Source organism: Escherichia sp. E3659, assembly GCF_005781135.1.
GTDB lineage: Bacteria > Pseudomonadota > Gammaproteobacteria > Enterobacterales > Enterobacteriaceae > Escherichia.
The window spans coordinates 1-57,671 of record NZ_VATQ01000009.1 but is presented as its reverse complement, the minus strand read 5'-3'; the positions used below and the strand labels follow the sequence as shown (position 1 = coordinate 57,671).

Genomic DNA, 57,671 nt, shown 5'->3' with positions numbered 1-57,671 from the left:
GCGCGTCCTGGAGAAAACATTCTCCCGCCGCCGTCAACGCGACTTTGCGCTTATCTCTCACCAGTAACGGAACACCGACACAGTTTTCGAGATCGCGGATCTGGCTGCTTAACGAAGGTTGTGATGTATGCAGTTTTTCCGCCGCACGAGTGAAGTTCAGCGCCTGAGCTACTGCGACGAAATAGCGTAAATGCCGTAGTTCCATCACCTTCCCCTTGTTATCGAAAAAACGTCTCAGTTGGTAGAAATTAACTATTTCACATATCAGCAACCAACCAGCAACATCCTTATGGCACAAAAATAGAAGGTCAATACATCTTATCTTTCAGGATTAAAAAATATGACCACACCCTCAGATTTGAACATTTACCAACTGATTGACACCCAAAACGGTCGGGTTACTCCGCGTATTTATACCGACCCGGACATTTACCAACTGGAGCTTGAGCGTATTTTCGGTCGTTGCTGGCTATTTCTCGCCCACGAAAGCCAGATCCCAAAACCTGGTGATTTCTTTAACACCTACATGGGGGAAGATGCGGTTGTCGTGGTGCGCCAGAAAGACGGCAGCATTAAGGCGTTTCTCAACCAGTGCCGCCACCGGGCCATGCGCGTGAGCTATGCCGATTGCGGCAATACTCGCGCCTTCACCTGCCCATATCACGGCTGGTCTTACGGCATTAACGGCGAATTGATCGACGTACCGCTGGAACCTCGCGCCTACCCGCAAGGTCTGTGTAAATCCCACTGGGGATTAAACGAAGTTCCCTGCGTAGAAAGTTATAAGGGGTTGATTTTTGGCAACTGGGACACCACTACACCGGGCCTGCGTGATTATCTTGGTGACATTGCCTGGTATCTGGATGGCATGCTGGATCGTCGCGAAGGCGGCACCGAAATTGTCGGCGGTGTACAGAAATGGGTGATCAACTGCAACTGGAAATTCCCGGCGGAGCAATTCGCCAGCGACCAATATCACGCTCTGTTCAGCCACGCTTCTGCCGTTCAGGTATTAGGAGCAAAAGATGATGGCAGTGATAAACGCCTCGGCGATGGACAAACCGCTCGCCCGGTATGGGAAACCGCTAAAGATGCCCTGCAATTTGGTCAGGACGGTCACGGCAGCGGCTTCTTCTTTACTGAAAAACCGGATGCTAATGTCTGGGTTGATGGCGCAGTTTCCAGCTATTACCGCGAAACCTACACCGAGGCGGAACAACGTTTAGGTGAAGTTCGCGCCCTGCGCCTGGCAGGTCATAACAACATCTTCCCGACACTCTCCTGGCTCAACGGCACTGCCACGCTCCGCGTCTGGCATCCGCGCGGCCCCGACCAGGTAGAAGTGTGGGCGTTCTGTATCACCGACAAAGCCGCCTCCGATGAAGTTAAAGCCGCTTTTGAAAACAGCGCCACCCGCGCTTTTGGTCCTGCTGGTTTTCTCGAGCAGGATGACTCGGAGAACTGGTGTGAAATCCAGAAATTGCTGAAAGGCCACCGCGCCCGCAACAGCAAACTGTGTCTGGAAATGGGGCTTGGTCAGGAAAAGCGTCGCGACGACGGCATTCCTGGCATTACTAACTATATTTTCTCAGAAACTGCCGCTCGCGGAATGTACCAACGTTGGGCCGATCTCCTGAGTAGCGAAAGCTGGCAGGAAGTGCTCGATAAAACCGCCGCTTACCAGCAGGAGGTGATGAAATGAGTGCGCAAGTTTCACTGGAGTTACATCACCGCATTAGCCAGTTTCTCTTTCACGAAGCCAGCTTACTGGACGACTGGAAATTTCGTGACTGGCTGACGCAACTCGACGAAGAGATTCGTTACACCATGCGCACCACAGTTAACGCGCAAACACGCGACCGCCGCAAAGGCGTCCAGCCGCCGACAACCTGGATTTTTAATGACACCAAAGACCAGCTGGAGCGGCGAATCGCCCGTCTGGAAACGGGCATGGCCTGGGCAGAAGAACCGCCGTCACGCACCCGCCACTTAATCAGCAACTGCCAGGTAAGCGAAACCGACATACCAAACGTATTTGCCGTGCGGGTGAATTATTTGCTCTACCGGGCTCAAAAAGAGCGCGATGAAACGTTCTATGTTGGAACGCGTTTCGACAAAGTTCGCCGTCTGGAAGACGGGAACTGGCGCTTGCTGGAACGGGATATCGTCCTGGATCAAGCGGTCATCTCCTCCCATAACCTGAGTGTACTGTTCTGATGAATCGAATTTATGCGTGTCCCGTTGCGGATGTGCCGGAGGGTGAGGCTCTCCGGATCGATACCTCGCCCGTCATCGCCCTGTTCAACGTCGGCGGCGAGTTTTATGCCATTAACGATCGTTGCAGCCATGGTAATGCGTCGATGTCAGAAGGGTATCTGGAAGATGACGCAACGGTGGAATGCCCACTGCACGCCGCCAGTTTTTGCCTGAAAACGGGGAAAGCGTTATGCCTGCCCGCCACCGATCCGCTAACCACTTATCCAGTACACGTTGAAGGTGGTGACATCTTCATCGACTTACCGGGGGCGCAGCCATGAGCGATCTGCACAACGAATCCATTTTTATTACCGGCGGCGGCTCGGGATTAGGCCTGGCGCTGGTCGAGCGATTTATCGAGGAAGGCGCGCAGGTTGCCACGCTGGAACTGTCGGCGGCAAAAGTCGCCAGTCTGCGTCAGCGATTTGGCGAACATATTCTGGCGGTGGAAGGTAACGTGACCTGTTATGCCGATTATCAACGCGCGGTCGATCAGATCCTGACTCGTTCCGGCAAGCTGGATTGTTTTATCGGCAATGCAGGCATCTGGGATCACAATGCCTCACTGGTTAATACTCCCGCAGAGACGCTCGAAACCGGCTTCCACGAGCTGTTTAACGTCAACGTTCTCGGTTACCTGCTGGGCGCAAAAGTCTGCGCTCCGGCGTTAATCGCCAGTGAAGGCAGCATGATTTTCACACTGTCAAATGCCGCCTGGTATCCTGGCGGCGGTGGCCCGCTGTACACCGCCAGTAAACATGCCGCAACCGGGCTTATTCGCCAACTGGCTTATGAACTGGCACCGAAAGTACGGGTGAATGGCGTCGGCCCGTGCGGTATGGCCAGCGATCTGCGCGGCCCACAGGCGTTGGGGCAAAGTGAAACATCGATAATGCAGTCTCTGACGCCGGAGAAAATTGCCGCCATTTTACCGCTGCAATTTTTCCCGCAACCGGCGGATTTCACTGGTCCGTATGTGATGTTGGCATCGCGGCGCAATAATCGTGCATTAAGTGGGGTGATGATCAACGCCGATGCCGGTTTAGCCATTCGCGGAATTCGCCACGTAGCGGCTGGGCTGGATCTTTAAGGACGTGAAATGAAAGAAAAAACGATCATTATTGTCGGTGGCGGGCAAGCGGCGGCAATGTTTGCGGCCTCGCTACGCCAACAAGGATTCACTGGTGAGCTGCACCTGTTTTCCGATGAGCAACATCTTCCTTATGAACGACCACCGCTCTCGAAAACCATGTTACTGGAGGATTCCCCGCACTTGCAGCCCGTGTTACCCGCTATCTGGTGGCAGGAAAACAATGTTCATCTGCATTCCGGTGTAACCATCAAATCATTGGGCCGCGACACACGAGAGTTAGTGTTAGCCAACGGCGAAAGCTGGCACTGGGATCAGCTTTTTATAGCAACCGGCGCGGCAGCTCGACCGCTGCCGTTGCTTGATGCACTGGGAGAACGCTGCTTTACCCTGCGCCATGCCGGTGATGCCGCCAGACTGCGAGAAGTTCTGCAGCCCGAACGGTCAGTAGTGATTGTCGGTGCCGGAACTATTGGTCTGGAACTGGCTGCCAGCGCCACGCAGCGCGGTTGTAAGGTGACAGTGATTGAACTGGCAGCAACCGTCATGGGCCGCAATGCGCCGCCGCCCGTGCAACGCTATCTTTTGCAGCGCCATCAGCAGGCTGGCGTGCGCGTCTTGCTCAACAATGCCATTGAGCATGTGGTCGATGGTGAGAAAGTAGAGCTGACGTTGCAAAGCGGCGAAACGCTTCAGGCCGATGTAGTGATTTACGGTATTGGTATCAGCGCCAACGACCGCCTGGCACGTGAGGCCAACCTTGATACGGTAAATGGTATTGTCATTGACGAGGCTTGCCGCACCAGAGATCCCGCGATCTTTGCCGGTGGCGATGTGGCAATCACTCGTCTTGATAATGGTGCACTACACCGCTGCGAAAGCTGGGAAAACGCCAATAACCAGGCGCAAACTGCCGCAGCCGCAATGTTGGGACTACCGCTTCCGCTACTGCCGCCACCGTGGTTCTGGAGCGATCAGTACAGTGATAACTTACAGTTTATTGGCAATATGCGTGGCGATGACTGGATTTGTCGTGGCAACCCGGAAGCCCGGAAAGCGATTTGGTTTAATCTGCAAAGCGGTGTGCTTATCGGCGCGGTAACGCTGAATCAGGGACGTGAGATTCGCCCAATCCGCAAATGGATCCAGAGCGGTAAAACGTTTGATGCGAAACGGCTGACAGATGAGAACATCGCGCTTAAATCACTGTAACCAGGATAATTAGCGAATATCTCAACGCCTGGGGCGTGGCGAGGTGCAAGAGTGTGTATTACGTTTAAATCACATTATCTTGCAAAGGGATTGGTTATGAACTCACTACGTTATTTTGATTTTGGTGCTGCCCGCCCCGTTTTGTTATTAATTGCCCGTATCGCCGTCATCTTAATTTTCATTATTTTTGGTTTTCCCAAAATGATGGGCTTTGACGGAACGGTACAATATATGGCCTCGCTGGGCGCACCGATGCCGATGCTGGCGGCAGTTATTGCGGTGATTATGGAAGTACCCGCCGCGATATTAATCATACTTGGCTTTTTCACCCGTCCGCTGGCGGTGCTGTTTATTTTCTACACGCTGGGAACTGCGGTGATTGGTCATCATTACTGGGATATGACTGGCGATGCGGTTGGGCCAAATATGATTAATTTCTGGAAGAATATCAGCATTGCTGGCGCATTCCTGCTGCTGGCAATTACCGGGCCGGGGGCAATTTCTCTCGATCGGCGTTAGGAAAGATGCCGGATGCGGCGTGAACGCCTTATCCGGCATTTTATAAATTACAGCCACTCTACCCGCAACGACATCTCTGAGGTTGTTGATTCCCCCGGCGCAAGCGCAATGAGGTCACCCCCTTCCGGGCGATGATGGTCATCCGGCGCATGGCTCATCGGCTCCAGACAGAAGAAATCAAACGCATACCCTTTATCAAACGCGGGATCGGAGACAAAGATGAAATAGCACGGCGCAGGCGGCGTCGTTTCCATGATGACGGCGTAACCCTCCTGCGGCTGCTCGATGCGGGCCTGACCATTCCATCCGGCAAAACCATTGTTCACCCACTGGCGCGGCAACGGCGCGAGCTGGTTGAAATCCAGTTCCTGCGGTAGCTGCTCGCAAAACTCACCCGCCAGCCACTGCTCCCGCTCCAGCCAGTAACCGCTCGCCTGTGCCTGAATCCGCGCTTGCGGCGACAACGGAAAATAAGGATGCCAGCCGGTACCAAATGGCAGCGTCTCTGCCCCTTGATTGGTGACAGCGAGCGTCACCGTCAGCGTATCCGCCGTTAAATGAAACGCCTGACTTACCCGATAGTGATAGACACCGCTGCGATGTTCATACACCAGACACAAACTATCATCGCTGTGCGAGACACATTGCCACTCGCCCAACCAGCCATCGCCGTGTAGATAGTGCGCATCCCACTCAACATTCGGTTGCAGTTGATACTCACGCCCCTGCCAGACAAAACGGTTGCCGCTCACCCGGTTTGCAAATGGCACCAACGGAAAACAAGAGGCATCGGTTGCCACACCGCTTTTTTTACCGGGACGTAAGAGCGGCGTCGTGTCACGCCAGAAGCCTTCGATTACGCCCCCCTGGTCAGAAACGTCCAGCTTTAGCGGCCCGTGAGATAAGGTATAGATGGTCATCCGCTAACTCCTTAATCCGGGAAATTAATCACAACTTTCCCGCATTTGCCGCTCGCCATCAGCGCATAGGCATCTCCAGCCTGTTCCAGCGTGAAGCGGTGGGTAATAGCATTACGCGGCCACAGTTTCCAGTCAGTCAAATCGTGGGCGCATTTTTCCATATGGAACAGACTGGTCACCCAGGAGCCGATAATCCGCCGTTGATGGTGCATCAGATCGGCGCTGACCTCGAATTCCACTTTTCCGGTTTCACCAATGTAAACCACCCGCCCCCAGTCAGCAGTGGATTGCAGTGCCAGCAAGCGACCTGCGGCATTACCAGAACAATCAAGAGCAACATCCGCGCCACCGTGGGTAAGTTCAGCAATTATCTGCGGCAGACCTTCGGTGGTCGCTAAATAGCCGTGATCCATCACCCCTAACTGTTTCGCCATCGCCAGACGTTCCGGCAGCATATCAACGCCAATGATCCTTTTTGCACCACGACCTTTCGCCAGCATCATCGCCATCATGCCGACCGGCCCCAGACCGACCACCAGCACGTTATCGCTGCCGGAAACTTCGCCGCGCAAAATCCCTTCATAGGCCGTGCCAACGCCGCAACTGATAAACGCACCATCTTCGTAGCTCAGCGCATCCGGCAGGAGGATCAGATCTTTTTCTTCCGCCAGCAGATATTCGGCATGACCGCCGTCACGCTGCCAGCCGTAAGCCGCTTTTCCTTTGCCAGTACAAGAGATAGGAAAGCCGCGGCGGCAGTTCGGGCAAAAACCACAGCCAGAAATGTGATACACCAGCACGCGATCACCCTCTTTAAAATGGCGACAGCCTTGCCCCATCGCCACAATTTGCCCGCACGGCTCATGACCGTTGATAAAGCCCTGGTATAACGGTTTATCGGGCGCCGCCGCCGTGGCGCGGTGTTGATGGTAGATATAGTGGACATCGCTTCCGCAAATCCCGGAGGATTTCATTTTGATCAGTACCTGGTTAATCCCCGGCGTCGGCACCGCAACTTCCCGCAGATCGACGGTCGAATTTCCTGGTAAATAAGCTGCCAGCATCGTTTTCATAAATCCCTCATTAACAATACGATTAATTTTCATCCCTGCCGCACCCGCGCCAGGGGCGTTAAGGTTTAGCGTTTCGCTTTACTGCTTCGCTGGGTCAGCAAGATATTCGCCAGCACCGCCACCACGATAATGACGCCGCGTACCACCTGCTGGAAAAAGGAGTTAATCCCGAGCAATACCAGACCGTTACCGATTAGCGTAATCACCAGCACACCAAGCAATGTACCGAACAGGGAACCGCGACCGCCGGAAAGTGCCGTACCGCCGACCACGACCGCGGCGATGACGTCAAACTCCAGACCGTTTGCCGCACCTGCGTTACCAGAACCGAGGCGCGCCGCCAGCAAAATGCCAGTCACCGCCGCTAATAATCCCGAAAGGGTAAAGATAAGAATGCGCACCCGACGAACGTTGATGCCGCACAACTGCGCCGCCGTAGCATTACCGCCAACGGCAAAAACCGAGCGCCCGAAAGCGGTTTTACGACTGATGAACACAAACAGCGCAAACAACACCATCATGATCAGCGCGGATACCGGCACTCCGAGAAATTGTCCACCCAGCCAGTCCAGTACCTCGTTTTCGTCAATCGGCACTGGCAGGGCGTTAGTCATAAACAGCCCCATTCCGCGCAGGGCGCTCCACAGCCCCAGCGTGGCAACGAAACTTGGTACGTTAAACACACCGCGCAGCACCCCGGCCAGCGTTCCCATCAGCGCGCCTAACAGCAACACCAGCAGACAAGCAATCGCCAGCGGAACTTCAAATTGCAGCAAAAATGCCAGGCACACCGAGACAAAAGCCACCATCGGCCCAACGCTGACATCAATTTCCCCGGAGATAATAATCAGCGTCATCGCCCAGGCGGCGATCCCAATGGTGGCGGCATCGCGCAGCACGTTCATTTGGTTATTCAATGAGATAAAGCCAGGCGCGTTCAGGGAGAAGACCAGATACAAAATGGCAATCACCACCAGCAAACCGATCTCATTAATATGGCGACTGACAAATTGTTTGAGCGAGACGCTCTTGCCCTGCGGCAATGGTAATGACGAAGCAGACATCTTCAGGTTCCTCGGTAAAATTCATCAGTGCACAGACAGAATGGCGGACATCAGCTCATCCACATTGACCGGAGAGTGAAACTCCTGCGAGAACGTACCGTGCTGTAACAACAGAATGCGGTCGCACACCAGCGGTAACTCCTCCACTTCACTGGAGATAAACACCACGCTTTTTCCTTCGGCAGCCAGCTCGCGGACAATGCGGTAAATCTGCTGTTTGGCTTCGATATCGACGCCGCGCGTTGGCTCGTCGAGCAACAAAATCTGGCTGGCGGCATAGACCCAACGACCGATCACCACTTTTTGCTGATTGCCGCCAGAAAGCGTGCCGATGGGTGTTTCGCTACTGGCAGCCTTGACCGTCATCCGCTGCATCACCTCTTCGGTCAGGCGGCGGATGGTGGACCATTGCAGTACGCCGTTGGTGCTGATTTTTTGCCGATTGGTCAGCACTGTATTTTCGTCAACGCCCAGCCAGGGAATGATCCCCGCTTCTTTGCGGTTTTCTGGCGTATAGCCAATGCCGCGTTTCAGCATGTCGCCGTAATCAGGGCGCGTGATTTTCTCGCCGTTGATAACAATTTCGCCCTGTTCATACGCTTCCAGCCCAACTATCGCTTTCAGCAATTCACTACGCCCTGCCCCCAGCAAGCCAGCAATGCCGAGCACTTCGCCACGACGCAGGGAAAAACTGATCTCTGTAAGTTTGGGTCTGTGGCGTAACGCGCGAACTTCCAGTACGGTCTGGTCCGCAATCTCCTGAGCTGCAACCGGTGCAATATCAACGTGATCGCGCCCGAGCATCAACGACACAATATGGCGAGTTGAGGTGTTTTCGAGCATCACATCGCCCGCCACCTGCCCGTCGCGCATGACGGTGGCACAGGAAGCGATACGGCGGATTTCCTCCATCCTGTGGCTGACGTAAATCACCGCCACGCCCAGTGCCGACATTTTTTTCACAGCGCTGATCACCAGTTCAACTTCCGCACTGGCAAGCGAGCTGGTGGGTTCATCAAGGATGACCACGCGCGGCTCGCCCTTCATCACCCGCGCAATTTCCACCAGTTGCTTTTGCGCCGGGCTTAGCGTTGAAACAAGTTGTTCAGGACTAACGTCAACGCCCAGCGCCTGTAAGCAACGTTGGGCATCCTGCGCCATTTGCAGGTAATCAATCATGCCGTTGCGGCGAGGCCATTGACCAAGACAGAGGTTTTCTGCCACCGTCAGCCCTTCCACCAGACTTAATTCCTGATAAACCGCGCGTACCCCCAGTTCAGCGGCACGGCGAGTCAGCGTAGCTTCGTCACCTTCCAGTCGCGTCTCGCCAATCCAGATATCACCGCTATCCGGGCGTTCGCTACCGGTAAGCATTCGAATGAGGGTCGATTTTCCCGCACCGTTTTTGCCTAACAGCGCGCGAACTTCGCCTTTATTGAGCGTGAAGTTAACGTTATCCAGCGCAACGACGCCGGGGTAACGCTTATTTCCTGCCACCACTTTTGCTACCGGGACTGCCTCTGTTGCCGTGAACATAGGGACCTCTGCGAATCAGCGATTAGGGCAGACCATCAACGTGCGTTGCCAGCCACTGTTTACCGTCTTCAGTTTTGGTATAGAGATCGATTGGCACCTGAATCACTTTTTCACCGTCGGCTTGTTTATTGATAACCTTCAATGTTTGCGCGAAAACAGCATTGCCCATTTTCTTACCGGAAATATCCACTACCGCTTTCAGCACCTGGTTGTTTTCCAGCTCCTGAGCAATTTCAGTGGTCATGTCCGAACCGAAAACGGCAATTTTTCCGGCCTGATTTTGATTGCGTACCGCTTTTACCGCACCAAGTGTCGCTCCGCCCGATTCCCCCATAATGGCGTTGAGATCTGGCGTGGAGATAATCAGTTTTTCACCGACAGAAATCGCTTTATCTAAAACAGTCCCTTCCTGATTAGCGACAATTTGCGCGCCGGGAACGCGGGCTTTTAATACTTCTTCAAACCCTTTACGTCGTTGCACACAAACTTCAAAGGCTTCACAATTGATGACGGCAATTTTCGGCTGGTCAATTTTGTTGGCAATAAAATAATCGGCGGCAGCGTTACCCAGTTTTTTACCAAATTCCAGCGGATCGCCGACCAGATACGCCGAGACATATTTATCGACACCCTTTTGATTAATACAGGTGTTGTAGCAAATCACCGGAATACCCGCTTCACTGGCGCGACGAACGGTACGGCTACTGCCATTTTCAGACACTGCCGATAAAATAATGGCATCGACATTACGCGCCACGAGGGTATCTACAAAAGTACTTTCTTTCGAAATATCGCCCTGGGCGTTAGTTTCAATTAACTGTACCTGTACTGAAGAATCTTTTGCCGCATCCTGAACGCCCTGACGCACTCCAGCGTAATATCCCTGGGTATCAAGGTATATTGCGCCAATGGTCATTTCTTTATCCGCAGCGTTGGCAAATAGTGCGCTACCTAATAGCGTAGCCATTAATAATAGATTACGGGTTGTTCTCATTTTTTTAGGCATAGTGCCTCCTGTAGGGTTTTTATTTACAACGGCTTATTTTAATTATTTGAGCGTGAGCGGCAGCGCGTGCCGCTCAAATATTACAGTTAATAGGGTTTAGTGAACGCGGTTAAAAATAAAAGGCATCACGGTGGTGAATAATGCCGCTTTCGGCCAGGCTGGATTAATCGCAGTCAATTCAGCGCGAGCAGATTCATATTGCGCAATCTCGCCTAGTCCCGCGGCCGCCAGCATCGCCACCATCAGGCATTTTTCTTTATGCTGCTGTTGTAAATCGCCATACAGCGACAACAAGTCAGGTTGCGAGACGGCAAAGAAATCCGCTTCGATACTGGTTTTCGCCATCTCTTGCGCCCACAGTTTCATTTCACTAAACAGTTGCTGTGCGGTGTGTTGTTCGCCCAGCAGTCGCAGCGCCATTCCTTGCCAGAAGAGATAATCAACCGGCTGATCGTTGTAATAACTGTGGATGTTAATGGTGCGATCGCCAGTCGCCGCCAGACGTAAACAACGCGTCGCTTCAGTTTCATCGCCCAGGGCTTTGGCGCATATCGCCTGCCAGAACCAGATGTCGTTGTCAGTTTGCCCCGGTAAACGGCCTTCGCTTAAATTCTCCGGATAATGCAACGCGGCATGAAGCAGTTCGCTGGCCTGCTGCGGCTGTCTGGCATCAAGATGCTGCCAGGCGCGTAACAATTGGTTAAGGATAAACTGACTGGTGACCTTCCCTTCCCCGCCTTCCCACGGGTGGAATTTGCGCGTAGCGAGAATGTCCGCCGCTTTGTCGGCCTGACCTGTGAGATGCCACAAATTGAGCAGTTCTGCGGTCATATCGTCGCGTTTCAGCGCAATTTCCAGATTATTTTCCAGACGCGCCAGTCGTTTCTCCGGTGTGGCTCCGCTTAACTTATCCAGCAAATCCCGTTCGAAAAGCAGACGTGCATCCTGCGGCGCAAGCTGATAAGCATTATCAAGATAGCGCGCGGCCAGCTCATAATCGTGTTGCTTATTCCACGCATGGATCGCCAGCCCGCGCCAGCCGTCGGCAAACTCCGGTGACATCTCTACGCAACGCTGCCATAAAGTAATGGCTTTGTTGTAGCTACGCTTGTTGTAGTAGAAGCAGGCCAGAAAATGACGGGCAAACCAGCACTCTTCAATACTCTCCAGCGCCGCCACTTCTTCCAGCGTATTCGGGAAACGGACAAACTGCGGGAAGACATCAATGGCTTTTGCGACCAGTTCGCCGCGTTCGGCTTTCGGCAGCAAGCTGGCTTGCAGGTAAAGTGGCAGCGTGCGCTGACAGTCCAGTGCGTTCAGCATCTCTGCCGCCAGGGCGGGCATGCCCCAGTTAATCAGTTGCCCGGCGGTCATCAGGGCGTTAACGTCGCGTCCCTGACACAGACCGCGCCACTGCGCGAGGGCTGATTCGCTACGACCATCGAACCAGTTCAGCCACCACAGAGTGGCGTTCAGCGGATAATCACGCAGCAGTTTCTCGCGCTGCAAACGCGCGTTGTCCTGACGACCACTTAACACCAGCAGCAGGTTATGCAGGCAAAGCACTTCCTGGTTGGTTGGGCAGGCGCGAAGACTTTGTTGGCAAAAATCCAGACCAGCGTCGAAGTTACCATTACGCGCCGCCAGGCGTGCCAGACCATAATATCCACCCGCTTTACTGTTCCCGCTCCATACCGCCCGCCAGAAATCCTCTTCGGCTTGTTGATATTGTCCCTGACGTTCGTAAGCACTGGCGCGAATCAAACTGGCCTGTCCACACTGCGGGTTTTTGTTCAGCGCATGTGCGCGTTTCAGCGCCTGACTGGCATACACCACCGCTTGCGGGAAATCGGCACGGTTATATTCCAGCATCGCCAGCGCCAGGTTACAGCGATAATCCAGCGGGTCCAGCGCCACGCCGCGCAGGTAGTAATCGAACGGTGAACGACTGGCGTGATGATATTGCTCCAGATGCTGACCGATAAACCAGGCTTCATCTGTACTGGCAATGTCTTGTGCTGCCAGTGGCGCTTTGGCGACGTCCGGCAACGGCAACTCCTGCGGCTGATGTTCCTGATAACTCAGTACAATATTGCCGTCGGCATCGGAGAGTTCAATGGTCAATCTGTCAGGATTGATACCGTGCAACACGCCCTGGATGGCGGTCGCTGGTGTCAGGGCCACGGCATCATCGAGCAACGCGTTGCATTTGCCGATTTCGCGGATTGCCAGACGGTATCCTTTCAACGGGGAGATGGCATACAGCCCCCACTCAATCCCCCGCTCGCTACGCTGGAGTTTTATCACCGCATCGCGGGAGGCATTTTGCACCATGCCCAGAGAATGATAAGGCAGGAAATACTGCTCGAAACGCTTCTCTTCGTAAGCATCAAGCCAGGTAAAATCGGGCTGGTTATCGGCAAAAATACCGGTCATCAGTTCGATATACGGGCCGTTATTGTCGGTCAGACTCTTATCCCACGCCTGGCCAAATTCACTGTGTCCCCAACTCCACTGTTTTTTACCTGGCGCAATATGGTGGTTGGCAACGTGCAGCAAACCGCCATCTTCATCGTGACACCACGCGCCGACAAAATCGTACTGCGATTTTTCGGCCATATATGAGGTTGGAACAGGCACATTTTTATAGCGAGAAATGTCCACTCCGGCGGAGTAGTCCACTTTATAATAAGTGCCAGTAGCGATAGGGAAAGCTGAAACAGCCCGTTTGCCGTGATCAAACACCGCAGTCACATCCGGCGGGAAAACGCTCTGATGCCCTTCACCACCTTTCACTGCCGGGTTGGCCCACCACAAGAAATGACGCGGCGTGGCGTTGCCGTTATAGACGCGGCTGGCGATTTCCAGCGCCGCCCGGTCAGGGCGCAGTGTGAAACCAGTCATCACCTGTAAACCGTGCATCGGCTCCGTTTCACCGACCCACACCGTCTGTGCGCCGTCGTCATGGGCTTCTAGGGTGAAATCAACGGGCATAAAGGTGGTCGGGCGATGGTGTTGTGGCCAGTTAAACTCAATCCCGCCCGAAATCCACGGCCCCAGCAGCCCCACCAGCGCCGGCTTAATGACTTCATTGTGATAGACAAAATCGCGCTGTTTCACTTTATCCCATGCGCGATGCACGCGACCGCCCAGTTCCGGCAGGATCATCACTTTGATGTAGTCGTTTTCCAGCCACACCGCCTGCCAGGATTTCAGGGTTTTCTGCTCACTCAGCGTATCGGTCACGCCATAGGGATAAACCGCGCCGGACGATCCCTGATAAACGCGATTTTCCAGGAACATGGGATGTATATCCTGCGGCCCGGTTTCATAGGTCGGGATCTCAACGCGCTCTTGCCACACTTTTACTGGAGTCATGGTGCCCTCAATATTAACAAGACATACTGAATTAAAAGATTTGTGGCAGTGTATTGAACAATCTGGCAATGTTTTCGCGGAATAATCACGCAATTAACTAAACAAGGTTTAGTGAAGATGAGAGCCTGCATTAACAATCAACAGATCCGCCACCATAACAAATGCGTGATTCTGGAACTGCTGTACCGGCAAAAGCGCGCCAACAAGTCGACGCTGGCCCGGCTGGCGCAAATTTCAATTCCGGCGGTCAGTAATATTTTGCAGGAACTGGAAAACGAAAAGCGGGTGGTGAATATCGACGATGAAAGCCAGACGCGTGGGCATAGCAGCGGCACATGGCTGATTGCGCCGGAAGGTGACTGGACGCTATGCCTGAACGTGACGCCCACCAGCATTGAGTGCCAGGTCGCTAACGCTTGTTTAAGTCCGAAAGGTGAATTTGAATATTTTCAGATTGATGCACCGACACCGCAGGCACTGCTGTCCGAAATCGAAAAATGCTGGCATCGTCATCGCAAACTGTGGCCGGGCCGCACCATCAATCTGGCGCTGGCAATCCACGGGCAGGTTGATCCGGTGACCGGCGTATCGCAAACCATGCCGCAAGCGCCGTGGACAACGCCAGTTGAGGTGAAGTATCTGCTGGAAGAAAAGCTCGGTATTCGGGTGATGGTCGATAATGACTGTGTGATGCTGGCACTGGCGGAGAAATGGCAAAATAATTCGCAGGGACGGGATTTCTGCGTGATCAACGTTGATTATGGCATTGGTTCGTCGTTTGTGATTAACGAGCAAATTTATCGCGGCAGTTTGTATGGCAGCGGGCAGATTGGTCACACCATTGTGAATCCCGATGGCGTTGCCTGCGACTGTGGACGTTATGGCTGCCTGGAAACCGTCGCCTCGTTAAGCGCATTAAAAAAACAGGCGCGAGTATGGCTAAAATCACAACCTGGCAATACTCAACTTGATCCAGAAAAACTGACTACCGCGCAATTAATCGCTGCCTGGCAGAGTGGAGAACCGTGGGTCACCAGCTGGGTTGACCGCAGTGCCAACGCCATTGGCTTGAGTCTGTATAACTTCCTCAACATTCTCAATATTAATCAGATTTGGCTGTATGGTCGCAGCTGCGCCTTTGGCAAGAACTGGCTTAATACTATTATTCGCCAGACAGGATTTAACCCATTCGACCGCGACGAAGGACCGAGCGTGAAAGCGACGCAAATTGGCTTCGGGCAATTAAGCCGCGCACAACAGGTGCTGGGAATTGGCTATTTGTATGTTGAGGCGCAGTTACGACAGATTTGATGGCGCGATAACGTAACAAGGCTTCCCGAAGGAAGCCTTGATGATCACAAACGAAAAATTGCCTGATGCGCTACGCTTATCAGGCCTACACGGATATTGCAATATATTGAATTTGCAAAAATTTGTAGGTCGGATAAGGCGTTCATGCCGCATCCGGCATGAACAACGAGCACATTGTCAGCAAATCACCGTTTCGCTTATGCGTAAACCGGGTAACGTGCGCAGATGTCGAGCACTTTACCTTTGATGCGCTCGATAACCGCTTCATCATTGATGCTGTCCAGCACGTCACACATCCAGCCAGCCAGTTCTTTCGCTTCTGCTTCTTTGAAGCCACGACGCGTAATCGCCGGAGTACCTACACGAATACCGGAAGTTACAAACGGGCTCTTCGGATCGTTTGGTACGCTGTTTTTGTTGACGGTGATGTTGGCACGGCCCAGAGCGGCGTCAGCTTCTTTACCAGTCAGGTTTTTATCAACCAGATCAACCAGGAACAGGTGGTTATCAGTACCACCGGAAACCACTTTGTAGCCGCGTTCCAGGAACACTTCCACCATCGCTTTAGCGTTTTTCGCGACCTGCTGCTGGTAAGTTTTGAACTCAGGCTCCATCGCTTCTTTCAGAGCAACCGCTTTACCGGCGATTACGTGCATCAACGGACCGCCCTGACCACCAGGGAAAACGGCAGAGTTCAGTTTTTTGTACAGTTCTTCGCTACCGCCTTTCGCCAGGATCAGGCCGCCGCGCGGACCCGCCAGGGTTTTGTGAGTGGTGGTAGTAACAACGTGAGCATGAGGAACCGGGTTCGGGTAGACGCCAGCAGCAACCAGACCCGCAACGTGCGCCATATCAACGAACAGGTAAGCACCGATGCTGTCAGCGATTTCACGCATTTTCGCCCAGTCAACCACGCCGGAATATGCAGAGAAACCACCGATAATCATTTTCGGCTTGTGTTCTTTGGCTTGTTTTTCCAGATCGGCGTAGTCGATATGACCGGTAGCATCGATACCGTAAGGAACGATGTTGTACAGTTTACCGGAGAAGTTAACCGGAGAACCGTGAGTCAGGTGACCGCCATGCGCCAGGTTCATACCCAGAACGGTATCACCTGGTTCCAGCAGCGCGGTGTAGACCGCAAAGTTAGCCTGGGAGCCGGAGTGCGGCTGGACGTTAGCGTAGTCAGCGCCGAACAGCTCTTTCGCACGATCGATCGCCAGTTGTTCAACGATATCAACATACTCGCAACCGCCGTAGTAGCGCTTGCCCGGATAACCTTCAGCATATTTGTTGGTCAGCTGAGAACCCTGCGCCTGCATTACGCGCGGGCTGGTGTAGTTTTCGGAGGCGATCAGTTCGATGTGCTCTTCCTGACGTACTTTTTCCTGCTCCATAGCCTGCCACAGTTCGGCATCATAATCGGCAATGTTCATTTCACGCTTTAACATCCGCATCTCCTGACTCAGCTAACAATAAAATTTTTTCGCCTAATTTTGGCGGTCCTGATGGACAACGGCGAACAGTATAACCGAATCATTGTGCGATAACAGGTCTTGACAAAGGAATTTACGCAAACGATTACCTTCAAGCTGTGCAAGGCTTTGGAGAATAAAGGGCCTGCAACCGGAAACGGATTTCTTTTCAGGTTTGTGATGCAAATTTTTCACTTCATCACATTCTTGATGAAAAACACCAAAAGAACCATTTACAGTGCAGGGCTATTTTTTATAAGATGCATTTGAGATACATCAATTAAGATGCAAAAAAAGGAAGACCATATGCTTGACGCTCAAACCATCGCTACAGTAAAAGCCACCATCCCTTTACTGGTAGAAACAGGGCCAAAGTTAACCGCCCATTTCTACGACCGTATGTTTACTCATAACCCAGAACTCAAAGAAATTTTTAACATGAGTAACCAGCGTAATGGCGATCAACGTGAAGCCCTGTTTAACGCGATTGCCGCCTACGCCAGTAATATTGAAAACCTGCCTGCGCTGCTGCCAGCGGTAGAAAAAATCGCGCAGAAGCACACCAGTTTCCAGATCAAACCGGAACAGTACAACATCGTCGGCGAACACCTGTTGGCGACGCTGGACGAAATGTTCAGCCCAGGCCAGGAAGTGCTGGACGCGTGGGGTAAAGCCTATGGCGTACTGGCTAATGTATTTATCAGTCGCGAGGCGGAAATCTATAACGAAAACGCCAGCAAAGCCGGTGGCTGGGAAGGTACTCGCGATTTCCGCATTGTGGCTAAAACACCGCGCAGTGCACTGATCACCAGCTTCGAACTGGAGCCGGTCGACGGTGGCGCAGTGGCAGAATACCGTCCGGGACAATATCTCGGCGTCTGGCTGAAACCAGAGGGTTTCCCGCATCAGGAAATTCGTCAGTACTCTTTGACTCGTAAACCTGATGGCAAAGGCTATCGTATTGCGGTGAAACGCGAAGATGGCGGGCAGGTATCCAACTGGCTGCACAATCACGCCAACGTTGGCGATGTCGTGAAGCTGGTAGCTCCGGCGGGTGATTTCTTTATGGATGTGACAGATGACACGCCGGTAACACTGATCTCTGCGGGTGTAGGGCAAACGCCAATGCTGGCTATGCTCGATACGCTGGCAAAAGCAGGCCATAACGCCCAGGTAAACTGGTTCCACGCGGCAGAAAATGGCGATGTTCACGCCTTTGCTGATGAAGTTAAGGAACTGGGGCAAGCACTGCCGCGCTTTACCGCGCATACCTGGTATCGCCAGCCGAGCGAAGCCGATCGCGCTAAAGGTCAGTTTGATAGCGAAGGTCTGATGGATTTGAGCAAACTGGAAGGTGCGTTCAGCGATCCGGCCATGCAGTTCTATCTCTGCGGTCCGGTTGGCTTCATGCAGTTTGCCGCGAAACAGTTAGTGGACCTGGGTGTGAAGCAGGAAAACATTCATTACGAATGCTTTGGCCCGCATAAAGTGCTGTGATTTGATGTTGCCGGATGGAGACATCCGGCAACCCTTGACGCGGTTTAAATCGCCGCGTCGTCCTCTTCGCCGGTACGGATACGAATGACCCGTGCCACGTCGAAGACGAAAATTTTACCATCACCAATTTTGCCGGTTTGCGCCGTACGAATAATCGTGTCTACGCAGATATCGACAATGTCGTCCGGCACGACGATCTCAATTTTCACCTTCGGCAGAAAATCCACCATATATTCCGCACCGCGATACAGCTCAGTGTGGCCTTTCTGGCGCCCAAAGCCTTTCACTTCGGTCACGGTCATGCCGGTAATACCGACTTCGGCCAGTGCTTCACGGACATCGTCCAGCTTGAAGGGTTTAATAATCGCATCAATCTTTTTCATGCTATTCCTTGAAAAGGTCGCCTGTCTTTTGATCTGCTAAACGTAACACATTACACCGATTCATTCCTTGAAATCGTTTGCATCCAGCTCGTGTCGGGAAAGCAGTTTATAAAATTCTGTCCGGTTGCGCCCCGCCATTCTCGCCGCGTGGGTGACGTTGCCTTTGGTGATTTGCAGCAACTTGCGCAAGTAATTGAGTTCAAACTGGTTACGTGCCTCAACAAAGGTGGGCAGCGCCGTGTTTTCGCCCTCCAGCGCCTGCTCTACTAATGCATCGCTAATCACCGGAGATGAGGTCAGCGCCACGCACTGTTCAATCACGTTGACCAACTGGCGCACATTTCCCGGCCAGCTGGCAGTCATCAGGCGTTTCATCGCATCGGTGGAGAACGCGCGGACAAACGGCTTATGTCGCTCTGCCGCCTGGCGCAATAAGTGGTTTGCCAGTAGCGGAATGTCTTCCGTGCGCTCCGCCAGTGCCGGAATTTTAAGGCTGACGACATTGAGGCGGTAATAGAGATCTTCGCGAAATTCCCCGCGCGCCATCGCTTTTGGTAAGTCGCGGTGGGTCGCAGAAATAATCCGCACGTCGATATCAATATCGCGGTTACTGCCCAGCGGACGGACTTTTCGCTCCTGCAATACGCGCAGCAATTTGACCTGCAACGGTGCTGGCATATCGCCAATCTCATCGAGAAACAGCGTACCGCCTTCCGCCGCCTGGAATAAACCTTCGCGATTGCTGACGGCACCAGTAAACGCGCCACGCGCATGACCAAACAGCTCCGACTCCAGCAACTGCTCGGGCAATGCGCCACAGTTAATGGCAATAAACGGCTTGCTGTTACGCGGGCTGGCGTTGTGGATAGCCTGGGCAAAAATCTCTTTCCCGGTGCCGCTCTGACCGTTAATCAAAACGCTAACGTCTGATTGCGCCACCAGCCGGGCCTGTTCCAGCAAACGCAGCATCAGCGGGCTGCGAGTGACAATCGCCTCGCGCCAACGTTCGTCGGTGGCTGGCGCGGATTGTTCCAGCGCATCGTCAATTGCCTGATATAGCGCGTCTTTATCGACGGGCTTAGTGAGGAAACTAAACACGCCCTGCTGTGTCGCGGCAACGGCATCGGGAATGGAGCCATGCGCGGTGAGGATGATTACCGGCATACCTGGCTGCACTTTCTGGATTTCAGCAAACAGTTGCATACCATCCATTTCATCCATCCGCAGGTCGCTGATGACTAAATCCACTTTTTCACGATTCAGTATCCGCAGCCCCTCGGCACCACTTTCTGCCGTGACCACGCTGTAGCCTTCGCTGGTCAGGCGCAGGCCAAGTAATTTCAGTAATCCTGGATCGTCATCGACCAATAATAAATGCGCAGGTTTATGGCTCATCAGGGGTGACCTCATTGGTGGATGGCGCGTTTTTTTCACTCTCGTGCGGCGTGTCCGGTGGGAAATTTCCGGCCGGTTTGCGAGTCGAGAGTTGACGTTCAATATCCGTCAGGTTCTCCAGCTTGCGGGTGGTTAGTTCCAGTTGTTGCTGTAGAACGTGTTGCTGCTGGCGCAGGGCGTCCAGTTCGCTGTCGCTGGATTGCTGGAGTTTACTGTAACGTAGGCGCTCTTCCGCCAGTTGCAGTTGCAACGCCTGTCCGTCGCGCCAGAGTTGATACAACGGGCGAACCTGCGCCGGGATCTCAGTACTTAACGCATCAATGCGCGCGACCAGTTGGCGGCGCTCAAAAGGCGTGATTTTGGCATCGGCAAGCAAAATCCCCTGCTTAAAGGTATTTTGCCAGCTGCCATCACCATACTTGCGCGCTTCCTGACGCGACTGTGCTGGCATTAAGCGGTTGGCGCAATCCATCGCCCGTAGCCAGTAAAGCGGGTTAGTTTCAGTTGATTTACCTTGCAGCGCCCAGATGTCGCTACATTCAGTAGGAAGATAATCAGCCAGTTGATAAACCGGGATTTTTTCTTCTACTGGTGCATTAATGGCTGGCTTATTGTGATTCTGCACGCAGCCCAGCAGCGCCAGACAAGGCAACCCCGCCAGCCACAGCCGTCGGGATAAAAATCGTTGAAAAATGTGTCGCATATTCACCAGACTCAGAGCCTATCCCAGTGGGCGTAATTGTTGCAGGCAGTTTGGACACGGACAGCGCGGAGAAACCGGAGCGTACACGTAGTACGTGAGGATTTCGAGCACTGCCCGGGGCCGAACTGGCAAATAAAATAGCCTGATGGGATAGGCCTTAACATTATTTCGTGTTTTTCGACGAAGGCAATTCAATGCGGAAGCAAACGTCTTGCCCGCTCTCGTCGACCAGATACAGTTCCCCCTGCATACGGCGAATACAATCCCTGGCAATGCTTAATCCCAGACCGCTCCCCTTCACCGCCCCTTTTCGCTGGTGACTTCCCTGAAAAAAGGGTTCGAAGATCATGGCGCGTTCCTCTTGCGGAATGGGTGTGCCTGTATTGATGACATCAATATAAACCCGTGCGCCATGTAAACTGCTGCGAAGGCAAATGTTACCGGATTCAGCCCCGTAGTGCACCGCATTGGAGTAAAGATTATCCAGCACGCTCATCAGCAGCATGGGTTCCGCCAGGCATGCTGTTGCCTTGAGATCAACGTCGGTATGCATCATTTTAGTCCGAGCTGGCAGGCTGTGAGCGGAAACTACCGTCTCCACCAACGGTGCTAACTCAACATTCTCCAGTTCCACCGCGCCATCTGCCTGTTTACGGTTGTAATCAAGCAGTTGTTCTATAAGTTTTTGCAAATTGCGGCTGCTGCTGTCGAGGATGCTTACCACCTCTTTTTGCTCTGGCGTAAGCGGCCCGACAACCTGGTCAGCCAGTAATTCAGTGCCCTCGCGCATACTCGCCAGTGGCGTTTTTAATTCATGAGATAAATGTCTTAAAAATTGATGGCGCTGGGATTCCAGCCATGACAGGCGTTCACTTAACCAAAGAATACGTTGCCCAACCGAGCGTAACTCGCTCGGTCCACTGAACGAGACGCTATTACCCAGTGAGCGTCCTTCCCCCAGACGGTTGATCATCCGCTCGATATTTTTCACCGGACCAATAATCATTCGGGTGAAAAGCAGCACCATTATCAGACTCACCAGAAACAACACCAGTGACTGCCAGCCGAAATACTGTCCGCGTTCGGCTATCTCTCGCTGGAGTTGTTGCCCGCGTGAAAACACCACGGTACGCGTGGCCTGTACCATTTCGGCATTGGCATTGGCAAAGGCTTCCAGACGCGCGGCAGCCGCCGCATCCGGCCCACTGTTGTTACACTGAAGTTGAGCCAGATTGTTCAAATCCTGACGCAATGCCTGGTAAAGTTTATCGTCCGGCAGTACGCCTGCGTGGGCATCGAGCATTTCGCTGTAACGTTTACGCTGGCTTTGATAGACCTTCGCCAGGGTTGAGTCGTCCAGCACGCAATACTGACGGTAGCTACGCTCCATCTCCAGTGCCGCATTAGTCATTGCCTCACTGCGCCGGGCGTCAATAAGCGTTGTGCGATTGACCAGCGCCGCCTGATCGCTAAGCGCATTAAGGCTTTGCCAGGCTTGCCATGCCAGTACCAGCAGAGGCAGCAGAATCAGCAAGAATGCCAGCATGACTAATTGTCGTAATGAACGGGGAAAAACAGGCCAGCGTTTCAAGGTGTTACTCTCGTCAGACGCGAATAGCCAGATGCTAACCGAGGGGGAGTTCAGATACAACAAAGCCGGGAATTACCCGGCTTTGTTGTGGAATAAGGCGGTGCCTAACTCGACGTTTCGCCCGATGGTTGATATAGCTACGCTGATATCAGAAGTTGGACGGCAGGCACCTTGTTGTGCGTCATTCGAATTTTATGTAGCACGTCCAGAAGGGGCTGACATAAGTGGGTGAATGAGCCACTGGTTATTATTATGCAGTAACTGTGCCAATAAATAAAATGGTTTGATAACGTACTGATAAAACATAGCTTTAATGAATTAATGGCTGTTCCACTGGTTGGCTATAAATCAGCCAGTGTGTCGCTTAAAAGAGACGCCCAAAGCTTAAATTATTCGTTTTAAATTAAATCAATAAGTTACATGTCACCTATAAGCGACACGGCAAACCACCCATTGTCGTGATTTACAGACACAAAAAAAGCTCCCGGAGTTGGGAGCTTATAATTGTTGGCTAAGTGGTTGTGTGTAATGCCGGATGCGGCGTGAAACCTTATCCGGCCGACAAAACAATGGGTTGCGTGGAATTTCCGCAGCCTTATCCCAGCTGCTTACGCGCATTACGGAAAATACGCATCCATGGGCCATCCTCGCCCCAGTTTTCCGGATGCCAGGAGTTGCTGACAGTACGGAAAACACGTTCCGGGTGCGGCATCATAATGGTGACACGACCGCTTTCGGTAGTGACCGCCGTAATACCGTTCGGGGAACCGTTCGGGTTAGCCGGGTAGGTTTCGGTGACTTTGCCGAAATTATCGACATAGCGCAGCGCAACCAGCCCTTTGCTTTCCAGTGCCGCCAGATGCGCCGCATCGCGTACTTCAACGCGCCCTTCACCGTGAGACACAGCAATCGGCATCTGCGAGCCCACCATCCCCTGCAACAGCAGAGACGGGCTTTGGGTCACTTCAACCAGGCTGAAACGCGCTTCAAAGCGATCGGAGGTGTTACGCACGAAACGAGGCCACAGCTCGCTACCTGGGATCAGCTCACGCAGATTAGACATCATCTGGCAACCGTTACATACCCCCAGCGCCAGCGTTTGCGGACGATGGAAGAAGGTTGCAAACTCATCGCGTACACGGTTGTTGAACAGAATAGACTTCGCCCAACCTTCACCGGCACCCAGCACATCACCGTAGGAGAAACCACCGCACGCGACCAGGGCATGGAAATCCTCCAGACCAGTGCGTCCAGTCAGCAGGTCGCTCATATGCACGTCGATAGCGTCGAAGCCCGCACGATGGAAAGCTGCCGCCATTTCAACATGCGAGTTCACGCCTTGCTCACGCAGTACGGCAACTTTCGGGCGCGCGCCAGTAGCGATAAACGGAGCTGCTACATCTTCGTTAATATCGAACGACAGTTTCACATTCAGGCCCGGATCAGCGTCGTTGGATTTCGCCTGATGTTCCTGATCGGCACACTCCGGGTTGTCACGCAGGCGCTGCATCTGCCAGGTGGTTTCCGCCCACCAGACACGCAACGTGGTGCGGCTTTCGCTGAATACAGTCTGCCCGTTGGCGGTAATCACAAAACGATCGCCAGAAACAGCCTGGCCGACATAATGGACGCACTCAGCAAGGCCATGCTGTGCCAGTACCGCTTCGACTGCTTCACGGTCAGCGGCACGAACCTGAATCACCGCTCCCAGTTCTTCGTTAAACAACGCCGCCAGGTGATCGTCGCCCAGAGAGGCGATATCCGCGTCAATGCCGCAATGACCAGCAAAGGCCATTTCCGCCAGCGTTACCAGCAGGCCGCCATCAGAGCGGTCGTGGTACGCGAGCAGCTTACGCTGTGCAACCAGCGCCTGAATCGCGTCATAGAAGCCTTTCAGTTGCGCGACGTCGCGCACATCAGCCGGTTTGTCGCCAAGCTGACGATAAACCTGCGCCAGCGCCGTTGCGCCCAGCGCGTTATTACCTTTGCCCAAATCAATCAGCAGCAGTGCGTTATCTTCGGTAGAAAGCTGCGGCGTGATGGTGTGACGCACATCGTCCACGCGGGCAAATGCAGAAATAACCAGCGACAGCGGCGAGGTCATTTCGCGCTCTTCGCTACCTTCCTGCCAGCGGGTTTTCATCGACATTGAATCTTTACCCACCGGGATCGTCAGGCCCAGCGCCGGACAAAGCTCTTCGCCCACGGCTTTAACGGCTTCATACAGGCCCGCATCTTCACCAGGGTGGCCTGCCGCCGCCATCCAGTTGGCGGAAAGTTTAATGCGTTTGATATCGCCAATCTGTGTTGCGGCAATATTGGTTAACGCTTCACCGACCGCCAGACGGGCAGAGGCGGCGAAATCCAGCAGTGCAACTGGCGCACGTTCGCCAATTGCCATCGCTTCGCCATAGTAGCTGTCGAGGCTGGCGGTAGTGACCGCGCAGTTAGCGACAGGCACCTGCCACGGACCCACCATCTGATCGCGCGCCACCATGCCGGTTACGCTACGGTCGCCAATGGTAACGAGGAAGGTTTTCTCCGCCACGGTCGGCAGATGCAGCACACGTTTCACCGCGTCAGCAATGGTGATCCCTTCACGGGTCAGCGCATCGCCTTTCGCTTTCAGCGTTTGCACATCGCGGGTCATCTTCGGCGTTTTGCCCAGCAGTACGTCCAGCGGCAGATCGATCGGCTGATTATCAAAATGACGATCGTGCAGAGAAAGATGCAGTTCTTCGGTCGCTTCACCAATCACCGCGTATGGCGCGCGTTCACGCTTACACAGTTCGTCAAACAGCGGTAACTGATCGGCAGCAACCGCCAGCACGTAGCGTTCCTGGGATTCGTTACACCAGATTTCCAGCGGGCTCATACCCGGTTCGTCGCTCAGGATATCGCGCAGTTCAAATTTACCGCCGCGCCCGCCGTCGCTTACCAGTTCCGGCATAGCGTTAGAAAGACCGCCTGCACCAACGTCGTGGATAAACAGGATTGGGTTGGCATCACCAAGCTGCCAGCAACGGTCGATCACTTCCTGGCAACGACGTTCCATTTCCGGGTTGTCGCGCTGAACAGAAGCAAAGTCGAGATCCGCATCAGACTGACCAGACGCCATAGAAGACGCCGCACCGCCGCCAAGACCGATGTTCATTGCCGGGCCGCCGAGAACGACCAGCTTCGCACCAACGTTGATCTCGCCTTTTTGTACGTGATCGGCGCGAATGTTGCCGATCCCGCCCGCCAGCATGATCGGTTTGTGATAACCGCGCAGCTCTTCGCCATTGTGGCTGTTCACTTTTTCTTCATAAGTACGGAAGTAGCCGTTCAGCGCCGGACGACCAAATTCGTTGTTAAATGCCGCGCCGCCCAGCGGACCTTCGGTCATGATGTCCAGCGCGGTGACAATGCGCTCAGGCTTACCGAAATCTTCCTCCCACGGCTGTTCGAAGCCAGGAATTCGCAGGTTGGAAACGGAGAAACCAACCAGACCGGCTTTCGGCTTCGCGCCGCGCCCGGTGGCACCTTCATCGCGGATTTCACCGCCGGAACCGGTCGCCGCGCCCGGCCACGGAGAAATTGCCGTCGGGTGGTTGTGAGTTTCGACTTTCATCAGAATATGCGCCGGTTCCTGATGGAAATCGTAGCGGCCCGTTTCGTGGTCAGCAAAGTAGCGGCCCACTTCAGAACCTTCCATCACCGCGGCGTTATCTTTATACGCAGAGAGAACGTGATCCGGCGTGGTTTCGAAGGTATTTTTGATCATCTTGAACAGCGATTTCGGCTGCTGTTCACCGTCGATAATCCAGTCGGCGTTAAAAATCTTATGACGGCAGTGCTCAGAGTTCGCCTGGGCGAACATATACAGCTCGATGTCGTTCGGGTTACGACCAAGCTTTGTGAAAGCATCTTGCAGATAGTCAATTTCATCTTCCGCCAGTGCCAGGCCAAGACGCAGGTTAGCGTCGATTAGCGCCTGACGGCCCTGCCCCAGCAAATCAACGCTGGTGACCGGAGTCGGTTGATGATGCGCAAACAGCTGCTCTGCATCATCTAAAGCAAAAAAGACCGTTTCCATCATGCGGTCGTGTAGTTCAGCGGTAACCTGCTGCCACTGTTCATTGGTCAGCGTACCGGCTTCTATATAGTAAGCAACGCCGCGCTCAAGGCGGTTTACCTGTTGCAGCCCGCAGTTATGAGCGATATCGGTCGCTTTCGAAGACCAGGGAGAGATGGTGCCAGGACGCGGGGTCACCAGCAGTAATTTGCCTTCCGGGGCATGGCTGGCGAGTGCCGGACCATATTTCAACAGGCGTTCAAGTTGCGCGTGCGCTTCTTCGTTTAACGGCGCATTGAGGTCAGCAAAATGGACATACTCGGCGTAAATGTTGTGAACCGGGAGCCTGGCAGCCTGAAAACGCGCCAGCAGTTTATTGATTCGGAATGCCGACAGTGCAGGCGAACCACGCAGAATTTCCATCATAAGTCTCTCGTCTTCTAAGCTTTCGGTGTACCCAAGGGGGGGAAACGGGCGTCATTATAAAGAATCTGATGCGCTGACGAAACCGTTTGCGTGGAAATAAAATCACCATCGTGAATTAGCAACGCGTGCCGCCAATGGCTGTAATAAGTTGCCAACTGGCACAGGTTTACGCAAAATGCCGCTCATTGATGATTATACCTTTGTTTAGCATATCGTTTTTTCAAGCCAGGACACGAACGACACAGAGAATTAACTAATTGAAAAAATTAAAGATTAATTATCTGTTCATTGGCATTCTGGCACTGCTTCTTGCGGTAGCTCTCTGGCCGTCTATTCCGTGGTTTGGTAAAGCCGACAACCGTATCGCCGCCATTCAAGCGCGGGGAGAATTGCGCGTGAGCACCATTCATACTCCCCTCACCTGGAATGAGATTAACGGTAACTCTTCCGGGCTGGATTATGAGTTAGCCAAACAATTTGCCGACTACCTCGGCGTGAAACTGAAAGTGACCGTACGGCAGAATATCAGCCAGTTGTTTGACGATCTCGACAACGGCAACGCCGACCTGCTGGCAGCAGGTCTGGTTTATAACAGTGAGCGGGTAAAAAACTATCAGCCTGGTCCTACCTATTATTCCGTTTCACAACAACTGGTTTACAAAGTGGGTCAATATCGCCCACGCACGCTGGGCAATTTGACGGCGGAACAGCTCTCCATCGCACCAGGACACGTCGTCGTTAACGATCTACAAAGACTGAAAGAAACTAAATTCCCGGATTTAAGCTGGAAGGTGGACGACAAAAAAGGCTCAGCGGAATTACTGGAAGATGTCATCGGAGGTAAGCTGGATTACACCATTGCTGATTCTGTCGCCATCAGCCTGTTCCAGCGAGTTCACCCGGAACTCGCCGTGGCACTCGATATCACCGATGAACAACCAGTGACCTGGTTTAGCCAGTTAGATGACGATAATACCCTTTCCGCAGCTCTGCTCGACTTCTTCAACAAAATGAATGAGGACGGCACGCTGGCACGCATTGAAGAGAAATACCTGGGGCATGGCGATGATTTTGATTATGTCGATACGCGCACATTTTTACGCGCCGTCGATGCGGTGCTGCCACAATTAAAACCTTTGTTTGAGAAATACGCCGAGGAAATTGACTGGCGTTTGCTGGCGGCTATTGCTTACCAGGAATCACATTGGGACGCGCAGGCCACCTCGCCGACCGGTGTGCGCGGCATGATGATGTTGACCAAAAATACCGCGCAAAGCCTGGGCATTACCGATCGTACCGATGCTGAACAAAGCATCAGCGGCGGCGCGCGTTATTTGCAGGATATGATGAGTAAAGTGCCGGAAAGCGTGCCAGAAAATGAACGGATTTGGTTTGCGCTCGCCGCTTACAATATGGGTTATGCGCATATGCTGGATGCTCGCGCCCTGACGGCAAAAACCAAAGGTAATCCAGACAGCTGGACCGATGTTAAACAACGTCTGCCTTTACTTAGCCAGAAACCCTATTACAGCAAGCTGACTTACGGTTATGCGCGGGGACATGAAGCTTACGCCTATGTCGAGAATATCCGTAAGTATCAGATTAGTCTGGTGGGTTATCTGCAAGAGAAAGAAAAGCAGGCAACAGAAGCGGCGATGCAGCTGGCTCAGGATTATCCGGCAGTGTCGCCAACAGAATTGAGTAAAGGGAAATTTCCTTTTCTCTCGTTTCTTTCACAGTCGTCATCTAACTATCTGACACACTCCCCTTCGCTGCTGTTTTCCAGGAAGGGAAGTGAAAAGAAGCAAAATTAATCCGCAGAAGATTGCGCTTTTTTCTGCGCTTTGATTTCCTGACGGCGCATGCGAAAGAAGTCGCTGAGCAGCGCAGCACACTCTTCCGCCAATATCCCTTCCGTGATTTCCACCCGGTGATTCATGCCCGGATGGTGCAACACATCCATTAATGATCCGGCAGCCCCCGTTTTCGCATCTCGTGCACCAAAAACTACACGACCAATCCGGCTGTGAATCATCGCTCCGGCGCACATCACACACGGCTCCAGCGTGACATATAATGTGGCGTCGATCAGGCGATAATTTTGCATCACCAGACCGCCCTGACGCAGGGCCATGATTTCAGCGTGCGCGGTAGGATCATGCCGACCAATCGGACGATTCCAGCCCTCGCCGATTACCCGGTTGTTATGCACTAATACCGCGCCGACCGGTACTTCCCGCTCGTCCCAGGCACGCTTTGCCAGCGTCATGGCATGGCGCATCCAGTATTCGTGACTAAATTCGACTTCAGACAAAAAGAAAACTCCGGTTATAAAAGCGCGGCGCATTATACACGGACGCTATGCTTTACTCTATTCCAGTTGCTGGAGTTCACCGCGCGGGGTTACTCGCCAACGATGCTGGCAGAAATAAAGCAGCGGGTTGTCCTGATTACTGTCGCTGTAACCACTGTACAACCGCAGTGGCGTGCCGATTTTGCGTTCCAGTTGCGCGACCTTCTCATGCCCGAGGCAACGCATTGTCAATACCCAGCCGCCATAACCACGCTGAATTTGGCTGGCGATAAGATTCACCCGCGGTAACCAGGGCGTATCGAAATAGACCGCTTCAACCAGCGGCTGTGGAGAACCGGTAATCAACCAGATATCAGCATCAGAACTGAGCAAGTAGCTGGTCAGGCGCTCTTGCACCAGCGGAAAGGCAGTCACATTGTCGCGAAACCAGTGTACAAAATCGGCTTGTAATGCCTGTAAACGCGCTTCGCTGTGACCAAAAGTGCATCCCCACAATAGCAGACTCATCGGCCAGCGCGCAGCACGGCCTTTTATCAATAATGCCATGGCAATAACCGGCAATAGCGGCAGGACAAGCAGTGTATTCAGCGGTTGGCGACGCAGTAAGTAGCGTAGAAAACTACCGAACATATCCTGTTGATGCAATGTTCCATCTAAGTCAAAAAACACCACACGACGCTCGTGAGTTGCCAAACCATACTCCTCTGGACTGAAACATCCTGATTAATCATCGCTACTACATAGCCTAACAGATAGATCATCACTTTTCCGGCAACAATCTACCGTATAATGCTGAATGGAATTTTTAATTCATAGATCTTACAAGCTATGGAATATAATATTCACTCGCTTGTGTCTCATATTGCCTGTTGTCGCCATTATTTTATCGCGAGGAAAGATATGAACGGCTTACTTCGTATTCGTCAGCGTTACCAGCAGCTTGCCCAGAGTGATAAAAAACTGGCGGACTATCTCCTGCTACAACCTGATACGGCGCGCCATTTAAGTTCGCAGCAATTGGCCAACGAAGCTGGGGTCAGTCAATCCAGCGTAGTGAAATTCGCACAAAAACTCGGCTATAAAGGTTTTCCAGCCTTAAAACTGGCGTTAAGCGAAGCTCTGGCGAGCCAGCCGGAATCCCCTTCTGTCCCCATTCATAACCAAATTCGCGGTGATGATCCGCTGCGACTGGTAGGTGAAAAACTCATAAAAGAAAACACGGCTGCCATGTATGCGACGCTGAACGTTAACAGTGAAGAGAAATTGCATGAATGCGTGGTGATGCTGCGTTCTGCGAGGCGGATTATTTTGACTGGCATTGGCGCTTCGGGTCTGGTAGCGCAAAACTTTGCCTGGAAACTGATGAAGATTGGTTTCAATGCTGCCGCAGAACGCGATATGCATGCGTTGCTCGCTACTGTACAGGCATCTTCACCGGACGACCTGTTATTAGCCATCTCTTACACTGGTGTACGACGTGAGTTAAATCTCGCGGCAGATGAGATGCTGCGCGTGGGTGGAAAGGTGCTGGCAATTACCGGTTTCACGCCGAATGCTCTGCAACAACGAGCGTCGCACTGCCTGTATACTATTGCCGAAGAACAGGCGACGAATAGTGCATCGATCTCCGCTTGTCACGCTCAGGGAATGCTTACAGATTTGCTGTTCATTGCGCTAATCCAGCAGGACCTGGAACTGGCGCCTGAGCGCATTCGCCACAGCGAAGCACTGGTGAAAAAACTGGTTTGAGCAAAGAATGCGCGTATAATGCCCGCCCGGTTTGTGTTGTTTTGAGAGTTTCCTTATGGCGCTGTTAATCACTAAAAAATGCATCAATTGTGATATGTGTGAACCTGAATGCCCGAATGAGGCGATTTCAATGGGAGATCATATCTACGAGATTAACAGCGATAAGTGTACCGAATGCGTTGGTCACTACGAGACGCCAACCTGCCAGAAGGTGTGTCCGATCCCTAATACTATTGTGAAAGATCCGGCGCATGTCGAGACAGAAGAGCAGTTGTGGGATAAATTTGTGCTAATGCATCACGCAGATAAAATTTAATATTCTGCTCTGGAAGTAGAGTTTTTATTATTTTTTAGAGAAACCTTGACGCTATTATATTTATTTAAATGATGACAACGGCATAATCATTCGCCAAATGAATTCATATAATATCTGCGCAGACATTTATTTATAATTATTAAAGGCGCGACTGGCTGGTTAACCTGACGCGCCTTAAGTACGTTTCCTTGTGTTATAAGAACAGAAGGATCAGCTGTAAAACAGCAATGATGACTTTAATGACCCGTTTAAACAGGTATCGACAATCAGTCATTCGTTTTTCCTTAAACAAGGAATGCAGCCGTTCAGATTAGCCCTTACATCTCCCCAAAACTGAACGTGCGAGTTATTGGAATCGAGTGCTGCACTCCACACCAGAGCTTTGACGACACCACTCGTTTCAATGGGGGAATTCAGTGGCATGGTGTGGAACACAGCAAAATATCCAATAACGACGCCGATTCTAATGTACTTATCAAAAAACAGTCACGTTAATCTTCTCATCAATATTAAATTCTTCGTCCCGACTCGAGTTTTTTATGTCAGAGATTGCAAGTTGCTTGTACAGGTCAACTAAATTGATCCATAATCATTTCCGTTGGAATCGTGTGCTGCACAAAATTAAAGTTATAAAGTAAAACCCCCGTTCCTTACCAGTTCGGGGGTTTTACTTTATAAAGAGAACGGTATTATTTTAACTTTCAATAATTACCGTGGCGCAAGCATAATGACGTTCATCTGCCAGCGTCACATGCATATGTGCGACGCCCAGCTTTTCCGCCAGTTTTAATGCCTCGCCCCACAGTCGCAACCGTGGCTTACCAAGCTCATCGTTGAATACTTCAAACTGATTAAACGCCAGACCATTGCGGATCCCGGTTCCAAACGCTTTTGCCGCCGCTTCTTTCACAGCAAAACGCTTCGCCAGAAAACGCACTGGCTGTTGGTGCGTTTTCCAGATTTCCCATTCGTTATCGCTTAATACGCGGCGAGCCAGGCGCTCACCGGATCGGGCGATCACCGCTTCAATGCGAGCGATCTCCACGATATCCGTGCCTAAACCTAATATTGCCATTAGCCACGCGCTTCCAGCATCAGACGCTTCATTTCTGCCACCGCATCTTTCAGTCCGGTCATCACTGCACGACCAATAATGGCATGGCCAATATTCAGTTCATGCATCTCAGGAATGGCGGCAATGGCTTTCACGTTGTGATAGGTCAGACCGTGGCCGGCGTTAACTTTCAGACCGAGACTTGCGGCAAAGGTCGCGGCTTTAGCAATGCGCGCCAACTCTTGCGCCTGTTCAGCGTCAGTTTTTGCATCGGCATAACAACCGGTGTGGATCTCGATAAACGGGGCACCTACCTCTGCTGCAGCTTTGATCTGCTCTTCATCTGCGTCGATAAACAGAGAAACCTGAATCCCGGCATCCGCCAGACGTTTACAGGCATCGCGCATTTTGTCACGCTGACCTGCGACGTCCAGGCCACCTTCGGTTGTCACTTCCTGGCGCTTTTCCGGTACCAGGCAGCAAAAATGAGGCTTCGTCTCAATGGCAATCGCCAGCATCTCTTCGGTCACCGCCATTTCCAGATTCATGCGGGTATCCAGCGTCTGACGCAGGATGCGCACGTCGCGGTCAGTAATGTGGCGACGATCTTCACGCAAATGCACGGTAATGCCATCCGCGCCAGCCTGCTCGGCAATAAACGCGGCCTGCACCGGGTCGGGGTAAGCAGTACCACGTGCATTACGCAGCGTTGCGATATGGTCAATGTTAACGCCCAACAGTAATTCAGCCATGACAATCCTCATCAGTCATTATGTGTTTGCACTGTTCGCTTAGGTATAAACTGCCGGAACAGTTCCCTGCTCTTTAATGGTTTACCGCCAAGATACGGCTTAAGCGCCATGCGGGTAAAGCGTTTCGCGGCACGCAATGTGTCTGCGTCAGGAAATTCCCGCGTGTGTAACGCTTTCAACTGCCTTCCGGTGAAGGTTTTGTTGTCGATAACTACACTGGCGATAAACCCTTTTTCTTCGCGATAACGATACGTCATGGTGTCATCCACCGGTTCGCCGCTACCTGCACAATGGGTAAAATTGACGCCATAACCCAGATGCCCGAGCAATGCCAGTTCAAAGCGGCGCAACGCGGGTTCCGGTGTGCCTGTGGCTCCAGCCAGAGACTGGATGCAGTGCAAGTAATCGAAAAAGAGTTCAGAGAAGCGCGTCTCGTATTCCAGCACGCGGGAGAGAAGTTCGTTGATGTACAGACCGCTGTAAAGCGTGATACCGCTTAATGGCAGCGCCAATGAGACAGCTTCAGCACTGCGCAGTGTTTTGACTTCACCGCGCCCACCGAAGCGAAGCAAGAGAGGCGTGAAAGGCTGTAATGCACCTTTCAGGGTAGAGCGTTTAGAGCGTGCGCCTTTGGCAACCAGACGCACGCGGCCCGACTCCTCCGTGAAGACGTCCAGCATCAGGCTGGTTTCGCTCCACGGGCGACTATGCAGGACAAATGCGCGCTGCCAGCCTTCCATCATACTCGTCGCCTTTCAAGTTGCAGGTGCCTTGGCTGCACCCGTTCCCCCTGGTCACTTACTTTAGTAAGCTCCCAGGGATTCACGGTCTTGCCGCCTTCCTGCACCTCGAAAGTCATAGAGTATGCTAATTATAGATCGTCAACGTAACCGAGACTACGCAGTGCGCGTTCGTCATCAGCCCAGCCGGATTTCACTTTCACCCACAGCTCAAGGTGGACAGGCGCTTCGAACATTTCCTGCATGTCTTTACGCGCTTCAATACCGATGGTTTTGATCTTGGCCCCTTTGTTGCCAATGACCATCTTCTTCTGCCCTTCGCGCTCAACGAGAATCAAACCGTTGATGTCATAACCACCACGTTCATTGGTGACAAAACGTTCGATCTCCACGGTCACGGAGTACGGCAGTTCTGCGCCGAGAAAACGCATCAGTTTTTCACGGATGATTTCAGACGCCATAAAACGCTGCGAGCGATCGGTGATGTAATCTTCCGGGAAGTGATGGGTCGCTTCAGGCAGATGCTTACGCACGATTGCTGCGATAGTGTCGACATTCAGCCCGGTTTCGGCAGAGATCGGCACAATATCGAGGAAGTTCATCTGGCTTGCCAGGAACTGCAGATGCGGCAGCAGATCGGCTTTCTCCTGCACGTTGTCCACTTTGTTCACCGCGAGGATCACCGGCGCTTTGCCATCACGCAGCTTGTTGAGCACCATTTCATCGTCCGGCGTCCAACGGGTGCCTTCAACGACAAAAATCACCAGCTCAACGTCGCCAATGGAGCTGCTCGCCGCTTTGTTCATCAGGCGGTTAATAGCACGCTTCTCTTCCATATGCAGGCCCGGGGTGTCGACGTAGATCGCCTGATACGCGCCTTCAGTATGGATACCCACAATGCGGTGACGAGTTGTCTGCGCTTTGCGGGAAGTGATGGAGATTTTCTGCCCCAACAGTTTGTTCAGCAGCGTGGATTTGCCAACGTTCGGACGCCCGACGATGGCAATAAATCCGCAATAACTTTTATCGATGCTCATTCCAGCTCCAGTTTTTTCAACGCCTGTTCGGCGGCAGCCTGCTCAGCCTTACGACGGCTTGAACCTGTGCCAACCACCGGTTCACTCAGGCCGCTGACCTGGCAGTGGATTGTAAATTCTTGATCGTGCGCTTCGCCACGGACCTGAACTACCAGATAAGTCGGCAGCGGCAGATGGCGACCCTGCAAATATTCCTGCAGACGTGTTTTCGGATCTTTTTGTTTATCGCCTGGGCTAATTTCGTCCAGACGGGTTTGATACCAGTTAAGGATTAACTTCTCGACAGTTTGAATATCACTGTCGAGGAATACGCCGCCAATTAATGCTTCGACGGTGTCGGCGAGAATTGACTCGCGACGAAATCCACCGCTTTTAAGTTCACCCGGCCCTAAACGCAAGCACTCGCCTAACTCAAATTCGCGCGCCAGTTCTGCCAGCGTATTGCCACGGACCAGCGTGGCGCGCATCCGGCTCATATCGCCTTCATCCACACGCGGGAAACGGTGATACAGCGCATTGGCGATAACGTAGCTCAAGATTGAGTCGCCTAAAAATTCTAAACGCTCGTTATGTTTGCTGCTGGCGCTGCGGTGAGTTAATGCCTGCTGCAGCAGTTCCTGATGATTAAAAGTGTAGCCCAGCTTCCGTTGAAGCCGATTAATTACGATGGGGTTCATGCGATACCAATAAATAAATGCGTCAACAATTCAGCACACGAAACAGACCTGATACACATAGGCTCTGTTAACCGCTTTGTCGCGGATTCATTACGCCATATGTGGAAACCAACGCTGTTTCGTGTGCCGTGGCAACCAGAAGGCGCCAACCTTAAACTTCGGGGGAATATTCTATACACAACGATAAGGGATGTCGTTAGCCTGGGGAGATTTATCTCATAAATAATTCACGTTGCCGCCAGAATGACGACAACGTGAACGAGAAGCAGCAATTAATGGATGCCACCAATGCGACTTAAGCGCACACCTGTCGGCCATTCACCTTCTTGCTTATCGAAACTCATCCAGATTGCCGTTGCCCGACCAACCAGATTCGCTTCCGGCACAAAGCCCCAGTAACGGCTGTCCGCGCTGTTGTCGCGGTTATCGCCCATCATGAAGTATTGACCCGGCGGGACAATCCAGGTTGCCAGTTGCTGCCCTGGCTGCTGGTAATACATACCCACCTGATCCTGGGCGATTGGCACAGTCAGGATACGATGCGTTACATCGCCCAGCGTCTCTTTACGTTCGGAAAGACGAATACCATTTTCTTTGGTTTCGTTTTTCGGCACTTCAAAGAAGCCACTGGTCGCTTCTCCGCCGTTACGACGCGAGAAGGTCTGTACGAAATCGCTCGGTTCAACGTTGGAATAAGTTACCGGCAGCGCGTTTTCACACGCCTGACCAGAACTGCATCCAGGTTGAATGGTCACTTCTTTCGCGACCGGATCATAAGTGACTTTATCGCCCGGTAAACCTACCGCTCGCTTGATGTAATCAAGCTTCGGATCTTCCGGGTATTTGAAGACCACGATATCGCCACGTTTCGGATGACCGGTTTCGATCAATGTTTTCTGGTAAATAGGATCTTTAATGCCGTAAGCAAATTTCTCTACCAGAATGAAGTCACCGATTAACAGAGTCGGCATCATCGAACCTGACGGGATCTGGAACGGTTCATAAATAAATGAACGCACAATCAATACGATAGCCAGCACCGGAAATACAGAAGCCCCGGTTTCCAGCCAGCCTGGCTTCGGCGCAACCTTTTTCAGTGTTGCTTTATCCAGTGAATCCCCGGCAGCCGCTTGCGCCGCTGCCTGACGTTCCCGTCGTTTAGGTGCGAAAAAGAATTTATCCACGCACCATAAAATGCCCGTCACCAGTGTGGCAATCACCAGAATCAGGGCAAACATATTCGCCATGCCAACTCCTAAGGGTTATTTGTTGTCTTTGCCGACGTGCAGAATGGCAAGGAACGCTTCCTGCGGCAGCTCAACGTTACCGATCTGCTTCATACGTTTCTTACCTTCTTTCTGTTTCTGCAGCAGCTTTTTCTTACGGCTGATATCACCACCATAGCATTTAGCCAGTACGTTTTTACGCAGCTGCTTCACGGTAGAACGCGCAATGATGTGCGTTCCAATCGCTGCCTGAATAGCGATATCAAACTGCTGGCGTGGGATCAGATCTTTCATCTTCTCCACCAGCTCGCGACCACGGTTTTGCGAATTATCACGGTGGGTGATCAATGCCAGCGCATCAACACGTTCACCGTTGATTAAGACGTCAACACGCACCATGTCAGAAGCCTGGAAGCGTTTGAAGTTGTAATCCAAAGACGCATAACCACGCGAGGTAGATTTCAGTCGGTCGAAGAAATCAAGCACCACTTCCGCCATCGGGATCTCGTAGGTCAGCGCTACCTGGTTTCCGTGATAGACCATGTTGGTCTGTACACCGCGTTTTTCCACGCACAGGGTAATGACGTTACCGAGATACGCTTGCGGCAGCAGCATGTGACACTCTGCAATCGGCTCGCGCAGTTCGTAGATGTTATTTACCGCTGGCAGCTTGGATGGGCTGTCGACGTAGATAACTTCTTTTGCCGTAGTTTCAACTTCATACACTACTGTCGGTGCTGTGGTAATCAGGTCAAGATCGTATTCACGTTCCAGACGTTCCTGAATGATCTCCATGTGCAACAGGCCGAGGAAGCCGCAGCGGAAACCAAAGCCCAGCGCAGTTGAGCTTTCTGGCTCATAGAACAGTGAAGCGTCGTTCAGGCTGAGTTTGCCCAACGCGTCACGGAAGGCTTCATAGTCGTCGGAACTTACCGGGAACAGACCGGCATATACCTGCGGTTTAACTTTCTTAAACCCAGGCAACGCTTTTTCTGCCGGATTACGCGCCAGCGTTAAGGTATCGCCTACCGGTGCACCGTGGATGTCTTTGATCGCACACACCAGCCAGCCTACTTCGCCGCATTTCAGTTCAGTACGATCAACCTGTTTCGGCGTGAAGATCCCCAGGCGGTCGGCGTTATAGGTCTGCCCGGTGCTCATAACTTTCACTTTGTCGCCCTTACGCAGGGTGCCGTTTTTAATACGGATAAGTGAAACCACGCCCAGGTAGTTATCGAACCAGGAGTCGATAATCAGCGCCTGTAACGGACCTTCTGGATCGCCTTCCGGCGGCGGAATGTCGCGCACCAGACGTTCGAGAACGTCCTGCACGCCAACGCCGGTTTTCGCTGAACAGCGCACCGCGTCGGTGGCATCGATGCCAACAATATCTTCAATTTCTTCCGCCACGCGTTCAGGATCGGCTGCCGGCAGGTCAATCTTGTTCAGTACCGGCACCACTTCGAGATCCATCTCCATCGCGGTGTAGCAGTTCGCCAGAGTTTGCGCTTCTACGCCCTGCCCGGCGTCGACCACCAGCAATGCACCTTCACAGGCAGCCAGCGAACGGGAAACTTCATAGGAGAAGTCTACGTGGCCCGGGGTGTCGATAAAGTTAAGCTGATAGGTTTCACCGTCAGACGCTTTGTAGTCCAGCGTCACGCTTTGCGCTTTGATGGTAATGCCACGCTCACGCTCAAGATCCATGGAATCGAGAACCTGCGCCTCCATTTCACGGTCAGACAGGCCACCGCAGATCTGGATAATACGGTCAGACAGCGTCGATTTACCGTGGTCAATGTGAGCTATGATCGAAAAGTTACGTATATTCTTCATAAAGTATGATTATTGTGCCTTAACGCCCGGTTAACCAGGCTTTTAGAAGTCGCTGTTCTGAGCTTAACGTCTGTATTAATAGAAAGGCCGCATTCTACACTACAACATTGAGGCGAGGAAATGTTCATACCGTATGGATTGTGGTATCTGGAAACGTCCTCGCATTTGTTATGCAAAATGCAACAAAGCCAGTGAAATCACTGGCTCGCGTCTTCCGAAGATGTTTCAAACCGCACAAGGCCTGGCGGCAATGCCACGCTTAAAATGATCGGTTGCCATTCAGCCCGGGCAGCAAACTTTCGCGAGTAGCCGCGCGCAATCAGGAATCCACCAACGCCACCAAGAATTGCGCCGCATAACGCCGCAATGTCTGAAGCAAAGAGTAGCTGAAATAACGAAGCAACAAGGAATAATCCCAACAGTGGCGACATATAAACCAGTAATGCGGAACTAAGCAGGCTACCTTCAGCGATTCCTAATTCCACTTTTTGCCCCGGCACTAACGGCTCATCACAGGGTACGACGATGGTATGTGTGGTTTGCGGACCAAGTTTATTCAACACGCGACTGCCGCAGCCAGCGCGGGAAGCGCAGCTGCTGCACGAGGCTTTGACATCACAACTGACCAGCGCTTGCCCGTTTTGCCAGGAGACGACGGTAGCCCACTCTTTGATCATTGCGCTGCCCCGAACTTAATGTTCTCGGCAATGCGTTTCGCCGTTTGCGGCGGTAGTTCACCAACAATAGTGATTTCCGCGTTGTCACGTATGCTGGTGCTGACTGTTCGGCGTCCGGTACGCAACATCTGATCGGTGCTCGATGGCGTCGCGCGGTTAACGTTTACTGAGAAGCTGAACAAGCCGTCTGAATAGAGACGTGATTCGATGGGCATATTGTCCATCGTGGGCAACGGGCGTCGGCTACTGGAGACTTCGCTAAACCCCTGCGGCAACCAGGTTGGAGTCCAGTTGAATTTGGCTTTTTCACCTACAGGAACAGAAAGCAGTGGCGGCAAGTTCGCCTTCGCCAGCGTCTGCATACTGCTGCTGATATCCTGATTGACGTTAAAAGCAATCACGCGAAATTGTTCCAGCGTTTCACCATCGCGATCAAGGAGATCAACCCGCATCGGTAATTTCGATTCGGTGTCCATCCACACAATGTAGCTGTAGCGTGTGCCATCACGGGCGACTACGCGAATGACTTCGCAAAGACGATCGGCAATACGCGTGCGTCCCACGGAGATAAAGTCGTAGTAAGGGGAAAGGCGTTTGAAATCGGTATAAATGAGCGATGGCAGAGAATCAACAATGTAATCGCCATTAAGCGTGAACGGTTCAAGGCCCGGCTCAAAGTAGCTGATTTCATTGCCGCGCTGTACCACTTCCCGGCGCGGGCCATCCATTTGCAACAGCTGTGCAAGCGGACGGTTATCGAGGCGTGCATGTCGATAACGCAGAGACTCAACACCCTGTTTATTGATGCTGATGAATGACAGCTCGTAATTCAGTGACTGACTGGCCAGGTTCATCTGCTGTAATAACGCCCCGGACGCGGGAGTGGCCGAGGCGTTAGCAGAGAATAACAGGCTACCTGTCACTAATGACATGGCAAACCAAAGTTGCTTCATTACTGCGATTGCGTTCCTAAAGTTTGAATTCCTGGCACCTGTACAGCGGCTTGCTGTGTTTGTGCCTGCTCAAACTGAAGCTGTTCAGAGTGGAGTCGACGTTGCAGTTCGTAATCCTGCAACATGGCATTAATGCGACGACGCTGCTCCTGTACCTGCTGCTGTTGACCATTGTTTGCGGTCGCTTCAGAAGGTACTCCCAGACTTACCGGACTGGCTTTCCCCATCATCGGCAGAGTATTAAATACCGGTGTTTCGGGCTGCTGGGACGTTTCAGATTGTCCATTATAGTGCTGGACGCCAACGATAACTGCAAGCGATACACATGCCGCTACGCCCATTTGGGTAAGCTGTGCCGCCCATGGACGTACTTTCTGCCAGAATGGCATTTTCTGCCATTGATGCGGCGCAGGCTGGGCCTCTGGGATCAATGTCGTCGGTTGACGAACGGGCTCTTCTTCAATGGCGGCCATCACGCGTGATGAAATATCGAAATGAAGCAACTCAGGAGTATCACCCCGCATAGAGTCACGGATTAAGTGATAGCTTTCCCAGGTTTTCTGCATTTCCGGGTTGTGAGCCAGTTCGTTAAGCAGCTCACTATCCAGCGTTTCGCCATCCATTAAAGCGGAAAGTTGTTCTTTCTGCATGCCTAATACCCTTATCCAGTATCCCGCTATCGTCAACGCCTGATAAGCGGTTGAACTTTGTTATCAATAGCTTCCCTCGCTCGGAAGATACGTGAACGCACCGTACCTACCGGACAATCCATGATAGCGGCTATCTCTTCATAGCTCAGGCCATCCAGCTCCCGCAAGGTTATTGCCATGCGTAAATCTTCCGGGAGGGACTCAATAGTTCGGAAAACTATCTGTCTCAGTTCTTCTGACAACATTAAGTTCTCAGGGTTCGAAATTTCTTTCAACGCGCCGCCACTTTCGAAGTTTTCTGCTTCAATGGCATCCACATCACTGGAAGGTGGACGACGCCCCTGAGCAACCAGGTAATTTTTCGCTGTATTTACAGCGATCCGATACAGCCATGTATAAAAAGCACTATCTCCCCGGAACGAATCCAGCGCACGATAGGCTTTAATAAAAGCTTCTTGTACCACATCGGGAACATCACCCGACGGCACATAGCGGGAAACCAGGCTCGCCACTTTATGCTGATAGCGCACTACCAGTAAGTTAAAAGCTTTCTGATCTCCCTTCTGGACCCGTTCAACCAGGACCTGGTCCGTTAACTGCTCGCTCATCCGAGGTAAAGTCTCCCCAAACCAAATTTCCACGCGCTATCGAAACGCCACTCCATTAGCTGCAATTTGAGCAAGCAAAACGTTAGAGTGTCTCGTTTTTGTAAAGTTCCGTAACGCATCTGTTTTTGTTTGTCATGCTGTAGACGGCTCATTATCTATCATTATAAGTCTACAGAATCTGAACATCGCATTATCTGTGTAGAAATGCCCATTTAACTGCCTGAAGAGTACCCCAACGGCCTTTTTATTTCACCACCTAATCCTCCGCCGACGAGCAACTTCTCTTTTTTCCACCGCCCAGGCTTTCCCTGTTTAGCCATTGTAACAAATATCAAAATAGCAGGTGTTTAATCACACAATGTGATGCTATGCTGACCAAACCGTGTTTAGTAAATTAAACAAATGAAATGAATACTTTTCCCGAACATTCTTGTGATGTGTTGATTATCGGTAGCGGCGCAGCCGGGCTTTCACTAGCACTACGTCTGGCTGACCAGCATCAGGTCATCGTTCTTAGCAAAGGCCCGGTAACAGAAGGCTCAACATTTTATGCCCAGGGCGGAATCGCCGCCGTGTTTGATGAAACTGACAGCATTGACTCGCATGTAGAAGATACATTAATTGCTGGCGCCGGTATTTGCGATCGCCATGCGGTTGAGTTTGTCGCCAGCAACGCGCGTTCTTGCGTGCAATGGCTAATCGATCAGGGAGTGTTGTTTGATACTCATGTGCAGCCAAATGGCGAAGAAAGCTATCATCTGACTCGTGAAGGTGGGCATAGTCACCGTCGTATTCTTCATGCTGCCGATGCCACTGGTAGAGAAGTAGAAACCACGCTGGTGAGCAAGGCGCAGAACCATCCGAATATTCGAGTGCTGGAACGCAGCAATGCGGTTGATCTGATAGTTTCTGACAAGATTGGTCTGCCTGGAACGCGACGGGTTGTCGGCGCGTGGGTGTGGAACCGTAATAAAGAAACCGTGGAAACTTGCCATGCTAAAGCGGTGGTGCTGGCAACTGGCGGCGCATCGAAGGTTTATCAGTACACCACCAATCCGGATATTTCCTCTGGTGATGGTATTGCCATGGCCTGGCGTGCTGGTTGCCGGGTTGCCAATCTCGAATTTAATCAGTTTCACCCTACCGCGCTGTATCACCCACAGGCACGGAATTTCCTGTTAACGGAAGCCTTACGCGGCGAAGGCGCTTATTTGAAACGCCCGGACGGCACACGTTTTATGCCTGATTTTGATGAGCGCGGCGAACTGGCCCCACGCGATATTGTCGCCCGCGCCATTGACCATGAGATGAAACGCCTCGGCGCGGATTGTATGTTCCTTGATATCAGCCATAAGCCCGCTGAATTTATTCGCCAGCATTTCCCGATGATCTATGAAAAGTTGCTCGGGTTGGGTATTGACCTCACGAAAGAACCGGTGCCGATTGTGCCTGCTGCGCACTATACCTGCGGCGGCGTAATGGTTGACGATCATGGACGTACGGACGTTGATGGCCTGTATGCCATTGGCGAAGTGAGTTATACGGGCTTACATGGTGCTAACCGCATGGCCTCTAACTCCTTGCTGGAGTGTCTGGTTTATGGCTGGTCGGCAGCGGAAGATATTACCAGGCGAATGCCTTTTGCCCACGGTGTCAGTACGTTACCGCCGTGGGATGAAAGCCGTGTTGAGAATCCTGACGAACTGGTGGTGATTCAACATAACTGGCACGAGTTACGCCTGTTTATGTGGGATTACGTAGGCATTGTGCGCACAACAAAACGCCTTGAGCGCGCTCTGCGGCGTATCAATATGTTGCAACAGGAAATAGACGAATATTACGCCCACTTCCGCGTATCAAATAATTTGCTGGAACTGCGTAATCTGGTGCAGGTTGCCGAGTTGATTGTTCGCTGTGCAATGATGCGTAAGGAAAGCCGGGGGTTGCATTTCACGCTGGATTATCCGGAACTGCTCACGCATTCCGGTCCGTCGATCCTTTCCCCCGTCAATCATTACATAAATAGATAAAAGGCCTGGGTCAGCGCCGTATACGCTTCGGAATAGTTCTGGTCTGGCCCACGAATGACTAAGCGATCGCAAAAGCACTCCCCCGCCAGTGGGGAGAATGCCAGCAGCACCCGATGCGGCAATCGCGCTTCGTTTTCTGCCACATCCGTTCGCAAACGTAAATGCCACCCCATGCTTAATGCCAGCTCCGTAAAACTATTACCGATTTGCTCTGGCAACACCACGCAGAAAAATCCCTCTTCGGTAATGCACTCTGCCGCGCAAGTCAGCAAGGATTGATGATCCAGCGTGGTGGTATAGCGCGCCTGTTCCCGCTGCGGTGTCGCACACTCCACTCCCTGCTGATAATACGGCGGGTTGCTGATGATTAAATCGAAGCGTGCTGTCTGCTGTGTGATCCACTGCTGAATATCCGCCGTATGGACATTAATCCGCTCTGCCCACGGAGACTGGTTAATATTCTCCTGCGCCTGAGCTGCAGCTTCACTTTCCAGTTCAACTGCATCAATCATCACACTGTCATCGGTTCGCTGCGCCAGCATCAGTGCCAACAACCCGCTACCAGTGCCGATATCAAGGCAGCGTTTTACCCCAGCCACTGGAGCCCATGCGCCAAGCAAAATTCCATCCGTTCCCACTTTCATCGCACATCGTTCGTGGCCGACAAAAAACTGTTTAAAAGTAAATCCATTACGACGAAGCACGGATGTAGACTGTGACATGTAAATAAAACCTTGCTGAAAAAACGGCGATAGCACCGGGTAAGAACAATACCTGAGAAGCGATATCCATACAAACAGATGAAGATTGCAGCCGTAACGTCTATAATCAGCGCCCCACACAGAGGTAGAACATGACTGTAACGACTTTTTCCGAACTTGAACTCGACGAAAGCCTGCTGGAAGCCCTCCAGGATAAAGGTTTCACTCGCCCGACCGCCATTCAGGCTGCCGCCATTCCGCCTGCGCTCGATGGCCGTGATGTACTCGGTTCTGCGCCGACAGGCACCGGTAAAACGGCGGCGTATCTGCTGCCAGCGTTGCAGCACCTGCTCGATTTCCCACGTAAGAAATCCGGTCCGCCGCGTATTTTGATCCTCACCCCAACTCGCGAGCTGGCGATGCAGGTGGCCGATCATGCCCGCGAACTGGCGAAACATACGCATCTGGATATCGCCACTATCACCGGCGGCGTGGCCTATATGAACCACGCAGAAGTTTTCAGCGAAAACCAGGACATCGTGGTCGCCACGACCGGACGTCTGCTGCAATACATAAAAGAAGAGAACTTCGATTGCCGCGCAGTTGAAACGCTGATCCTCGACGAAGCTGACCGTATGCTGGATATGGGCTTCGCTCAGGATATCGAGCATATTGCTGGCGAAACGCGCTGGCGTAAACAGACCCTGCTCTTTTCCGCAACGCTGGAAGGCGATGCGATTCAGGATTTTGCCGAGCGTCTGCTGGAAGATCCGGTGGAAGTTTCTGCGAATCCGTCTACCCGTGAGCGCAAAAAAATTCATCAGTGGTATTACCGCGCCGATGATCTTGAGCATAAAACCGCATTGCTGGTGCATCTGTTAAAACAGCCTGAAGCGACTCGCTCAATCGTATTTGTGCGTAAGCGTGAGCGTGTGCATGAGCTGGCAAACTGGCTGCGCGAAGCGGGCATCAACAACTGCTATCTCGAAGGTGAGATGGTACAAGGCAAGCGTAATGAAGCGATCAAGCGTTTGACCGAAGGCCGCGTAAACGTGCTGGTTGCCACCGATGTTGCCGCGCGCGGTATCGACATTCCTGACGTCAGCCACGTCTTTAACTTCGATATGCCGCGCAGTGGCGATACTTATTTGCACCGTATCGGGCGTACCGCTCGCGCCGGCCGTAAAGGCACTGCGATTTCGCTGGTGGAAGCTCATGACCATCTGCTGCTGGGCAAAGTTGGCCGTTACATTGAAGAGCCGATTAAAGCTCGCGTAATTGATGAGTTACGCCCGAAAACGCGTGCGCCAAGCGAGAAGCAGACCGGCAAGCCATCGAAGAAAGTACTGGCAAAACGCGCCGAGAAGAAAAAAGCTAAAGAGAAAGAGAAGCCGCGGGTGAAAAAACGCCATCGCGATACCAAAAATATAGGTAAGCGCCGTAAACCAAGCGGAACGGGCGTGCCACCGCAAACAACAGAAGAGTAATCATAATGCCGGGTTTAAGCCCGGCATTTTTTTATCCAGCCACAAAACACTCTTCAACACACTGAATAAAAGTGTACATCGCCGGGCTAACCGCTTTTCCGGCATGGTGTGCGCACATTGCTGTAATGGTCTGCGACTGCTCGCCAAAGGGCAATTCAATTAATTCACCGTTCGCCAGTTCTTTTGCTACCGCAAAGCGTGGCAGGTAGCTGACACCGATATTGGCCGCGACACAACGCTTGATGCTTTCGATACTTATAAGTTCAATGGTGTTTTCCACCGTGATCCGCCGCTGGCGAAGCGTGCTCTCAAATATCTGCCGGAAGACACATTGTGGTTCATTGATAATAAAGCTACAGGCGTTATGTCTTCCCGACTCAGTAAAATCGACATCTGCAATTTGCGGTGAAGCCACCAGCACCAGCGATTGTTCACCCAACTCACGTCGGTTCAGGGCATCATCATTCCCTACGCGATAAAAGATGCCGACGTCTGCCTCATCATTCAGTAGTGCATCACGAATCACGTAACAGTTCAGTGACTGCAATAATAAACGCACTTTTGGCGCTCGTTGCCGAAAACGCTGCAACACCTCCGGCATTCGGTAAGAGAGCAACGTTTCGCCCGAAACAACGCGCAGTTCTCCGTCCGGATCCGACTCTTTTTTGGCAGCTTCGCGAAGTGTATCCATCACTCTGGTGAGTTCATAGATGTGCGGAAGCAGCTTTTTGCCTTCGCGAGTGAGGCACATCCGTCGACCAATTTTCTCAAACAACTGGACCGAGAACTCCTGTTCAAGCTGCTGAATATGAAAAGTCACCGTCGACTGTGTGCAGCACAATTTTTGCGAAGCTCGCAAAAAAGAACCCTCTTCCACCACGGTTTTTAGGGTAATAAAACGGCGCAGATCCATAATCCCAAACCTATCGAAAATATCGAATTTAGAATGTGAAAACATTCATTTTTTTAAATGTTTTGTGTCGGGTACTGTCTACCAAAACAGAGGAGATAACAAGTGACACCGACCCTTTTAAGTGCTTTTTGGACCTACACCCTGATTACTGCCCTCACGCCAGGACCAAACAATATTCTCGCCCTTAGTTCTGCCACGTCGCATGGGTTTCGTCAGAGTACCCGCGTACTGGCGGGGATGAGTCTGGGATTTTTAATCGTCATGCTACTGTGCGCGGGAATTTCGTTTTCACTGGCTGTTATTGACCCGGCAGCAGTGCATCTGTTGAGTTGGGCGGGAGCGGCATATATTGTCTGGCTGGCGTGGAAAATAGCTACCAGCCCAACAAAGGAAGACGGGCTTCAGGCAAAACCGATCAGCTTTTGGGAAAGCTTTGCGCTACAGTTTGTGAACGTCAAAATCATTTTGTACGGCATTACGGCACTATCGACGTTTGTCCTGCCGCAAACGCAGGCGTTAAGCTGGGTAGTTGGCGTCAGCGTTTTGCTGGCAATGATTGGGACGTTTGGCAATGTGTGCTGGGCGCTGGCGGGGCATCTGTTTCAGCGATTGTTTCGCCAGTATGGTCGCCAATTAAATATCGTGCTGGCACTGTTGCTGGTCTATTGCGCGGTACGCATTTTCTATTAATGAAAAAAAGCGGAAGAGGTCGCCCTCTTCCGCTTAGTAACTTGCTACTTAAGCCTTACAGGCTTTCAGTAAAGGTACGAGCGATAACGTCGCGCTGCTGTTCCGGAGTCAGAGAGTTAAAGCGAACTGCATAACCGGATACACGGATGGTCAGCTGCGGATATTTTTCCGGATGCTTAACTGCATCTTCCAGAGTTTCACGACGCAGAACGTTTACGTTCAGGTGCTGACCACCTTCTACGCGAACTTCTGGTTTAACTTCTACTGGAACTTCACGGTACTCAATGTCACCCAGTTTGCTTACTGCAACCACTTCGTCTTCTGCAAAACCTGCTTTCGCAACGATGCAACGCGCTTCGCCTTTTTCGCTGTCCAGCAGCCAGAAAGAGTTCAGCAGATCGTCGTTAGCGGCTTTAGTAATCTGGATACCTGTAATCATGTGATGCCTCCCCGGCAAAATTATTTGATTTGTTCAGCCTGTCGCGGCCAATTGGTAAAACCATTGTTGCTTGAGTGTATATATACTCCTCAAAGACCCCTGATTCTTTGATTTAAATCAATAAAAAACACACGCCAAGTGTAGCGGCAAGTGGATTTTATTGTTTTACATCAACTTATGCGGGTGTGAAATTTTACCAATTTACATTTTTTTACAGTCGATTATGTCTATAAAATGAGCTTGATTTTGTTCTGTAGAAAGAAGCAGTTAAGCTAGGCGGATTGAAGATTCGCAGGAGAGCGAGATGGCTAACGAATTAACCTGGCATGACGTGCTGGCTGAAGAGAAGCAGCAACCCTATTTTCTTAATACCCTTCAGACCGTCGCCAGCGAGCGGCAGTCCGGCGTCACTATCTATCCACCACAAAAAGATGTCTTTAACGCGTTCCGCTTTACCGAGTTGGGTGACGTTAAAGTGGTGATTCTCGGCCAGGATCCTTATCACGGACCGGGACAGGCGCATGGTCTGGCATTTTCCGTTCGCCCCGGAATCGCCACTCCTCCGTCACTGCTGAATATGTATAAAGAGCTGGAAAATACTATTCCGGGCTTCACCCGCCCTAATCATGGTTATCTTGAAAGCTGGGCGCGTCAGGGCGTTCTGCTACTCAATACTGTGTTGACGGTACGCGCAGGTCAGGCGCATTCCCACGCCAGCCTCGGCTGGGAAACCTTCACCGATAAAGTGATCAGCCTGATTAACCAGCATCGCGAAGGCGTGGTGTTTTTGTTGTGGGGATCGCATGCGCAAAAGAAAGGGGCGATTATAGATAAGCAACGCCATCACGTACTGAAAGCACCGCATCCGTCACCGCTTTCTGCGCATCGTGGATTCTTTGGCTGTAACCATTTTGTGCTGGCAAATCAGTGGCTGAAACAACGTGGCGAGACGCCGATTGACTGGATGCCAGTATTACCGGCAGAGAGTGAGTAAATTTGCGGGAAAATGCCGGATGGCAGAGTTGCCACCCGGCTGATTTATCAGGCTTTATTCTGACGCCACCATTCACCAAGCAAAACGCCGGTTGCAACAGAGATATTCAGCCCGGCAACGTTGCCCGTACCGTCAATCTTCACGCGCAGATCGTTCGGATCGCGTGCGGCATCCGGTAACCCTTCATATTCCTGCCCCAGCACCAGCACCATTTTTTCTGGCAGACTGGTTTTGAACAGCGGTTTACCTTGCTCGCTGGAAGTGGTCACCACGGTGTAGCCCGCCTGACGGAAATCATCCAGCACGTTAACAATGTTGTCGCCAGTAATCGGCTGAACATGTTCTGCACCGCCTTCTGCGGTACGAATAGCCGCCCCCGATTCCAGCAGTGCCGCATCCTGCACCACAACGCCTTTCACGCCGAAGTGCGCGCAGCTGCGCATCATGCCACCCAGGTTATGCGGGTTAGATTCGTTTTCCAGTGCCAGAACGCAATCCTGCGCGCCTGCCTTACTTACCCACTGCTGCACGGTTGTGCCATTACGCTTTTTGATCAGGAAGCACACGCCGCCGTGATGTTCCGTGCCTGACGCTTTTGTCAGTTCCGCTTCATCCACCACATGGTACGCTTTGCGGTTTGCCGCCATCCAGCGCAATGCTTCTTTAAAACGTGGCGTTACGCTCTGGATAAACCAGGCGCGAACAATTGCTTCCGGACGGCTCTGGAAAAGTGCCTGACATGCGTTTTCGCCGTAGACGCGGGTTTCTTCCGCACGCTGACGACGCAAAACTTCCGGATCAATAAAACTTTTACCACTGATGCCACCGTGATCGGCCTTTTCCGGCGCATCATCACCAGGCGCGCGGGAAACTGTGCGCCACGGCGACTCTTCCCACTTGCGGTCACGGGGCTGACTCTGTTTGTCATCGCGGGCGGGGCGACGGCCACCGTCGGCACGAGATTTTCCTGGACGCCCGCCCCCTTTCCCGGTACGCGGGTTATGGGTACGTTTATCAGAATCATCATCACTGCGGACATACATCACTTTGACCTTGCCGCTTTTACCTTTCATTTCATCGTTCATGCTTTTCTCCACCAGCGCTGCGCGAAGCGCGCAGATTACCCGAAGTCCGCGCGGTTCGCCATGATTTCGTACCAAAGCCTGCGTCTATCATACCCATTGAATAAAACAGATTGTTGTCTGGAACAATGTCCCCGATAATATGTAACATATTAGAAACATACCGGCGTCGTTGCCGATAAGTCTCCTTACTCATCCCGAGGTTAGTTATGAATACCGTTTGTACCCATTGTCAGGCCATCAATCGCATTCCCGACGATCGGATCGAAGATGCGGCAAAATGCGGACGCTGCGGTCACGACTTGTTTGACGGAGAGGTGATTAATGCGACCGGTGAAACGCTCGACAAATTGCTGAAAGATGATCTACCTGTGGTGATCGACTTCTGGGCGCCGTGGTGCGGCCCCTGCCGTAACTTCGCGCCAATTTTTGAAGATGTTGCGCAAGAGCGTAGCGGTAAAGTGCGCTTTGTGAAAGTGAATACCGAAGCTGAACGTGAATTAAGCAGCCGCTTTGGTATTCGCAGTATTCCGACGATCATGATTTTCAAAAACGGTCAGGTCGTCGACATGCTTAATGGCGCAGTGCCGAAAGCGCCGTTCGATAGCTGGTTGAACGAATCTCTTTAATCTTACCGGGGCGCATCTTGTGCCCCGTTTTCTCCTCTGCGACAATGGCGTTTTTTCGACGCTCTCTTATGACCGAAAACGCTGTTCTCCAGTTACGCGCCGAGCGTATTGCGCGCGCAACACGTCCTTTTCTTGCCCGCGGTAATCGCGTTCGTCGCTGCCAACGCTGTCTTTTGCCAGAGAAATTATGTCTCTGTTCGACAATTACCCCAGCGGAAGCAAAAAGTCGCTTCTGTTTGCTGATGTTCGACACCGAGCCAATGAAGCCCAGTAATACCGGGCGTCTGATTGCTGATATTTTGCCTGATACCGTTGCGTTTCAATGGTCGCGTACCGAACCCTCGCAAGATTTGCTGGATCTGGTACAAAACCCGAACTATCAGCCAATGGTGGTCTTTCCCGCCTCATATGCTGATGAGCAACGGGAAGTGATCTTCACCCCGCCTTCCGGTAAGCCACCGCTGTTTATCATGCTCGATGGCACCTGGCCGGAAGCGCGCAAGATGTTTCGTAAAAGTCCGTATCTGGATAATCTCCCTGTCATTTCCGTCGATCTTTCCCGGCTTTCTGCCTATCGCCTGCGTGAAGCCCAGGCTGAAGGCCAATATTGTACCGCTGAAGTGGCTATCGCTCTTTTAGATATGGCGGGCGATACCGGGGCTGCGGCCAGCTTAGGCGAGCATTTCACTCGCTTTAAAACACGCTATCTGGCAGGAAAAACGCAACATCTGGGTAGCATCACAGCAGAACAGTTAGAAAGCGTTTAAAATCATTCGGTCACTTCTGCGGGAGACCGATATGAGTCAGCGAGGACTGGAAGCACTACTGCGACCAAAATCGATTGCGGTAATTGGCGCATCGATGAAACCCAATCGCGCAGGTTACCTGATGATGCGTAACCTGCTGGCGGGAGGCTTTAACGGACCGGTGTTACCGGTGACGCCGGCCTGGAAAGCGGTACAAGGCGTACTGGCCTGGCCGGATATCGCCAGTCTGCCATTTACGCCCGACCTTGCTGTGCTGTGTACCAATGCCAGCCGCAATCTGGCGCTTCTGGAAGAACTCGGCGAAAAAGGCTGTAAAACCTGCATTATTCTTTCTGCCCCGGCATCGCAACACGAAGATCTCCGAGCCTGCGCCCAGCGTCATAACATGCGCCTGCTTGGACCAAACAGTCTGGGATTACTGGCGCCGTGGCAAGGTCTGAATGCCAGCTTTTCGCCCGTACCAATTAAGCGCGGCAAGCTGGCGTTTATTTCGCAATCGGCTGCCGTCTCCAACACCATCCTCGACTGGGCGCAACAGCGTGAGATGGGGTTTTCCTACTTTATTGCGCTCGGCGACAGCCTGGATATCGACGTTGATGAATTGCTCGACTATCTGGCGCGCGACAGTAAAACCAGCGCCATCCTGCTCTATCTCGAACAGTTAAGCGACGCGCGACGCTTTGTTTCGGCGGCCCGTAGTGCGTCGCGTAATAAACCGATTCTGGTAATTAAAAGCGGACGTAGCCCGGCAGCACAGCGACTGCTCAACACGACGGCAGGAATGGACCCGGCATGGGATGCAGCTATTCAGCGTGCCGGTTTATTACGAGTGCAGGACACTCACGAACTGTTTTCGGCAGTGGAAACCCTTAGCCATATGCGCCCATTGCGTGGCGACCGACTGATGATTATCAGCAACGGTGCAGCGCCAGCTGCGCTGGCGCTGGATGCCTTATGGTCGCGCAATGGAAAGCTGGCAACGCTAAGCGAAGAAACCTGCCAGAAACTACGCGATGCGCTGCCAGAACATGTAGTAATCTCTAACCCGCTCGATCTGCGCGATGACGCCAGCAGTGAGCACTATATTAAAACGCTGGATATTCTGCTCCACAGCCAGGATTTTGATGCGCTGATGGTTATTCATTCGCCCAGTGCTGCTGCTCCCGCCACAGAAAGCGCCCTGGCATTAATTGAAGCGGTAAAGCATCACCCTCGCAGCAAGTATGTCTCTCTGCTGACGAACTGGTGCGGCGAACACTCCTCGCAAGAGGCACGACGATTATTCAGCGAAGCCGGGCTGCCGACCTACCGCACCCCGGAAGGAACCATCACCGCTTTTATGCATATGGTGGAGTACCGACGTAACCAGAAGCAACTACGCGAAACGCCGGCACTGCCCAGCAATCTGACCTCTAATACCGCAGAAGCGCATCTTCTGTTGCAACAGGCGATTGCCGAAGGGGCAACGTCACTCGATACCCATGAAGTACAGCCAATCCTGCAAGCGTATGGCATGAACACGCTTCCCACCTGGATTGCCAGCGATAGTACCGAAGCGGTGCATATTGCTGAACAGATTGGTTATCCGGTGGCGCTGAAATTACGCTCGCCGGATATTCCACATAAATCGGAAGTTCAGGGCGTCATGCTCTACCTGCGTACAGCCAATGAAGTCCAGCAAGCCGCGAACGCTATTTTCGATCGCGTAAAAATGGCCTGGCCGCAGGCGCGGATCCACGGTCTGCTGGTGCAAAGTATGGCTAACCGTGCTGGCGCCCAGGAGTTACGGGTAGTGGTCGAGCAGGATCCCGTTTTCGGACCGTTGATCATGCTTGGTGAAGGCGGTGTGGAGTGGCGTCCAGAAGATCAAGCCGTCGTCGCATTACCGCCGCTGAACATGAACCTGGCCCGTTATCTGGTCATTCAGGGAATAAAAAGTAAAAAGATTCGTGCGCGCAGTGCACTGCGTCCATTGGATGTTGCAGGCTTGAGCCAGCTTCTGGTGCAGGTTTCCAACTTGATTGTCGATTGCCCGGAAATTCAGCGTCTGGATATTCATCCTTTGCTGGCTTCTGGCAGTGAATTTACCGCGCTGGATGTCACGCTGGATATCGCGCCGTTTGAAGGCGATAGCGAGAGTCGGCTGGCAGTGCGCCCTTATCCGCATCAGCTGGAAGAATGGGTGGAATTGAAAAACGGCGAACGCTGCTTGTTCCGCCCGATTTTGCCAGAAGATGAGCCACAGCTTCAGCAATTCATTTCACGAGTCACTAAAGAAGATCTTTATTATCGCTACTTTAGCGAGATCAACGAATTCACCCATGAAGATTTAGCTAACATGACGCAGATCGACTACGATCGGGAAATGGCATTTGTAGCGGTACGACGAATTGATCAAACGGAAGAGATCCTCGGCGTCACGCGTGCGATTTCCGATCCTGATAACATCGATGCCGAATTTGCTGTACTGGTTCGCTCGGATCTCAAAGGGTTAGGCTTAGGTCGACGCTTAATGGAAAAGTTGATTACCTATACGCGAGATCACGGACTGCAACGTCTGAATGGTATTACGATGCCAAACAATCGTGGCATGGTGGCGCTGGCCCGCAAGCTCGGGTTTAACGTCGATATCCAGCTCGAAGAGGGGATCGTTGGGCTTACGCTAAATCTTGCCCAGCGCGAGGAATCATGAGTAAGGTACTGGAAATGTTGACCACTTAATCGGGACTGGTGTTATTATTGCCCGCTTATGTCGTCTGCATTGCACAGAGGACCCTTCAATGAACAGAGAAGAAATGCACTGTGATGTTGTCAAAATTTAAGCGTAATAAACATCAACAACACCTTGCCCAACTACCCAAGATTTCTCAATCAGTTGATGATGTCGATTTCTTTTACGCTCCCGCCGACTTCCGGGAGACGCTGCTGGAAAAAATAGCCAGCGCGAAGCAGCGCATTTGCATTGTCGCCCTGTATCTCGAACAGGATGATGGTGGCAAAGGCATTCTGAGCGCACTATATGAGGCTAAACGGCAGCGTCCGGAACTGGATGTGCGGGTGCTGGTCGACTGGCATCGTGCGCAACGTGGACGCATTGGCGCTGCGGCATCTAACACTAATGCTGACTGGTACTGCCGCATGGCGCAGGAAAATCCGGGCGTAGATGTTCCGGTTTATGGCGTACCCATCAATACCCGTGAAGCCCTGGGCGTTCTGCATTTTAAAGGCTTTATCATCGACGATAGCGTACTTTATAGCGGTGCCAGCCTGAACGATGTTTATTTGCATCAGCACGATAAATACCGTTACGACCGTTACCATCTGATTCGTAACCGCAAGATGTCAGACATTATGTTTGAATGGGTTACGCAGAATATTATGAATGGTCGCGGTGTTAACCGTCTGGATGATGAACATCGCCCAAAAAGCCCAGAAATCAAGAACGACATTCGCCTGTTCCGCCAGGAGTTGCGTGATGCCGCTTATCATTTCCAGGGAGATGCCGACAACGATCAACTTTCCGTTACGCCGTTGGTGGGTCTGGGGAAATCGAGTCTGTTGAACAAGACCATTTTCCATTTGATGCCCTGTGCAGAACAGAAACTGACTATCTGTACGCCATACTTCAACCTACCGGCAATCCTGGTGCGCAATATCATCCAGTTGCTGCGTGAAGGGAAAAAGGTCGAAATTATCGTTGGTGATAAAACCGCGAACGACTTCTACATTCCGGAAGATGAACCATTCAAGATAATTGGCGCGTTGCCTTATCTTTATGAGATTAATTTGCGTCGCTTCCTGAGTCGTTTGCAGTATTACGTCAATACTGACCAGTTAGTGGTCCGTTTGTGGAAAGATGACGATAATACTTATCACCTGAAAGGAATGTGGGTTGATGATAAGTGGATGCTGATAACCGGTAATAACCTGAATCCACGCGCCTGGCGTCTGGATCTGGAAAACGCCATTTTGATCCACGATCCGCAACTGGAGCTTGCGCCACAGCGAGAGAAAGAACTGGAGCTGATCCGCGAGCATACCACTATCGTTAAACACTATCGCGATCTGCAAAGTATTGCCGATTATCCGGTAAAGGTTCGCAAACTTATCCGCCGTTTGCGCCGCATTCGCATCGACCGATTAATTAGCCGTATCCTGTAATCTGAGCCCCGTCCTGTACGGGGTTCGTTTTTTGGAGGCCGCGTTGCGTATTCTTTTTATCTGTTTGCTATTGTTACTTTCTGGTTGCAGCCACATGGCTAACGATAGCTGGCAGGGGCAGGATAAAGCTCAACACTTTATCGCCTCGGCGATGCTTTCCGCCGCCGGAAATGAATACGCGCAACATCAGGGGATGAGTCGCGACCGCAGCGCGATGTTCGGGCTGATGTTCTCTGTAGGGCTGGGAGCGTCAAAAGAGCTTTGGGATAGCCGCCCTGAGGGGAGCGGCTGGAGCTGGAAGGATTTTGCCTGGGATATCGCCGGTGCAACTACCGGCTATACCGTCTGGCAAATAGCGCATCACTAAAGACGCATCCCCTTCCCTTTGCGGTGCAGCATCAAAGAAACCAGAAACGCTACCACGGCCATCAATGTCACATACCAGAAGAATGCCGTTTCCATTCCTATCGATTTCAGCGACAACGCTACGTACTCCGCCGAACCACCAAATATAGCATTGGCGACCGCATATGACAGACCAACACCTAATGCGCGAACCTGCGCCGGGAACATCTCAGCCTTCAGTATTCCACTGATTGATGTATAAAAACTCACTATCAGCAGGGCGCACATCACCAGACCAAAAGCAGCATAAGGAGAGGAGACGTTCTGCAATGCTGATAGTATGGGGACGGTAAAAATAGCGGCCAAAGAGCCAAAGCATAACATTGAGGTTCGGCGTCCAATCTTATCTGACAGCGCGCCAATGAGCGGTTGAATGAGCATAAATACAAACAATGCCGCAGTCATAATGCCGCTTGCTACGTTAGCGTGCATTCCCGCAGTATTCACCAGATATTTCTGCATATAGGTGGTAAAGGTATAGAAACAAAGAGAACCCGCAGCAGTGAAGCCGAGAACCATGATGAATGCACGGCGATTGCGCCATAATCCCTTCATTGACCCCGCTTCTTTTAAAGCGCGCGTTTCTTGTTGCGAAGTCTCATCTAATTGACGGCGTAACCACAATGCTACAACGGCTAACACCGCTCCTAACGCAAAAGGAATGCGCCATCCCCACTCTCTAAGAGCAGAATCTTCCATAGTATGTTGTAGAACAACCACCACCAGTAAGGCCAGCAACTGACCGCCAATTAGCGTGACGTACTGGAACGAAGCATAGAACCCTTTGCGCCCTTCAACAGCAACTTCACTCATATAGGTGGCGCTGGTGCCATATTCTCCACCAACGGATAATCCCTGGAATAAACGCGCGAGAAGCAATAATGCCGGAGCCCAGGTACCGATAGTTTCATAACCTGGGAGGCAGGCGATAACCAGAGATCCGAAACACATCATACACACCGATAACAACATTGATTTTTTACGACCATGTTTATCGGCTATACGTCCAAATAGCCAGCCACCTATTGGACGCATCAGAAAGCCCGCAGCAAAAACACCGGCTGTTTGTAATAACTGAGTGGTAGTGTTACCAGAAGGAAAGAAGATGTGGGCGAAGTAGAGGGAACAGAATGAGTAGACATAAAAATCGAACCACTCGACCAGATTACCTGAAGAGGCCCCTACTATTGCCCAGATGCGGCGACGAGTATCACTACTTGTCAGTTTGCCGTCTGCCGTTACAGTGCTTTCTGCCATGCCAATATTTCTCCTGCCATAATCCGATGCTTTTGTAGGCCAATGTTGTTTATTATTTAGTAAGACGAATGTTATACATTTGTTACCGATGTTTATGCAACCATAACTGCGAATTTAGTTAGCAGGGGAATGATTATTCTGGATGACCAGGAAGGATTTCAGGTGAGGTTGTCGTATGGAAATGGGCGAGCATCTGGCGTATACAAGGGAATGATAGGGTTTTTATTTCTTAGTCAGAACCACATCAGGTGGTTTTTACTGCCTACGCTATTCAGGACGGACGACAGATAAAACAAAAGGCCCAGTCTTCCGACTGAGCCTTTTGTTTTATTTGATGCCTGGCAGTTCCCTACTCTCGCATGGGGAAGCCCCACACTACCATCGGCGCTACGGCGTTTCACTTCTGAGTTCGGCATGGGGTCAGGTGGGACCACCGCGCTAAGGCCGCCAGGCAAATTCCTGTGCTCTGTCCTGTGTCTTTTGCACTGATACTGCGTCGGCTGCATTCGCGAAAGTCAGTCACATACTTCAGTATGCTCCTTCCTTCGCTTCATTTGCCGCCTTGTCTCAGCGCAAAATCCTTCGGACTCTGAATCTAAGCTGAAAATCTCTCAATCCGCCAAAACATCTTCGGC

At 52.0% G+C, this 57,671-nt stretch carries 53 protein-coding genes and 1 rRNA gene (1 of these 54 running past the window's edge); 20 read left to right on the top strand and 34 right to left on the bottom strand.

The genetic code is table 11. The features are described 5' to 3' along the window. Positions 1-205, bottom strand: the 5' end (the start) of a protein-coding gene (gene hcaR / locus FEK47_RS09840) for a DNA-binding transcriptional regulator HcaR (protein ID WP_135486934.1). 686 nt of this gene lie to the left of the window's left edge; only the first 205 of its 891 coding nucleotides appear in the window; its start codon is at positions 203-205; its stop codon lies off the left edge, out of view. A 135-nt stretch (positions 206-340) separates the two neighbouring features. On the opposite strand from hcaR, the gene hcaE reads away from it, so the two are divergent. From hcaE to FEK47_RS09810, 6 genes are all read left to right on the top strand, one after another. Beyond that, positions 341-1,702 (top strand): 3-phenylpropionate/cinnamic acid dioxygenase subunit alpha, encoded by a 1,362-nt coding sequence (gene hcaE / locus FEK47_RS09835; protein ID WP_135486935.1) that lies wholly within the window; start codon positions 341-343, stop codon positions 1,700-1,702. Next, complete coding sequence (gene hcaF, locus FEK47_RS09830) at positions 1,699-2,217, top strand: 3-phenylpropionate/cinnamic acid dioxygenase subunit beta (RefSeq protein ID WP_135486936.1); 519 nt, start codon at positions 1,699-1,701, stop codon at positions 2,215-2,217. The genes hcaE and hcaF overlap by 4 nt, the downstream gene beginning before the upstream one ends. Continuing rightward, a complete protein-coding gene (locus tag FEK47_RS09825) occupies positions 2,217-2,537 on the top strand; it encodes a bifunctional 3-phenylpropionate/cinnamic acid dioxygenase ferredoxin subunit (RefSeq protein ID WP_130214639.1) in 321 nt (106 codons plus the stop codon). The genes hcaF and FEK47_RS09825 overlap by 1 nt, the downstream gene beginning before the upstream one ends. Then, a complete protein-coding gene (hcaB, locus tag FEK47_RS09820; RefSeq protein WP_097331975.1) occupies positions 2,534-3,346 on the top strand; it encodes a 3-phenylpropionate-dihydrodiol/cinnamic acid-dihydrodiol dehydrogenase in 813 nt (270 codons plus the stop codon). Before FEK47_RS09825 ends, hcaB begins: the two co-directional genes overlap by 4 nt. A 9-nt stretch (positions 3,347-3,355) precedes the next feature. Continuing rightward, positions 3,356-4,558, top strand: coding sequence for a phenylpropionate dioxygenase ferredoxin reductase subunit (gene hcaD, locus FEK47_RS09815; protein ID WP_135486937.1), 1,203 nt, complete (start codon positions 3,356-3,358; stop codon positions 4,556-4,558). A gap of 96 nt (positions 4,559-4,654) precedes the next feature. Then, positions 4,655-5,077: a DoxX family protein gene (locus FEK47_RS09810; RefSeq protein ID WP_001087245.1), complete on the top strand. Its 423-nt coding sequence runs from the start codon at positions 4,655-4,657 to the stop codon at positions 5,075-5,077. 47 nt (positions 5,078-5,124) lie between these two features. Here FEK47_RS09810 and FEK47_RS09805 read toward each other — a convergent pair whose 3' ends face one another. The 6 genes from FEK47_RS09805 to FEK47_RS09780 all read right to left on the bottom strand — a co-directional run bounded on the left by FEK47_RS09805 (position 5,125) and on the right by FEK47_RS09780 (position 14,054). Beyond that, complete coding sequence (locus FEK47_RS09805) at positions 5,125-5,997, bottom strand: aldose 1-epimerase (protein ID WP_135486938.1); 873 nt, start codon at positions 5,995-5,997, stop codon at positions 5,125-5,127. An 11-nt stretch (positions 5,998-6,008) separates the two neighbouring features. Beyond that, complete coding sequence (locus FEK47_RS09800) at positions 6,009-7,103, bottom strand: zinc-binding dehydrogenase (protein WP_000700812.1); 1,095 nt, start codon at positions 7,101-7,103, stop codon at positions 6,009-6,011. 32 nt (positions 7,104-7,135) lie between these two features. Then, positions 7,136-8,134, bottom strand: a complete 999-nt coding sequence (locus FEK47_RS09795; RefSeq protein ID WP_001276664.1) for an ABC transporter permease — start codon at positions 8,132-8,134, stop codon at positions 7,136-7,138. Between the two features lie 24 nt (positions 8,135-8,158). After that, positions 8,159-9,670, bottom strand: coding sequence for a sugar ABC transporter ATP-binding protein (locus FEK47_RS09790; RefSeq protein WP_135486939.1), 1,512 nt, complete (start codon positions 9,668-9,670; stop codon positions 8,159-8,161). Between the two features lie 22 nt (positions 9,671-9,692). Beyond that, positions 9,693-10,676, bottom strand: a complete 984-nt coding sequence (locus FEK47_RS09785; RefSeq protein ID WP_105268353.1) for a substrate-binding domain-containing protein — start codon at positions 10,674-10,676, stop codon at positions 9,693-9,695. Between the two features lie 96 nt (positions 10,677-10,772). Beyond that, positions 10,773-14,054 carry a DUF5107 domain-containing protein gene (locus FEK47_RS09780; protein ID WP_135486940.1) on the bottom strand — a complete coding sequence of 1,094 codons (3,282 nt, stop codon included), beginning with the start codon at positions 14,052-14,054 and terminating at the stop codon, positions 10,773-10,775. A 117-nt stretch (positions 14,055-14,171) separates the two neighbouring features. Between FEK47_RS09780 and FEK47_RS09775 the strand changes: the two genes are divergently transcribed. Beyond that, on the top strand, positions 14,172-15,365 hold the full coding sequence (locus tag FEK47_RS09775; protein WP_135486941.1) for an ROK family protein: 1,194 nt from the start codon (positions 14,172-14,174) through the stop codon (positions 15,363-15,365). 197 nt (positions 15,366-15,562) lie between these two features. Here FEK47_RS09775 and glyA read toward each other — a convergent pair whose 3' ends face one another. Continuing rightward, positions 15,563-16,816 (bottom strand): serine hydroxymethyltransferase, encoded by a 1,254-nt coding sequence (gene glyA, locus FEK47_RS09770; protein ID WP_000919159.1) that lies wholly within the window; start codon positions 16,814-16,816, stop codon positions 15,563-15,565. Positions 16,817-17,146: 330 nt separating this feature from the next. Between glyA and hmpA the strand changes: the two genes are divergently transcribed. Then, complete coding sequence (gene hmpA, locus FEK47_RS09765; RefSeq protein WP_135486942.1) at positions 17,147-18,337, top strand: NO-inducible flavohemoprotein; 1,191 nt, start codon at positions 17,147-17,149, stop codon at positions 18,335-18,337. Between the two features lie 44 nt (positions 18,338-18,381). Here hmpA and glnB read toward each other — a convergent pair whose 3' ends face one another. The 5 genes from glnB to purL form a co-directional block, all read right to left on the bottom strand. Beyond that, positions 18,382-18,720 carry a nitrogen regulatory protein P-II gene (gene glnB / locus FEK47_RS09760; RefSeq protein WP_000717691.1) on the bottom strand — a complete coding sequence of 113 codons (339 nt, stop codon included), beginning with the start codon at positions 18,718-18,720 and terminating at the stop codon, positions 18,382-18,384. Positions 18,721-18,780: 60 nt separating this feature from the next. Then, positions 18,781-20,115, bottom strand: coding sequence for a two-component system response regulator GlrR (gene glrR, locus FEK47_RS09755; RefSeq protein WP_064526171.1), 1,335 nt, complete (start codon positions 20,113-20,115; stop codon positions 18,781-18,783). Beyond that, positions 20,105-20,818: a two-component system QseEF-associated lipoprotein QseG gene (qseG, locus tag FEK47_RS09750; RefSeq protein WP_135404514.1), complete on the bottom strand. Its 714-nt coding sequence runs from the start codon at positions 20,816-20,818 to the stop codon at positions 20,105-20,107. Before qseG ends, glrR begins: the two co-directional genes overlap by 11 nt. Before the next feature lie 163 nt (positions 20,819-20,981). Next, positions 20,982-22,409 (bottom strand): two component system sensor histidine kinase QseE/GlrK, encoded by a 1,428-nt coding sequence (qseE, locus tag FEK47_RS09745; protein WP_130214661.1) that lies wholly within the window; start codon positions 22,407-22,409, stop codon positions 20,982-20,984. Between the two features lie 595 nt (positions 22,410-23,004). Further along, positions 23,005-26,892, bottom strand: coding sequence for a phosphoribosylformylglycinamidine synthase (gene purL / locus FEK47_RS09740; protein WP_135486943.1), 3,888 nt, complete (start codon positions 26,890-26,892; stop codon positions 23,005-23,007). 257 nt (positions 26,893-27,149) lie between these two features. Here purL and mltF point away from each other — a divergent pair, with 257 nt between their 5' ends. After that, complete coding sequence (mltF, locus tag FEK47_RS09735; RefSeq protein WP_130214665.1) at positions 27,150-28,706, top strand: membrane-bound lytic murein transglycosylase MltF; 1,557 nt, start codon at positions 27,150-27,152, stop codon at positions 28,704-28,706. On the opposite strand, the gene tadA is transcribed toward mltF, so the two are convergent. Continuing rightward, positions 28,703-29,206 (bottom strand): tRNA adenosine(34) deaminase TadA, encoded by a 504-nt coding sequence (tadA, locus tag FEK47_RS09730; RefSeq protein ID WP_064526984.1) that lies wholly within the window; start codon positions 29,204-29,206, stop codon positions 28,703-28,705. The two genes, mltF and tadA, sit on opposite strands and share 4 nt — an antisense overlap. Before the next feature lie 57 nt (positions 29,207-29,263). Then, positions 29,264-29,899 carry a phosphatidylglycerophosphatase C gene (gene yfhb / locus FEK47_RS09725; protein WP_135486944.1) on the bottom strand — a complete coding sequence of 212 codons (636 nt, stop codon included), beginning with the start codon at positions 29,897-29,899 and terminating at the stop codon, positions 29,264-29,266. A gap of 207 nt (positions 29,900-30,106) precedes the next feature. Here yfhb and FEK47_RS09720 point away from each other — a divergent pair, with 207 nt between their 5' ends. Both FEK47_RS09720 and yfhL read left to right on the top strand, forming a co-directional pair. After that, entirely contained in the window at positions 30,107-30,955 is an 849-nt protein-coding gene (locus FEK47_RS09720; RefSeq protein ID WP_130207550.1) for a MurR/RpiR family transcriptional regulator, read from the top strand. Between the two features lie 55 nt (positions 30,956-31,010). Further along, positions 31,011-31,271, top strand: a complete 261-nt coding sequence (yfhL, locus tag FEK47_RS09715) for a 4Fe-4S dicluster ferredoxin YfhL (protein WP_001196283.1) — start codon at positions 31,011-31,013, stop codon at positions 31,269-31,271. A gap of 193 nt (positions 31,272-31,464) precedes the next feature. Here yfhL and shoB read toward each other — a convergent pair whose 3' ends face one another. The 13 genes from shoB to rseD form a co-directional block, all read right to left on the bottom strand. After that, entirely contained in the window at positions 31,465-31,545 is an 81-nt protein-coding gene (gene shoB / locus FEK47_RS09710; RefSeq protein WP_130214702.1) for a type I toxin-antitoxin system toxin ShoB, read from the bottom strand. Between the two features lie 420 nt (positions 31,546-31,965). Then, a complete protein-coding gene (acpS, locus tag FEK47_RS09700) occupies positions 31,966-32,346 on the bottom strand; it encodes a holo-ACP synthase (RefSeq protein WP_064526159.1) in 381 nt (126 codons plus the stop codon). Then, positions 32,346-33,077: a pyridoxine 5'-phosphate synthase gene (pdxJ, locus tag FEK47_RS09695; protein WP_130207554.1), complete on the bottom strand. Its 732-nt coding sequence runs from the start codon at positions 33,075-33,077 to the stop codon at positions 32,346-32,348. The genes acpS and pdxJ overlap by 1 nt, the downstream gene beginning before the upstream one ends. Before the next feature lie 11 nt (positions 33,078-33,088). After that, the gene (recO, locus tag FEK47_RS09690; RefSeq protein ID WP_130207598.1) at positions 33,089-33,817 is read right to left on the bottom strand and encodes a DNA repair protein RecO; all 729 of its coding nucleotides are present in this window, start codon (positions 33,815-33,817) and stop codon (positions 33,089-33,091) included. 131 nt (positions 33,818-33,948) lie between these two features. Continuing rightward, the gene (era, locus tag FEK47_RS09685; RefSeq protein ID WP_000020738.1) at positions 33,949-34,854 is read right to left on the bottom strand and encodes a GTPase Era; all 906 of its coding nucleotides are present in this window, start codon (positions 34,852-34,854) and stop codon (positions 33,949-33,951) included. Then, a complete protein-coding gene (gene rnc / locus FEK47_RS09680; RefSeq protein WP_001068343.1) occupies positions 34,851-35,531 on the bottom strand; it encodes a ribonuclease III in 681 nt (226 codons plus the stop codon). Before rnc ends, era begins: the two co-directional genes overlap by 4 nt. Positions 35,532-35,803: 272 nt before the next feature. Then, the gene (gene lepB / locus FEK47_RS09675; protein WP_000002532.1) at positions 35,804-36,778 is read right to left on the bottom strand and encodes a signal peptidase I; all 975 of its coding nucleotides are present in this window, start codon (positions 36,776-36,778) and stop codon (positions 35,804-35,806) included. Positions 36,779-36,793: 15 nt separating this feature from the next. Beyond that, positions 36,794-38,593: a translation elongation factor 4 gene (lepA, locus tag FEK47_RS09670; protein ID WP_000790173.1), complete on the bottom strand. Its 1,800-nt coding sequence runs from the start codon at positions 38,591-38,593 to the stop codon at positions 36,794-36,796. 197 nt (positions 38,594-38,790) lie between these two features. Continuing rightward, positions 38,791-39,270 carry a SoxR-reducing system protein RseC gene (rseC, locus tag FEK47_RS09665; RefSeq protein ID WP_130214671.1) on the bottom strand — a complete coding sequence of 160 codons (480 nt, stop codon included), beginning with the start codon at positions 39,268-39,270 and terminating at the stop codon, positions 38,791-38,793. Next, a complete protein-coding gene (gene rseB, locus FEK47_RS09660) occupies positions 39,267-40,223 on the bottom strand; it encodes a sigma-E factor regulatory protein RseB (protein WP_064526144.1) in 957 nt (318 codons plus the stop codon). The genes rseC and rseB overlap by 4 nt, the downstream gene beginning before the upstream one ends. Beyond that, positions 40,223-40,873: an anti-sigma-E factor RseA gene (gene rseA, locus FEK47_RS09655; RefSeq protein WP_130214673.1), complete on the bottom strand. Its 651-nt coding sequence runs from the start codon at positions 40,871-40,873 to the stop codon at positions 40,223-40,225. Before rseA ends, rseB begins: the two co-directional genes overlap by 1 nt. Positions 40,874-40,905: 32 nt before the next feature. After that, a complete protein-coding gene (gene rpoE, locus FEK47_RS09650) occupies positions 40,906-41,481 on the bottom strand; it encodes an RNA polymerase sigma factor RpoE (protein ID WP_001295364.1) in 576 nt (191 codons plus the stop codon). After that, positions 41,478-41,633 carry a rpoE leader peptide RseD gene (gene rseD / locus FEK47_RS09645; protein ID WP_130258854.1) on the bottom strand — a complete coding sequence of 52 codons (156 nt, stop codon included), beginning with the start codon at positions 41,631-41,633 and terminating at the stop codon, positions 41,478-41,480. The genes rpoE and rseD overlap by 4 nt, the downstream gene beginning before the upstream one ends. A 255-nt stretch (positions 41,634-41,888) precedes the next feature. Here rseD and nadB point away from each other — a divergent pair, with 255 nt between their 5' ends. Then, positions 41,889-43,511: an L-aspartate oxidase gene (gene nadB / locus FEK47_RS09640; protein WP_135486946.1), complete on the top strand. Its 1,623-nt coding sequence runs from the start codon at positions 41,889-41,891 to the stop codon at positions 43,509-43,511. On the opposite strand, the gene trmN is transcribed toward nadB, so the two are convergent. Then, positions 43,496-44,233 (bottom strand): tRNA(1)(Val) (adenine(37)-N(6))-methyltransferase TrmN, encoded by a 738-nt coding sequence (gene trmN, locus FEK47_RS09635; RefSeq protein ID WP_130214677.1) that lies wholly within the window; start codon positions 44,231-44,233, stop codon positions 43,496-43,498. The two genes, nadB and trmN, sit on opposite strands and share 16 nt — an antisense overlap. 131 nt (positions 44,234-44,364) lie before the next feature. Here trmN and srmB point away from each other — a divergent pair, with 131 nt between their 5' ends. Continuing rightward, positions 44,365-45,699, top strand: a complete 1,335-nt coding sequence (gene srmB / locus FEK47_RS09625) for an ATP-dependent RNA helicase SrmB (protein ID WP_000219193.1) — start codon at positions 44,365-44,367, stop codon at positions 45,697-45,699. A 31-nt stretch (positions 45,700-45,730) separates the two neighbouring features. Here srmB and FEK47_RS09620 read toward each other — a convergent pair whose 3' ends face one another. Beyond that, positions 45,731-46,612, bottom strand: a complete 882-nt coding sequence (locus FEK47_RS09620) for a LysR family transcriptional regulator (protein ID WP_135486947.1) — start codon at positions 46,610-46,612, stop codon at positions 45,731-45,733. 102 nt (positions 46,613-46,714) lie between these two features. Here FEK47_RS09620 and eamB point away from each other — a divergent pair, with 102 nt between their 5' ends. Then, positions 46,715-47,302 carry a cysteine/O-acetylserine transporter gene (gene eamB / locus FEK47_RS09615; protein ID WP_135486948.1) on the top strand — a complete coding sequence of 196 codons (588 nt, stop codon included), beginning with the start codon at positions 46,715-46,717 and terminating at the stop codon, positions 47,300-47,302. 55 nt (positions 47,303-47,357) lie between these two features. Here the strand turns inward: eamB and grcA are convergent, their stop codons facing one another. Continuing rightward, positions 47,358-47,741: an autonomous glycyl radical cofactor GrcA gene (gene grcA, locus FEK47_RS09610; protein WP_000627804.1), complete on the bottom strand. Its 384-nt coding sequence runs from the start codon at positions 47,739-47,741 to the stop codon at positions 47,358-47,360. Positions 47,742-48,045: 304 nt separating this feature from the next. Here grcA and ung point away from each other — a divergent pair, with 304 nt between their 5' ends. Next, positions 48,046-48,735 (top strand): uracil-DNA glycosylase, encoded by a 690-nt coding sequence (ung, locus tag FEK47_RS09605; protein ID WP_135486949.1) that lies wholly within the window; start codon positions 48,046-48,048, stop codon positions 48,733-48,735. A 47-nt stretch (positions 48,736-48,782) separates the two neighbouring features. On the opposite strand, the gene FEK47_RS09600 is transcribed toward ung, so the two are convergent. After that, positions 48,783-49,820, bottom strand: a complete 1,038-nt coding sequence (locus FEK47_RS09600) for a tRNA/rRNA methyltransferase (protein WP_135486950.1) — start codon at positions 49,818-49,820, stop codon at positions 48,783-48,785. A gap of 206 nt (positions 49,821-50,026) precedes the next feature. Between FEK47_RS09600 and trxC the strand changes: the two genes are divergently transcribed. The 5 genes from trxC (at position 50,027) to FEK47_RS09575 (ending at position 55,741) form a co-directional block, all read left to right on the top strand. Continuing rightward, on the top strand, positions 50,027-50,446 hold the full coding sequence (gene trxC, locus FEK47_RS09595) for a thioredoxin TrxC (RefSeq protein ID WP_001098726.1): 420 nt from the start codon (positions 50,027-50,029) through the stop codon (positions 50,444-50,446). 68 nt (positions 50,447-50,514) lie between these two features. Further along, entirely contained in the window at positions 50,515-51,213 is a 699-nt protein-coding gene (gene tapT / locus FEK47_RS09590) for a tRNA-uridine aminocarboxypropyltransferase (protein WP_130214690.1), read from the top strand. A gap of 31 nt (positions 51,214-51,244) precedes the next feature. Beyond that, the gene (gene pat / locus FEK47_RS09585; protein WP_130214692.1) at positions 51,245-53,905 is read left to right on the top strand and encodes a protein lysine acetyltransferase; all 2,661 of its coding nucleotides are present in this window, start codon (positions 51,245-51,247) and stop codon (positions 53,903-53,905) included. 113 nt (positions 53,906-54,018) lie between these two features. Next, positions 54,019-55,374: a CDP-diacylglycerol--serine O-phosphatidyltransferase gene (gene pssA / locus FEK47_RS09580; RefSeq protein ID WP_130214694.1), complete on the top strand. Its 1,356-nt coding sequence runs from the start codon at positions 54,019-54,021 to the stop codon at positions 55,372-55,374. Positions 55,375-55,417: 43 nt separating this feature from the next. Continuing rightward, positions 55,418-55,741: a YfiM family lipoprotein gene (locus tag FEK47_RS09575; protein WP_130214696.1), complete on the top strand. Its 324-nt coding sequence runs from the start codon at positions 55,418-55,420 to the stop codon at positions 55,739-55,741. On the opposite strand, the gene kgtP is transcribed toward FEK47_RS09575, so the two are convergent. Together kgtP and rrf are read right to left on the bottom strand one after the other, a co-directional pair. Next, entirely contained in the window at positions 55,738-57,036 is a 1,299-nt protein-coding gene (kgtP, locus tag FEK47_RS09570) for an alpha-ketoglutarate permease (RefSeq protein ID WP_130214698.1), read from the bottom strand. The genes FEK47_RS09575 and kgtP overlap by 4 nt on opposite strands. Positions 57,037-57,372: 336 nt before the next feature. Further along, positions 57,373-57,488 (bottom strand): 5S ribosomal RNA (rrf, locus tag FEK47_RS09565). Positions 57,489-57,671: the final 183 nt, after the last annotated feature.

Bases quoted from the DNA above. Each gene is read 5' to 3' on its own strand.
- hcaE (WP_135486935.1), top strand. From the start codon at position 341: ATGACCACACCCTCAGATTTGAACATTTACCAACTGATTGACACCCAA.
- hcaF (WP_135486936.1), top strand. From the start codon at position 1,699: ATGAGTGCGCAAGTTTCACTGGAGTTACATCACCGCATTAGCCAGTTT.
- FEK47_RS09825 (WP_130214639.1), top strand. From the start codon at position 2,217: ATGAATCGAATTTATGCGTGTCCCGTTGCGGATGTGCCGGAGGGTGAG.
- hcaB (WP_097331975.1), top strand. From the start codon at position 2,534: ATGAGCGATCTGCACAACGAATCCATTTTTATTACCGGCGGCGGCTCG.
- hcaD (WP_135486937.1), top strand. From the start codon at position 3,356: ATGAAAGAAAAAACGATCATTATTGTCGGTGGCGGGCAAGCGGCGGCA.
- FEK47_RS09810 (WP_001087245.1), top strand. From the start codon at position 4,655: ATGAACTCACTACGTTATTTTGATTTTGGTGCTGCCCGCCCCGTTTTG.
- FEK47_RS09805 (WP_135486938.1), bottom strand. From the start codon at position 5,997: ATGACCATCTATACCTTATCTCACGGGCCGCTAAAGCTGGACGTTTCT.
- FEK47_RS09800 (WP_000700812.1), bottom strand. From the start codon at position 7,103: ATGAAAATTAATCGTATTGTTAATGAGGGATTTATGAAAACGATGCTG.
- FEK47_RS09795 (WP_001276664.1), bottom strand. From the start codon at position 8,134: ATGTCTGCTTCGTCATTACCATTGCCGCAGGGCAAGAGCGTCTCGCTC.
- FEK47_RS09790 (WP_135486939.1), bottom strand. From the start codon at position 9,670: ATGTTCACGGCAACAGAGGCAGTCCCGGTAGCAAAAGTGGTGGCAGGA.
- FEK47_RS09785 (WP_105268353.1), bottom strand. From the start codon at position 10,676: ATGCCTAAAAAAATGAGAACAACCCGTAATCTATTATTAATGGCTACG.
- FEK47_RS09780 (WP_135486940.1), bottom strand. From the start codon at position 14,054: ATGACTCCAGTAAAAGTGTGGCAAGAGCGCGTTGAGATCCCGACCTAT.
- FEK47_RS09775 (WP_135486941.1), top strand. From the start codon at position 14,172: ATGAGAGCCTGCATTAACAATCAACAGATCCGCCACCATAACAAATGC.
- glyA (WP_000919159.1), bottom strand. From the start codon at position 16,816: ATGTTAAAGCGTGAAATGAACATTGCCGATTATGATGCCGAACTGTGG.
- hmpA (WP_135486942.1), top strand. From the start codon at position 17,147: ATGCTTGACGCTCAAACCATCGCTACAGTAAAAGCCACCATCCCTTTA.
- glnB (WP_000717691.1), bottom strand. From the start codon at position 18,720: ATGAAAAAGATTGATGCGATTATTAAACCCTTCAAGCTGGACGATGTC.
- glrR (WP_064526171.1), bottom strand. From the start codon at position 20,115: ATGAGCCATAAACCTGCGCATTTATTATTGGTCGATGACGATCCAGGA.
- qseG (WP_135404514.1), bottom strand. From the start codon at position 20,818: ATGCGACACATTTTTCAACGATTTTTATCCCGACGGCTGTGGCTGGCG.
- purL (WP_135486943.1), bottom strand. From the start codon at position 26,892: ATGATGGAAATTCTGCGTGGTTCGCCTGCACTGTCGGCATTCCGAATC.
- FEK47_RS09720 (WP_130207550.1), top strand. From the start codon at position 30,107: ATGAACGGCTTACTTCGTATTCGTCAGCGTTACCAGCAGCTTGCCCAG.
- yfhL (WP_001196283.1), top strand. From the start codon at position 31,011: ATGGCGCTGTTAATCACTAAAAAATGCATCAATTGTGATATGTGTGAA.
- shoB (WP_130214702.1), bottom strand. From the start codon at position 31,545: ATGACTGATTGTCGATACCTGTTTAAACGGGTCATTAAAGTCATCATT.
- acpS (WP_064526159.1), bottom strand. From the start codon at position 32,346: ATGGCAATATTAGGTTTAGGCACGGATATCGTGGAGATCGCTCGCATT.
- pdxJ (WP_130207554.1), bottom strand. From the start codon at position 33,077: ATGGCTGAATTACTGTTGGGCGTTAACATTGACCATATCGCAACGCTG.
- recO (WP_130207598.1), bottom strand. From the start codon at position 33,817: ATGGAAGGCTGGCAGCGCGCATTTGTCCTGCATAGTCGCCCGTGGAGC.
- era (WP_000020738.1), bottom strand. From the start codon at position 34,854: ATGAGCATCGATAAAAGTTATTGCGGATTTATTGCCATCGTCGGGCGT.
- rnc (WP_001068343.1), bottom strand. From the start codon at position 35,531: ATGAACCCCATCGTAATTAATCGGCTTCAACGGAAGCTGGGCTACACT.
- lepB (WP_000002532.1), bottom strand. From the start codon at position 36,778: ATGGCGAATATGTTTGCCCTGATTCTGGTGATTGCCACACTGGTGACG.
- lepA (WP_000790173.1), bottom strand. From the start codon at position 38,593: ATGAAGAATATACGTAACTTTTCGATCATAGCTCACATTGACCACGGT.
- rseC (WP_130214671.1), bottom strand. From the start codon at position 39,270: ATGATCAAAGAGTGGGCTACCGTCGTCTCCTGGCAAAACGGGCAAGCG.
- rseB (WP_064526144.1), bottom strand. From the start codon at position 40,223: ATGAAGCAACTTTGGTTTGCCATGTCATTAGTGACAGGTAGCCTGTTA.
- rseA (WP_130214673.1), bottom strand. From the start codon at position 40,873: ATGCAGAAAGAACAACTTTCCGCTTTAATGGATGGCGAAACGCTGGAT.
- rpoE (WP_001295364.1), bottom strand. From the start codon at position 41,481: ATGAGCGAGCAGTTAACGGACCAGGTCCTGGTTGAACGGGTCCAGAAG.
- rseD (WP_130258854.1), bottom strand. From the start codon at position 41,633: ATGAGCCGTCTACAGCATGACAAACAAAAACAGATGCGTTACGGAACT.
- nadB (WP_135486946.1), top strand. From the start codon at position 41,889: ATGAATACTTTTCCCGAACATTCTTGTGATGTGTTGATTATCGGTAGC.
- trmN (WP_130214677.1), bottom strand. From the start codon at position 44,233: ATGTCACAGTCTACATCCGTGCTTCGTCGTAATGGATTTACTTTTAAA.
- srmB (WP_000219193.1), top strand. From the start codon at position 44,365: ATGACTGTAACGACTTTTTCCGAACTTGAACTCGACGAAAGCCTGCTG.
- FEK47_RS09620 (WP_135486947.1), bottom strand. From the start codon at position 46,612: ATGGATCTGCGCCGTTTTATTACCCTAAAAACCGTGGTGGAAGAGGGT.
- grcA (WP_000627804.1), bottom strand. From the start codon at position 47,741: ATGATTACAGGTATCCAGATTACTAAAGCCGCTAACGACGATCTGCTG.
- ung (WP_135486949.1), top strand. From the start codon at position 48,046: ATGGCTAACGAATTAACCTGGCATGACGTGCTGGCTGAAGAGAAGCAG.
- FEK47_RS09600 (WP_135486950.1), bottom strand. From the start codon at position 49,820: ATGAACGATGAAATGAAAGGTAAAAGCGGCAAGGTCAAAGTGATGTAT.
- trxC (WP_001098726.1), top strand. From the start codon at position 50,027: ATGAATACCGTTTGTACCCATTGTCAGGCCATCAATCGCATTCCCGAC.
- tapT (WP_130214690.1), top strand. From the start codon at position 50,515: ATGACCGAAAACGCTGTTCTCCAGTTACGCGCCGAGCGTATTGCGCGC.
- pat (WP_130214692.1), top strand. From the start codon at position 51,245: ATGAGTCAGCGAGGACTGGAAGCACTACTGCGACCAAAATCGATTGCG.
- pssA (WP_130214694.1), top strand. From the start codon at position 54,019: ATGTTGTCAAAATTTAAGCGTAATAAACATCAACAACACCTTGCCCAA.
- kgtP (WP_130214698.1), bottom strand. From the start codon at position 57,036: ATGGCAGAAAGCACTGTAACGGCAGACGGCAAACTGACAAGTAGTGAT.